Source organism: Actinomadura nitritigenes (genome assembly GCF_017573545.1).
GTDB lineage: Bacteria > Actinomycetota > Actinomycetes > Streptosporangiales > Streptosporangiaceae > Spirillospora > Spirillospora nitritigenes.
On record NZ_JAGEOK010000005.1, the window covers coordinates 221,708 to 277,905 of the forward strand.

Here is a 56,198-nt window from a genome sequence, read left to right on the forward strand (position 1 = left end):
CGCCGCTCCCCCGGCGCGTCCGCTCTAGCCCTCGATGAAGATCAGGTCGGTGATGGGCTTGGTGAGCCGGACGGTGTCGCCGGTGACCTCGACGACGGTGTCGAACCCGGTCGCGTGGGCGTCGGAGATGACGTACAGCCGGTCGTTGAGGGTGGCCATGTACGCCTTGAAGCCGGCGAGCGAGGGGTCGCCCGGCGCGAGGGCGTAGTACTCGGCCAGGCGGCGGAACAGCTTGGGCAGGATGACCAGCCGCTCTGACAGATCGTCCTGGGCATGGATGGTCGCGCCGCCGGTGGTGGCGTCGGAGGCCCAGACCCCCGTCCCGGCCGTGCGGGCGGCTTCGGCGGCCTCGGTCAGCGTGGCGCGCAGGTCGGGGTAGAGCTTGCTGTAGAAGGTCGGGTAGACCAGCCCGTCGGCCAGCAGCCGGTGGTTCACGCTGGTCTTCAGCAGCGCGGAGTCGGTGAACACCGGTTCCAGGTCGGGCCGGTCGGTGTCGCCGGCGAAGGCGAACGCGACGGGGCGGCCGTACTTGTCCCCGAACCGGGTCAGGATGTACCCGGGCGTGGCGTCCGGCGTCGCGCCGGTGACGACCTCGCCGTCGCGGACCACGCCGGTGAACCCGATCAGCTCCAGCAGCCGGGAGCCGGCAGCGTGGGCGAGCTCCAGCGGCTGGTGCATGCTGTGGCCGCCGTGGCCGGGCGGCGTGTAGTGGGTCTCCAGCGCGTCGATCGCGTCGAGCCGCAGCTGCGCCGCGCCGCTCGCGCCGAGGCGCACGTTCAGGTGCAGCCGGGTGAACGCGTCCGCGGCGCTCGGGAAGAAGTGCACGGAGTCCCCGTCGGGCTGGCTGTGCACGATCCGGTACTGGCCTTTGATCAGATACAGCGACACCGTGCTCTCCTCACGGCCGGCGACCTCGTCCGGTCCCGAGTCAAGCAGTGATCGGACGGCTACACGCCGCTCTAGCCGAGGTTGGCCACAAAATCGACCCCGCGGTACCGCTTCATTCCCTGTGATGTCGGTGACCGTCACGTTCTCGAAGCCGCGCTCAAGAAACAGCTCGACCGCGGCGTCTCTCAGCCGCTCCTCCGCGCGAGGCATCCAGCGGGGCATGCGCCGACTCTAGCCGCCGTCCGTCCGCGCTCGGCCGCGGAGAAAACCGGTTGCTTCTAGCGGAGCATGCGCGCTGAATACTACGCATGGCCGACATTCAGGGGTCCTACGACGACCCGTTCGCCGCGGTGCCCGATGCGCTGGCGGGGCTGCTGGACAGCGGGGACGCGGGCGGCTCGGTCGCCGTCTTCGTGGACGGCGAGCCCGTCGTGGACGTCTGGGGAGGGTTCGCCGACGCGGACCGCACGGTCCCCTGGCAGCGCGACACGATCACCAACGTCTGGTCGGTCACCAAGACGATGACGGCGCTGTGCGCGCTGGTGCTGGCCGACCGCGGCGACCTCGACCTCGGCGCGCCGGTCGCGCGGTACTGGCCGGAGTTCGCCGCGGCGGGCAAGGAGAAGGTGCTGGTGCGGCACCTCCTCTCGCACACCGCGGGCCTGCCCGACTGGGACGGGCCGGTCGAGGAGCTCTATGACTGGCCGTCCGCCACCGCCCGTCTGGCCGCGCAGGCTCCGCAGTGGGAACCGGGAAGCGCGGCCGGGTACCACTCGCTCACCCAGGGGTTCCTCGTGGGCGAGGTCGTCCGCCGGATCACGGGCCGGAGCGTCGGCGAGTTCTTCGCCGAGGAGGTCGCCGCGCCGCTGGGCGCCGACTTCCACATCGGCCTGCCCGCCGGGCACGACCACCGGGTGGCGCTCACGGTCCCGCCGCCGTCCCGGGACGAGAGCTATGCCGCCGGCGCGCCCGGCGGTGGCGCGTCCCCCGCGACCGGCGCCACCACAGTGAGGGTGCGGGACGGGAACAGCGTCGCCTGGCGCCGCGCGCAGATTCCCGCGGCGAGCGGATTCGGCAACGCCCGCTCGGTCGCCCTCGTGCAGTCGGTCATGGCTTGCGGAGGTGCGATCCGCGGGCGGCGGCTGCTGTCGCAGGCGGGTTGTGATCGTGCGCGGGAGGAACAGTTCCAGGGCGTGGACCGCCTCCTGGGCATGCCGGTCCGGTGGGGCCTGGGCTACGGGCTTTTCGGCAGTGCCTACGGGTGGGGAGGCTGGGGCGGCGCGATCGTCGTGGTGGAACCCGGCGCCCGCATGGCGGTGGCGTACGTGACGAACCAGATGCGCGAACCCGCGGACGACGATCGGGGGATGGAGATCATCGCGGCCGCCCACGACGGCCTCGGCCGCCTCACCGACTGAAGACCGTGCGGCGGGAGGTAGGGCGCGCCGCGCGGCGCGCCCTACCTCCCGGCGGGTCGGGGGGGATCAGGTGGTGGGGCTGGTCCAGCCGGCGGGGATGTGCGCGATGCGGACGCGCTGCGGGTGGTCACCGACCGGCACGGAGACCACCTTCTGGCCGGTGGCGAAGTCGATCGCGGTGACCTGGTCGGCGCCGCTCTCAGAGATGACGCAGTCGCGGCCGTCGCCGCTGACGGTCGCCCAGTACGGCTTGGACGCGGTGACGAGCGGGCCCTCCTGGAGGGTGGCGCGGTCGACGATCGTCGCGTAGTCGTCCATCGTCCCGGCGACGCACAGCTTGGCGCCGTCGGGGCTCATGGACAGGCCGTGGTGGCGCGAGTCGTTGACGAAGGTGGTGCGGTCGTCGCTGGTGGCGGGGTTCTTGGGAAGGGTCTTGATGCGGGTGATCTTGTCGGTGGCGACGTCGTACTCGATGAAGCCGTTGAAGAAGGAGACCTGGAAGTACAGCTTGGAGAAGTCGGGGGTGAACACCGCGGGTCGGACGGCGTTGGACAGGTCCTTGCGGCCGAACGCGTCCAGGCGCGCGCGCATGTCGATGGTCTTGACGACCTTGTAGGTGGTCGCGTCGGCGATGGTGATGTGCCGGTCGCCCTTGGTCCAGTCGAGGGACGGGTCGTCGAGGTCGGTCTCGACGTTGCCGATGGACATGTTCCAGATGTACTTGCCGTCGGCCGTGAAGATGCTCTCGTGGGGCTTGTCGCCGGAGGCGAACGACCCGAGCTGCTGGCCGGTGTTGATGTCGAGCACGTGGACGGTCTTGCTGAGCGAGGCCGAGACCGCGACCTTGGTGCCGTCGGGTGAGACGGCCATGTGGTCGGCGCGGTAGCCCGACACCTGGAAGCGCCACCTGACCTTCCCGGTGGCCAGGTCGATCGAGACGACGTCGCCGAAGCTGGGCCGCGAGGCGACGAGGGCACTGCCGTCGGGGGTGGAGTACAGGTCGTCGACGAGCTGGTCGTGCCCCTCTCCGGCGGTCGCCCGGATGCCGAGGAAGACGGCGAGGCGGACGGGGTTGGTGTAGATCTCGGTCAGGCGCTGGGCCTTGTCGGGAACGACGTTGATGCGGCCGATCTTGGCGAAGTCGCCGCTGGGGTTGATGACGTCGGCGGTGCCGTCCCAGTTGTTGCCGACGAACATGACCTCGCGCAGCGGCGCGGCGGCGGCAGCGGAGGCGAGGGGGGCGGAGACCGGGGCGATGGCGCAGGCGGCCAGGACGGCCGCTGCGGCGAGGCCCCGCAGGCGCCGGCGCCTGCGGGCGGGGAGGATCCGGGCGGGGGCGGGTTCAGCGTGCATGAGTGCTTCTCCCAGGGGGGTGGGAACGCGGACCGGGAAGTCTGAAATTGGCCGTTTTCAGACTTTGGTTACTGGATGGTAGGCGGGGGTGACGCCCGTCACAAGAGCGATGCGGGAAGATTCTGTGCAGCACCAGGCGGAGGGCGGAGTGGCGGGCAGGAGCACCCCCGGGGCGGGCCGGTACCGGGGCAAGGACGCGGACGAGCGGCGGGCCGAGCGGCGCCGCCGGTTCCGCGACGCGGGCCTGGAGTCGTTCGGAGCCGGCCCGGGCTACCGGGGCACCCGGCTCGCCGACCTGTGCAGGACGGCCGGGCTCTCGACGCGCCAGTTCTACGAGGAGTACCGCACCCTGGAAGACCTTCTGGCCGACCTGCACCTGTACGTCAACGACGTCGCCGAGCAGGCCGTCATCGACGTGCTCCCCCGCGTCCAGGACCGGCCGCTGCCCGAGCGCATCACCACGATGCTGCGCGCCTACGTCAAGGGCGCCACCTCCGACCCGCGGCACGCCCGCATCGCCTACGTCGAGGTCATCGGTGTCAGCCCCCGGATGGACCGCCAGCGCCTCGAACGCCGCGCCACCTGGATCGACTTCATCGGCCGGACGGCGGACCAGGCCGTCGAGCGCGGCGAGATGCCCCCGGGCAGCTACCGCATCGCCGCCACGGGCTTCATCGGCGCCGTCAACGGCCTCATGCACGACTGGGTCGTGGGATGGGTCGACGCGACGCTGGAGGAGATCGCCGACGAGCTCCTGCAGATCCTGCTGGGCCGATACAAGATCACGCTCTGAGAGCGCCGGCGCGGACGCGCGTGTGGCCGTGTCCGGCCATCCCGGCTCGAGGAGCCGCGCGCGTCGGCGGTCGAGTATGGCGGTGTGCGACCTTGATGGGGTTGGCCGCGGGGCCGGCCCCGGCCTGTTCCGAGGACGGAGCGTGGGGGCCCGGTGATGGACGGCGGGATGGTCGGCGGCCGGGAGCCGCGCTTCGAGATCCGTTTCTGCGCCGCCGAGGGCGGGGCGCGGATCGCCTACGCCACGGTCGGCGACGGGCCCCTGCTGATCGTCCCTCCCGCCTGGATCAGCCACCTGGAGCTGTGGTGGCAGGACCCGGCCGTCCGCGCGTTCCTCGTTCCGCTGGCCGCGCACCGGACGGTGGTGCTGTACGACAAGCCCGGCTGTGGGCTGTCCGATCCCTGGCCGTGCCGCCAGACGGTGGACACCGACGTGCGGGTGCTGCGGACGGTCGCCGGCCATCTGCGGCAGGAGCGGTTCGACCTGCTGGGCGTCTCGACTGCGGCGGCGGCGTCGCTGGCCTTCGCCGTACGGCATCCGGAACGCGTCGGGCGCCTGATCGTCTACGGCGGTTACGCCGACGGCCGCCAGGTCGCGTCCCCGGAGGTCCGGGCGGCTTTGCTCGGCATGGTGCGCGCGCACTGGGGGCTCGGCTCGGACGTGCTGGCCGACATCTTCATGGCCGACGCCGACGCCGACACCAGAGAGCACTTCACGCGGCTGCAGCGGGGCACGGCCACCGCGGAGTTCGCCTGCGAGCTGCTGGACCAGTGCTATCAGGCATGCGTCGTGGACGAGCTGGCCGGGGTCGTCACGCCGACGCTGGTGCTGCACCGGCGCGGCGACCGGGCGATCCCCTACCGGCTCGGGCGGGACCTGGCCGCGCGGATCCCCGGCGCGCGGCTGATGACGCTCCCCGGCCGCGGCCACTTCCCCTGGGCCGGGGACTCCGCACCGCTGGTCGACGCCGTCCTGGAGCACCTGGGCGAGACCGCGCCCGGGCGGCACGCCCCGCGGTCCGTGGACGATGTGCTCACTCCCCGGCAGCGCCAGGTCGCCGCCCTGGTCGCGGACGGGCTGAGCAACCGCCAGATCGCCCGGCGTCTCGGGATCGAGGAACGTTCCGCCGAAGGCCACGTCGAACGGATCCGCCGGCGGCTCGACGTCCGCTCCCGCGCCCAGGTCGCCGCCTGGTGGGCCCGGCGCGACACCTGAGGTAGTGGATTGGGGTAGCGCCCGGCGTATTTCCCCGCCTGACAGGACGCCGTGCGCCGCCGGATCCTTCAGAGGCCGCCACGACCGCCACCAGGACGGTCGGCCTTCCCATCGGCGGCATCGATGTCGAGGAGCGGTACATGCCCGAGGCCAGCACCCTGCCGGCACTGAGCCCGAACCCGGTACGCGGGCGCCTGAACTCGGCGTTCTTCGCGCTGACGGCCGGTTACACCGACCGGCGGCTCGCCGGCCACAAGCGGCGGATCCTCCCCGGGACGGGCGGCGTCGTCGCCGAGATCGGCGCCGGCAACGGCCCGAACCTGCGCTACCTGCCGCCGGGAGCGACCGTGCACGCCATCGAACCGAACCCGTACTTCCACCGGCGACTGGCGCGCACGGCCGCCGTCCGCGGCGTCGACCTGACCATCCATCCGGTGCCGGGCGAGACGATCGACCTGGAGGACGCGAGCGTGGACGCCGTGATCTGCACGTGGGTGCTCTGCAGCGTCCACGACCCGGCCCGGGTGCTCCGGGAGGTCCGCCGGATCCTGCGGCCCGGCGGCCGGTTCGCGTTCATCGAGCACGTCGCCGCGCCGCCCGGCACCGTGCGGCGCGTCCAGCGGCTGGTGCGCCGGCCGTGGCGGTGGGCTTTCGAGGGCTGCCGCACCGACCGGGACACCGCGGCCGCCGTCCGCGCGGCCGGGTTCGCCTCGGTGGAGATCACCGAGTTCCGGTTCCGGTCCGGCTTCGTCCCGGTCCGGACGCAGATCGCCGGTGTCGCCGTGCGCTGAGCGGTCCCGTGGCCGGGCGGGCGATCAGGGGACGCGCAGGATCACGCCGGGACGCGCGCCGCCGTGCGCGCCGTCCTCGACCACGGGGCGTCCGCCGACGACGACCGCGCGGATCCCGTCCGGATACCGCTGGGGTGCCGCGAACGTGGCCCGGTCGGCGATGCCGGCGGGGTCGAACACGACGATGTCGGCGGCCGTCCCGGGCCGCAGCGCGCCGCGCCCGGCGAGCCCGGCGCGCTCGGCGGGCGCGAGCGTGCACTTGCGCACCGCTTCGGCGAGCGACAGCCGCCCGGTGCGGACGTACTCGGCGAACAGCCGGGGGGTAGCAGCCGTAGGAGCGGGGGTGCGGGGCGCCCCGGCCGGTCGGGCCGTCCGGGTCGAGCGCCTGCCCGTCGGATCCGATCACGGCCACGGGATGGGAGAGCGCGTCGAGCAGGTCGCGCTCGCTCCGCCCGCCTGCGATCATCTGGACGCCGTTGCCGTGCGCGGCGACCAGGTCGAGGACGGCGGCGCTCGGGTCCCTCCCCGTGCGGGCAGCGAAGGCGGACACCGTCCGGCCGACGGGATCCTCCCCTGCCGCAGTGGCGCCGGGGACGCGGCTGATGGTGATCTCGTCCCAGGAGTTGGGCATGTCCCGCCAACTGCGGGCGACGCGCGCGCGGACGTCCCGGTCCCGGAGCCGTGCCCGCATCCCCTCCTCGCCGCCCTCCTGCGCCCAGGAGGGCAGCAGTTGCGACAGCGGCGCGTTGCCCGCCAGGTACGGGTAGACGTCGAAGGCCACGTCCAGCCCGGACGAGCGCGCCGCGTCGATCAGGTCCAGGGCGCGCGCGACCGACCCGTGGTTGCGGCGGCCGACGGCGACCAGGTGGGAGATCTGGGTGCGGCAGCCGGTGGCCGCCGCGACCTGCAGCGCCTGCCGGACGGAGCCGAGCAGCCCGTCGGCGTAGTCGCGCACGTGCCAGGCGAAAAGGCGGCCGGACGCGGCGGCGGTGCGGCCGAGTACCTCCAGTTCGTCCTCCCGCGCGTAGCAGGGCGGGGCGTAGGCGAGGCCCGTGGAGACGCCGGCGGCGCCGGCGGAGAGCGCGTCGCCGAGCATGCCGCGCATCCGGTCGAGCGCGGCGGCGCCCGCCGGACGGTCCTCGAACCCCACGGCCGCCGCGCGCAGCGGCGTGTGCGCGACCAGCGCGGCCACGTTCACCGCCGGGCGCGCGGCGTCCAGCGCCGCGAGGTGCCCGGGCAGGTCCGTCCAGTCCCACCGGACCGACGGGTCGAGGTCCAGGTACCCGGCGGCGGCCCGGAGGGCGTCCGGATCGGCGGCGACGGGCGCCACGCCGAGCCCGCAGTTGCCGATCACGACCGTCGTGACGCCCTGCCGGACCGTGCTGTGCGCCTCCGGCGCGGACAGCAGCGTCAGGTCCGAGTGGGTGTGCACGTCGACGAAGCCTGGGGCCACCACATGTCCGGACGCGTCCAGGGTCCGGGCGGCGGGCCGTCCGGCGAGGTCGCCGACCGCCTCGACGCGCCCGCCGATGACGGCGACGTCAGCGCGACGAGGCGGCGCCCCGGTGCCGTCGACGACGGTGCCGCCGCTGATCAGCAGATCGATCACGATCGAGCCGCCTCTCGCAGGCGGGACGCCGCCCGCACCCGCGGAACGGCCGGCCGCGCACGCGGCGCGGCGGCAAGGCGGTGGTCCGCGTCGTGCACGGCGCCTCCTTGGGCGGCGGGTCTCCCGCCACTCCACCAGGGCTCGCGAGCCGCCGGCAATAACCCGTCGCCCATCGGCGGCGCCGCGGATATCGTCGGGCCGTGAGCAAGATCCTCCACGGTGAGTCGGTGACCCTGCGGCCCGCGACGGAGGCGGACGTGCCCGCGCTGGCCGCGATCCGCGCGACGCCGGAGGTCCACACGTGGTGGCGCGGCGGCCCCGACCTCGCCGCCGACGTGGCCCGCGAGCTCGCCGATGCCGACGTCGAACAGCTGGTCATCGAGCACGAGGGCCGCACCGCCGGCCTGATCCAGTGGCACGCGGAGCAGGACCCCGATTACCGGCACGCGGGCATCGACATCTACCTCGACCCGTCCGTGCGCGGGCGCGGCCTGGGACCCGACGCCATCCGCACCCTCGCGCGGCACGTGTTCGACGACCACGGTCACCACCGGATCACCATCGACCCGGCCGTCGCGAACACCGCCGCCATCCGCTGCTACGAGAAGGTCGGGTTCCGGCCGGTCGGCGTCATGCGGCAGTACGAACGCGGCACCGACGGCACCTGGCACGACGGTCTCCTCATGGACCTGCTGGCCGACGAGTTGACCGGCGGGCCCCCGGCGCCGTGAGCCGAGCGCGTCACCGCGTCACCGGCCGGTGCCCGGTCCGCGAGGCCGGCACGGTGGACGGCGCGGACCGGTGCAGGCTTCGTGCGGCAAGGCCGAAGACCACGCCTCCAGAGACGAACAGGGCGTCGGTGACGGTACCGGCGGTGACCGCCCACCATGAGGGATGGGGTGTGCCGTACACCTGGGCGGTAGTGAGGCCGGACAGGCCGCGCGGGAGGACGCCGAGCCAGCGGACCACGTCGTCGAGGACGCCGGTGCCGCCGCGCAGGCCGAGCAGTGCGCAGCCCGCCCAGCAGGCGGCCAGCTGAAGGCGGGACGGGAACCAGCGCCAGCCGCGCATCATCGCCAGCGGTGTGAGCACCCCGACCGCCGTCATCACCCAGACCAGGGCCGTGAACACCTGCACGGCCACCCGGGCGGAGCCGTGCTGGTGGTCGGGGTCCGGCATGGACAGCCCGGTCAGCGCCCACACCACATGCCAGAGCAGAAATCCCGTCACCCATACGAAGGCGGCCGTCCCGGCTCGTCGGATCGTCATGGCCCCGACGATCGCGGACCGGCCGTGCCGGGCGCCTCCCGCTCGCGGGCGAGACGGCTCACTCGCGCGGGGGAACCGGCGCCGGATGTCACATCGCGGCCGCGCCGATCCTCTCAATGGCATCCAGCGAGGACGCCAAGGCACGGCCTCCCGGACAACGAAGGGACGCTCCATGTCCGCACGATCTCGCGCGCAGGGTCTACGCACCCGTGCGCTCGCTCTCGCCGCCGCAACTCTCACGACGACCGGGCTCGGAGTCGCGACCGGCGTCGCGGCGGTTCCCGCCCACGCCTCTCCGGCGGCGCCCGCCGCGACCTGGTGGGACGTCGGCAGCTACGGCACCCATCCGAAGTGCGTCGACGCCGGCCAGCAGTACGAGCGCGAGGGCTGGCCCTACAAGTGCATCTACGTCAGCGGCGCCGGCTGGGTTCTCGAGATCTGGCAGTAGCCCTCACGCCGCTGTGCCTCGCGCGCCGAACCGGCTCCCCGGCACGAGCGGCCGCGATCGACACCGGCCTCCGGCACGCCCGGAGGCCGGTGTCACCGTTCCAGCCGAACGGCTCGCCCCCTCTGGGGGCGTCTCGGCTCGGTGGCTCCGAGCGCTGTCAGAAACCGATCGCCTCGCGGAGCAGCAGGACGGTGCCGCGCCCGGGGTGAGGTTCCGCGTTGAGGACGAGGACGCGGTTGAGGGCACTGGGCACCCCGTAGGCCTCCACGCAGCGCTCGTTCTCCAGCGGGACGCAGTGGTCCTCGATGCGGCGCAGTGCGGTGCTCAGGTCGGGCACCACCTTCTGCGCTCCGACGACCCAGATCACCTGGGGCGCGGCGCCCGCGTAGCCGGCCAGCTGGCTTCCGCTGGCCGAGGCGGCGACCAGGGAGCCGGTCTCGGTGACCGCGGCGACGCTCCCCACGAGGACGTCGGGGCAGGCGAGCATCTTCCAGATCTCGGTCAGCTGGGTGGCGCGGTCCATGGACGAGCTGCGCGCCTTGACCGAGTCGTATCGGCCGCTGCGGTTCAGGTCCTCGTCGATGCCGGACAGCCGGAGGGTCTCGCTGGCCCCGGTGAAGACGGTGGCGCCCGCCGGAATAAGGTCCTTGACGCGGGTACGCGCGGCGGCGGCGTCATCGAGGATCTCGACGGCGAAGTTGTTCTCCCTCAACGCGGCGGCCGCCCGCTCCAGCGCCTCCGCGGGCGCCGGGCCGGTGAACGATGCCGCCGGAGCCGGAGTGGTCATGGTTCCTCCTGGGGCTGTTGAACGGTGTGTTCGTCTCCGCTGGTACCGACAAGGCCGCCCCGCGGAATGTGAGGCGCCCGCCGACCTCACATTCCGGGGCGGTGCCTTGTCGAAGGGGTGAGCGCACATGAGACCGAGAAGAGAGCCGGCGACGCACATGACCGACACGTCCAGGCCGGGACACGACCGGACCGATCCAGCCCTCAGCGTGATCATGGGCGAGCGGCGGCAGCTGATCAATCTCGCCTACCGGCTGCTCGGCTCGCTGGCCGAGGCCGAGGACGCCGTCCAGGAGACCTACGCCCGCTGGTACGCCATGTCCCCCTCCCAGCGGGACGCCGTCGAGTCGCCCGGAGCGTGGCTGACCACGGTCGCCGGCCGCATCTGCCTCAACACGCTCAAGTCGGCACGGGCGCGCCGCGAACGCTACGTGGGCGCCTGGCTTCCCGAGCCGCTGCCCGAGCCCGCCGAGTGGGCCGCCGACCGGACGGACGGCACCGCGGCCGACCCTGCCGACCGGGTCACTCTGGATGAGTCGGTCAACATGGCCTTCCTCGTCGTCCTGGAGTCGATGACCCCGGCCGAGCGCGTGGCGTTCATCCTCCACGACGTCTTCCGCTACCCCTTCGCCGAGGTGGCCGAGGTCACCGGCCGCACCCCGGCCGCATGCCGCCAGCTCGCCTCCTCGGCCCGCCGCCGGCTCCACGGCCTGCGGGATCCGAAGCCGCCCGTGGCGAAGCAGGCCGGCGTCGTCCGGGCCTTCAAAGCGGCCTGGGAGGCCAAGGACATCGAGGCCCTGATCGGCCTGCTCGATCCCGACGCCACGGCGGTCGCCGACGGCGGCGGCCTCGTCATGGCCTTCCTCGACCCCATCGAGGGCGCCGAGCCGATCGCCCGCGGCTGGATGGAGATCGCCGACCGGATGCCCACCGGAATGACGCTCCTGGAGCGCACGGTCAACGGCCGGCCCGGTCTGGTCGCCCGGCTCGACGGGGTCGTCGTGACCGTGTTCGCCTTCGAGGTCGTCGACGACCGGATCAAGCAGATCTGGGCCGTGCGCAATCCGGAGAAACTCCGCCCCTGGACATCGGGCTGACGCTTTTCGACCGTTCACTCCGGCCGCTTTTCACCAATATGATTCATATTTGTCGGCTGTACACGGAGGAGGCCAGGGTGTCCGAGCGTGCCCGGAATGCATGGGAGGTGCCGAGCGCCGTGTCCCGGCCGGCCGGCGAACCGGTGCGGATCGACACGACGGTCGCGCACTCGGCCCGGATGTACGACTACTACCTGGGCGGGAAGGACCACTACCAGGTCGACCGGGACACCGCGGAGATCGCGGCGCGCAGCTGGCAGGCCGTGCGGACCGCCGTCCGGGAGAACCGCTCGTTCCTGGCCCGGGCCGTCCGCCACCTGGTCCGCGAACAGGGGATCACCCAGTTCCTCGACATCGGCGCGGGCCTGCCCAGCGCCGGCAACGTCCACGAGATCGCCCAGGCCGAGGACCCCGCCTGCCGCGTCGTGTACGTCGACAACGACCCGATCGTGCTGGCCCACGCCCGGTCCCTGCTCATCGGCACGCCCGAAGGCAGGACCGCCTACGTCCACGCCGACCTGCGCCGGCCGACGGCGATCCTCGCCGACCCCGCCGTCCGCACCACGCTGGACCTCGACCGGCCGGTCGCCCTGATGCTGGTCGCGATCCTGCACTTCATCGTGGACGAGCAGCATCCCGGCGAGATCGTCAGGGAGCTGATGGAGGCGCTGCCGTCCGGCAGCTTCCTGGTCGCCTCGCACGTCACCCCGGAACACGACCCGCAGGGAGTCCACGGCCTGGAGCAGGCCTACCGCGACGGCGGCGTCCCCGCCCAGGCCCGGCCCCGGGAGGCGTTCACCGCCCTCGCCTTCGACGGCCTGGAACTGCTGGACCCCGGAGTGACCCTGGTGTCGGAATGGCGCCCCGACGGCGACGCTCCCCGCCCGGCGGCGGACCAGGTCAACTGGTACGGCGGTATCGCCCGCAAGCCATAACGGCCACGCCCCCCAAATTGGGAGATAAATCCTTTCGAGGGAAATGGTTGACCGCGCGGCGCCCTCCTTCACCGGTTCCCCCGCACCGCGATGCCCGTGCGATGCACTCCCCTGATCATCGCTCGCGTTCGCGCTTGCCCAGGTCAGGGCAGAGCTGAACCGACCAAAGGAGGAAACACGTGATCGCACTCTGTTCATCGGGAACAACGCGGCGCGGAGCGGTCGGCCGGTTCTGCGGCGCGGTCACGCTTCTCGCCGGCCTCGTCGTCAGCGGGGGCACGGCGAGCGCCGGTACCGCCACGGCGTCGACGCCCGGCTCGGCATCAGGACGGATCGGCACCGCGCACACCAGGACCGCGGGACGGCTGCCGGTCAAGAAGATCGAGAAGATACTGCAGGCCGATGGCCAGGTGAGCAGCAGCGGGGTCCTCGAAGTCGACATCGACCGCAAGGACCTCCACGTCAGCGGCGGCCGGCCGCGGGTGAGGTTCGAGGACGGCTTCCAGATCCAGCACGAGCTGTTCTTCCAGTCGCTCGGGCACGGGAAGACGATCCTCAACGGCGACCTGGCCCTGCGGCCGCAGGAGATCCAGCCGGTCATCGACGCGTTCATCGCCCACGGGCTCACGTTCCAGGCGCAGCACCAGCACTTCTACGACCTGCGCCCGATGGTGTGGTTCCTGCATTTCCGGGCGATCGGGGACCCGCTCCGGCTGGCCGGTGCCGCGCGCGCCGTCATCGGCGTGACGTCCACGCCGCTCCCGCAGCATGCGCCGCCGCACCCCACGACCCCGCTTCCCGTCCGGAAGCTGGCGAAGATCCTCGGCGGGGACGCCACCGTCGGAGAGAACGGGATCGTCACGGTGACCGTGCCGCGTACCGACAGGATCAGGCTCGGCGGCGTGGTCGTCGATCCGGACCTCGGGGTGTCCACCAGCGTCCAGTTCCAGCCGCTCACGAGGGACAAGGCGGCGGTGGTTCCGGACTTCTCCATGACGGCGAAGGAGACGCAGCCGGTCATCACGGTCATGCGTCACCGGCACTGGCTGGTGGGCTGCCTCTACAACCAGGAGACGGCAGAGCACCCGCAGCTGTACTTCTCGCACATGTTCCGCGTCGGCGATCCCGTCGCGCTCGCCCGGCAGGTCCGCGAGGGACTCGACCGCACGGCCGCACGGCATCCCTGACCGGCGGCTTCACGAAGAACTCACCATGTAGGCGCGGATGGCTCGTCCAGAGCGTCCGTTTGTGCGCGGTGGCGCGTCAATCGGCGCCACCGCGCACGCACGCGCGGCGTCGGCGGAGCGGGTGGGGCGAGCTCAGATGCCGACGGGGTGCCAGACCGTCTTGGTCTCCAGGAACGCGGTCATGCGGTCGATGCCCGGGGCGGCGGTCCAGTCGGCGCCGGCCGGGCGCACGACGCGTTTGAGGTTCCCGGCGGCGGCCCGTTCGAGTTCGGGCGCCTGGCCAGGGGCGGCGCCGGTGAGGTCGATGGCGTTGACGTCCATGTGGGAGGCCAGCCAGGGGGCCAGCTCGTCGCGGTGGCCGGTGAGGATGTTCACCACCCCGCCGGGCAGGTCGCTGGTGGCCAGGACCTCGGCGAGGGTGATCGCCGGCAGCGGGGCGGGTTCGGACGCCAGGACGACGGCGGCGTTCCCGGCGACGATCGCCGGGGCGAGCACCGAGACCAGGCCGAGGAGGGGGTCGTCGGGGGCGATGACGGCGACCACGCCGGTCGGTTCGGGAGTGGAGAAGTTGAAGAACGGGCCGGAGACGGGGTTGGCGGCGCCGGTGACGGCGCTGAGCTTGTCGGCCCACCCGGCGTACCAGACCCACCGGTCGACGGCCGCGTCCACCTGGGCGGCCGCCTCGGCCTTGCCCAGCCCGGACCGGCGGAGCGCACCGGTGAACTGGTCGTGGCGGTCCTCCAGCATCTCGGCGACGCGGTAGAGGATCTGGCCGCGGTTGTAGGCGGTGCGGTCCGCCCAGCCGGGCTGGGCCTTGCGGGCCGCCGCGACCGCGTCGCGGACGTCCTTGCGGGACGCCTTCGCGGCATTGGCCGCGAAGGCGCCCTCGGCGTCGTTCACCACGTAGGTCCTGCCGGATTCGGACCGGGGGAACGCCCCGGCGATGTACAGCTTGTAGGTCTTGCGGACGGTGAGACGGTCAGACATCGAGATAGGCCTCCAGGCCGTGGCGCCCGCCTTCGCGGCCGTATCCGGATTCCTTGTAGCCGCCGAACGGGGAGGCGGGGTCGAACTTGTTGAAGGTGTTGGCCCACACCACACCGGCGCGCAGCCGCTGGGCCGCCCACAGGATCCGCGAGCCCTTGTCGGTCCAGATCCCCGCCGACAGCCCGTACGGGGTGTTGTTGGCCTTGGTGATCGCCTCGTCGGGCGTGCGGAAGGTCAGCACCGACAGGACCGGCCCGAAGATCTCCTCCTGCGCGATCCGGTGCGAGGCCGCCACGTTGGTGAAGACGGTGGGCGGGAACCAGTAGCCGCGGTCGGGCAGGTCGCAGTGCGGCGCCCAGCGTTCGGCGCCCTCCGCCTCGCCCGCCGCCACGAGCTCCCGGATCCGGGCGAGCTGGGCGGCGGAGTTGATCGCGCCGATGTCGGTGTTCTTGTCGAGGGGGTCGCCCACGCGCAGCGTCGCCATCCGCCGCTCGAGCCGTTCGAGGACCTCGTCGGCGACCGACTCCTGGACCAGCAGCCGCGAGCCGGCGCAGCACACGTGCCCCTGGTTGAAGAAGATCCCGTTGACGATGCCCTCGACGGCCTGGTCGAGCGGCGCGTCGTCGAAGACGATGTTGGCGGCCTTCCCGCCCAGCTCCAGCGTCAGCCGCTTGGACGTGCCCGCGACCTGGCGGGCGATCTGGCGGCCCACGTCGGTGGAGCCGGTGAAGGCGACCTTGTCGATCCCGGGATGCCCGGCCAGCAGCCGTCCCGTCTCACCCGCGCCGGTGATGATGTTGACGACGCCGGGCGGCAGGTCGGCCTGGCGGCAGATGTCGGCGAACAGCAGCGCGGTCAGCGGCGTGGTCTCGGCCGGCTTCAGCACGACGGTGTTGCCGCAGGCCAGCGCGGGCGCGATCTTCCACGCCAGCATCAGCAGCGGAAAGTTCCACGGGATCACCTGCCCCGCGACCCCCACCGGCCGCGGATCCGGACCGAAACCGGCGTAGCCGAGTTTGTCGGCCCAGCCCGCGTAGTAGAAGAAGTGCGCGGCGACCAGCGGCAGGTCGACGTCGCGGGACTCGCGGATCGGTTTGCCGTTGTCGATGGACTCCAGGACGGCCAGCTCCCGCGACCGCTCCTGGAGCAGCCGCGCGATCCGGTACAGGTACTTGGCGCGCTCGGCGCCCGGCATCGGCCCCCACACCGTCTCGAACGCCCGCCGCGCCGCCGCCACGGCGCGGTCCACGTCCGCCTGGTCGGCGGCGGCGACCTCGGCGAGGGTCTCCTCGGTGGCGGGGTTCACCGAGGTGAACGGCTCGCCGCCACCGTCGGTGAACTCGCCGTCGATGAACAGCCCGTAGGAGGCGCGGATGTCGACGATCGACGCCGACTCCGGCGCGGGCGCGTACTCGAACACCATGATCAGTCCAGGGTGAAGTAGTCGGGACCGGAGTAGACGCCGGTGGAGAGTTTGCGGCGCTGCATCAGCAGGTCGTTCAACACCGACGACGCGCCGAGGCGGAACCACTGCGGGGTCAGCCAGTCCGGGCCCGCGGTCTCGTTCACCAGCACCAGGTACTTGATCGCGTCCTTGGTGGTGCGGATCCCACCGGCGGGTTTGACGCCGACCTGGCGGCCGGTCGCGGCGCGGTAATCGCGGACGGCCTCCAGCATCACCAGCGTCACCGGCAGCGTCGCCGCCGGGGACACCTTCCCCGTCGAGGTCTTGATGAAGCCCGCACCCGCCCGCATCGCCAGCCACGACGCCCGCCGCACGTTGTCCAGCGTCGCCAGCTCACCGGTCTCCAGGATCACCTTCAGATGCGCGTCCCCGCACGCCTCCTTCACCGCCGTGATCTCGTCGGAGACCTTCAGGAAGTCACCCGACAGGAACGCGCCCCGGTCGATCACCATGTCGATCTCGGTCGCGCCCGCCTGCACGGCCGCGCGGGTATCGGCGAGCTTGGCCTCCAGCGGCGCCCGCCCCGACGGGAACGCCGTCGCCACGCTGGCGACACCGACCCCGCTGCCAAGCAGCGCCTGCACCGCCACGTCCACCAGGTCGGGGTACACGCACACGGCCGCGACACCGGGCGCCGACGAGTCGGCCGGATCGGGCCGGATGGCCTTGGCGCACAACGCCCGCACCTTCCCCGCCGTGTCCGCGCCCTCCAGCGTGGTCAGATCCACCATCGAGATCGCCAGATCGATCGCCGCGGCCTTCGCCGACGTCTTGATCGACCGGGTGGCCAGCCGGGCCGCACGCTCCTCCGCCCCGGTCTGGTCCACGGCGGGAAGGCCGTGCAGGAAAGCGCGCAGTTCCCGCTCGTCGGCCCTCTCCAGAGCCGTCATCGTGTCAGGCACGGGCACCCCTGTTCTCCAGGATCCGGTTGAGGATGAGCGCCGCCACCACGATCAGGCCGGTCACCACCATCTGGAAGAACGAGCTCAGCCCGACGAGGTTGAACAGGTTCTTCACCACCGACAGCAGCAGGACCGCCACGAACGTGCCGAAGACGTTGCCGCGCCCGCCGAACAGGTTGGTCCCGCCGAGGACGACGGCGGCGATGGCGTCCAGTTCCAGGCCGTTGAAGGCGGTCGGCTGGCCGATGGTCAGCCGCGAGGTCAGCAGGACGCCCGCGAACGCGGCGAGCAGCCCGGAGATCGCGAAGACCGCGACGGTCACCGCCCGCACGGGCAGCCCGGACAGCCGCGCGGCCTCCCGGTTGCTGCCGACCGCGTAGATGTACTCGCCGAACGTCGTCCCGCGCAGCATCAGCCAGGCGAGGACCGTGATCGCGATGAAGATCAGGCCGACGATCGGGACGCGGCCGACGAACCCGCCGCCGAGGAGCTGGAAGCCCTCGGGCTGGTCGCCGCCCGCCGGCGTGCCGCCGGTCAGCAGGTAGGTCAGGCCCCGGATGCTGGTGAGGCCGGCGAGGGTCGTCATGAAGCTGGGCAGCGACAGGTACGCCGACAGCCCGCCCATCACGGCCCCGGCGGCGGCGCCGGCCGCGAGCGACACCAGGACGGCGAGCACGGGCGGCCAGCCGTCCGACATCAGCACGGCCACCGTCATCCCGGCGAACGCGGCGGTACTGCCGACCGACAGGTCGATGCCGGCCGTGAGGATGACCATCGTCATGCCGATCGCGACGATGCCGGTGAGGCTCGACTGCTGCAGCAGGTTGGCGATGTTGCGGGTGGTCAGGAACTCCGGTGCCAGGATCGACGCGACGACGCACAGCAGCAGGAAGACGACGAGCAGGTTCCCGTTGCGCAGCAGCGCGAGACCGTGGCGCCGGGGCACGATGCCGGCCAGGGCCGGCCGGGCCTTGGAGGCGGTTTGGCTCATGGGGTGGCTCCAGTGATGACGGTGTGGGCGATGTCGGCCTCCGCGGTGGTGCGGGGGTCGAACCGCGCGATGTTGCGGCCCTCGTGCAGCACCCAGATGCCGTCGGCGTGGGCGGTGAGCTCGGCGAGCTCGCTGCTGGCGAGCAGGACGGCGACGCCGTCGTCCGCGAGCCGCCGGACCTGCCGGTAGAGGTCGGCCTTGGCGCCGATGTCGAGGCCGCGGGTGGGTTCGTCCAGCAGCAGCACCCGCATGCCCCGGGTGATCCACTTGGCGAGCACGACCTTCTGCTGGTTGCCGCCCGACAGCTCGCCGACGGGCTGGTCCGGGGAGGCGTGCTTGACGCCGAGGCCGGCGAGGACGGGCGCGGTCGCGCGGCGGCCGCGGGAGCGCGGCGCCAGCGGGCGCAGCGCGCTGATGGCGGCGTTGCGGGACACGCCGAGGCCGAGGAACAGGCCCTGCTCCTTGCGGCTCTCGGGGACCAGCGCGAGGCCGTTGCGGACGGCGGTCCGGGGCCCGGCCACCGGCAGCGGCGCGCCGTCCAGGCGGGCGCGGACGTCCGCGCGGGCGACCCCGAACAGGGCGTTGAGCAGGGTGGTCCGTCCCGCACCGGCGAGTCCCGCCAGCCCCACGATCTCGCCGGGACGGACCTCGATGCCGGAGACGTCGAGGATGCCGCCGACCCGCGCCCGCTCGATGACCAGCCGGGGCTCTCCCGACGGCGCGGGGCGGTCCACGCGGCGGACCAGGTCGCGGGAGCCGCCGATCATCGCCGCGACGAGGTCGTCGTGGGTGGTGGCGGCGAGGTCGAACACGCCGACGTCGCGCCCGTCGCGCATGACGGTGGCGCGGTCGCCGATCTGCGACACCTCGTCCAGCCGGTGCGAGATGTAGATGATGGCGCGGCCCTCGGCGGCGAGGCCGCGGATGACCTCGAACACCGCCTCCAGGTCGCGCTCGCCCAGCGTCGCGGACGGCTCGTCCATGACGATGACCTTCGCGTCCATCGTCAGTGCCCGGGCGATCGCGGTGAGCTGCTGCGCCGCGATCGGCAGGTCGCCGACCCGGTCGGCGGGCGAGAACGTCCCGCCGACGCGGCGGACGGCCTCGGCCGCCGCGGCGGAGCGCGCCTGCCGCCGGACGAACGGGCCGCGCGCGGGCGCGCGTCCGAGGAACAGGTTCTGCGCGACGGTCAGGTCCGGCGCGAGGTCGAGCTCCTGGTAGATGACGCTGATCCCGGCGGCGATGCCGTCCTGCGGGCTCGTGGCGCGCAGCGGCCCGCCGGAGAGCAGGACCTCTCCCTCGTCGGGCCGGTAGGAGCCGGCGAGGATCTTCATCAGCGTGCTCTTGCCGGCGCCGTTCTCGCCGAGCAGGCAGTGGACCTCGCCCGCGCGGACCGACAGGTTCGCGCCGTCGCAGGCGAGCGTGCCGGGGAAGCGCTTGACGATCCCCTTCATCTCGAGGAGCGGCGGCGAGTCGCTCATGTGGCCTCCTCCAGCAGATGAGCGGCGGTGACGTCGTCGGTCACCAGGACATTGCAGATCCCGCCGGTGACGACGGCCCGGCACACCCGGTGCTTGCGCTCGCCCGCGACGACGGCGATCGACCACGCCCCCGCCCGCAGGTCGTCGATCGTGATGCCGATCGTCCGGCGGTCGAGCTCGTCCCAGACGATCCGTCCGGCGCCGTCGATGAACCGGCCGACGACGTCGCCGACGCCGCCGGACGCGGCGAGCGCGTCGATGTCGCCGGAGGTGAGGTAGCCGGACTCGACGAGCACGGAGTCGTGCGACAGCGCGCCGGGGCTGAACAGGAACGCGCCGCACTGCCTGGCCAGGTCGAGGACGCCTCCCACCGACCGCTCGCCCTCCAGCGCGGCGCGCGTCGAGTCCTGCTCCACGATCGCCGGCGCCGACAGCAGCGTGACGGTGCCGCCGCCGTGGTGGGCGAGCCGGCTGGCCATGTCGGACGCCGAGGTGGGGCGGCGCGACCGGCTGAGCCCGCCGTTCACCTGGACGATCTGGACGCCGCGCGTCCAGCCCGGGGAGATGTGCGCGGCGACCGCGTCCAGCGTGCGGCCCCACGACACGCCGAGGCTGCGCGGCGCCGGGGTCAGGTCGGCGAGGTAGCGGGCGGCGGCGCCGGCGACCCGGTCGCGCGTCTCGACCTCGCCGACGGCGTCGACCGGGACCACGACCGCGTCCCGCAGCCCGTAGCGCTCCTTGAGCTGGCGTTCCCGCACGTGCAGCCGGTGCCGGGGGTGCACGATCTCGATCCGGACGATCCCAGCGGTGCGGGCCTCGGCGAGGAGCCGCCCGACCTTCCAGCGGGTCAGGTGCAGTTTCCGGCCGATCTGCTCCTGGGTCTGGTCGCCCTCGTAGTACATCTCGGCGACGCGCAGCAGCAGCGTCTCGTAGTCGGGGTCCTCGGCGTTCATCCGGTCTCCTCGCGGGGGCGGCTGAGCAGGTGCGACACCTCGCGGGTGGCGGCGGTGGCCTGCCGGTACAGGTCGTAGCCCGCCTCGTAGGCGCCGCCGTGGACGTCGCGCTCCGCCGGCTCGACGAGGGTGGTGGCCGGCGCGAACGCCTCGGCGGCCTCGGCCAGCCCGTGATGAGCGCCGGTGGCGGTCGCGGCGAGCACCGCGCAGGCCCGCAGCGTGAGGTTGTCGCCGGCGTCGGCGGCCCCGCCGGGGCGGCCGACGAGCAGCAGCGGGCGGTCCAGCACGTCCGCCATGGTCCTCAGCCAGAGCGGGTTGTGCCGGACGCCGCCGGACACGTAGATGTCCTCCACCGGGACTCCGGCGGCGAGGAACGACTCCAGCACCTGCCGCGTCCCGTACGCGACGCTCTCCACCGCGGCCCGGTAGAGCTGCGCGGGGGTGGTGCCGAGCGTCAGGCCGAGCACCGCGCCGCGCAGCCCCGGGTCGCGGAGCGGCGTGCGGTTGCCCATGAAGTGGTCCAGGACGACCAGCCCGTGCTCCCCCGGCCCGACCTGCTCGGCCTCGGCGCACAGCCGGGGCAGCTCCGCGCGCTTCACGCCGAGGAGGTCCTCGCTCGTCCAGCGCAGGACCGAGCCCGCCGACACCTGCCCGCCTTCCACCAGCCAGTGCCCGGGGCGCAGCGCGTCCGGGTACGGGCCCCAGATGGCCGGGGTGAACACCGGGGTGTCGATCTCGGCGACGAACGCGTTGGACGTCCCGCAGACGATCGACAGCCGGCCCGGCTCCAGACCACCGGTGGCCAGCAGCGACAGGTGCGCGTCGATGCCGCCGACCGCGACGGTCGGCCGCCCGCGCAGCCCCAGCTCGGCGCACGTCGCCGCCGTGACCTCGCCCGCCGCCGCGCCGACCCGGAGCACGTCGGGCGGAAGCTTCGCGGCCAGGTCCGGGACGCCGAGCAGCGCGTACAGGTCGTGCGGGTGCCCCACGCCGCGCGGGTCGTGGTTGTACTTGCAGCAGGCGTTCATCTGCGACGCCGTCCACCTGCCGGTGAGCCGCCAGGTGAGGTAGTCGACGGCCTCGACGATGCGGGCGGCGCTCCGGTAGACGCCGGGTTCGTGCCGGGCGAGCCACATCGCCTTGGGCACCAGCCACTCGACGGCGTCGGAGCCGCCCGCGTACTTCAGCACGTCGTGGCCCGTCGCGGCGGTCGCCTCGGACTCGGCGGCGGCGCGGGCGTCCATCCACAGGATCGCCGGACGCAGCGGCCGGCCCGCGTCGTCGAGGACGACGACGGTGGAGGCGGTGGTGGCGACGGCGACCCCCGCGATCTCCGGCTCCCCCGCCCCGGCGAGCGCGGCGCGGGTCGCGCCCACCACGGCGCGCCACCAGTCCTCGGGGTCCTGCTCGGCCCAGCCGGGCCGCGGGTACCGGGTGGGGTAGACGTCGTGGCCGGTCCCGAGGACCGCGCCGTCGTCGGCGAACACCGCGACGCGCGCGCCCTCGGTGCCGAGGTCGATCGACAGCAGCGCGGTCACGGCCGCTCCCCCGGCCGGAAGAGCACCTTCGAGCTGAAAATGGAACGTTCCCCCAGCTGCTTCATGAGCTGCGGCAGCGCGTCCAGCCCCGGCTCATGCGTGATCATGAACTTCCAGCGCAGCGCGCCGGACGCGAACGCCTCCGCCGCCGCCCGCCACTCGTCGCCGGGGAACGGGGCCGAGAACGAGTTCCAGGCGCCGTGCAGGCTGACCTCCCGGCGCAGGAAGTCGTTGAAGGTCCCCTTGGCGAACTCCACCGGCGCATGCGGGATGCCGATGAACACCGCCTCGCCGTGCCGGGCGCACAGCGCCGCCGCCATGTCGGCGGTCACCGGGGTGCCGGCCGACTCGATCACCACGTCGTACCCGTCCCCCGCCAGGTCGCGGGCCTCCTCGCCGCTGGTCGTGGTGTGCGTGGCGCCGGCCTCCGACGCCTGCGCGAGCTTGCGCTCGTTCAGGTCGACGGCCAGCACGTCCGACGCGCCCGCCAGCCGCGCCCACTGGACGGCGAACAGCCCGATCGGCCCGGCCCCGAGCACCGCGACCCGGTGCCCGACGCCCAGCCGGGTCCGCCAGATCGCGTGCAGGGCGATCGACGCCGGGTCCAGCATCGCCGCGGCCGCGGCGGGGACCTGCTCCGGCACCGGGAACAGGTTCCGCTCCGGGACGGTGACGTACTCGGCGTAGGCGCCGTCCCGGCGGCTGCCGAAGTAGTCGTAGTCCAGGCAGAGGCTGAACCGGCCGCGCTGGCACTCCCCGCAGGTGAAGCAGGGGATCAGCGGCGGCACCGCGACCAGGTCCCCCGCGGAGGACCCGCGCACCTCGCGCCCCGCGTCGACGACCCGTCCGGCGAACTCGTGCCCGCAGATGATGGGCATGCGGTGCGCGCCGGCGCTCAGCATGCGGGCGATGTCCGAACCGCACACCCCGCAGGCGTCGACGCGGACCAGCGCCTCTCCCGGACCGGGCTCGGGCTTCGCCACCTCCTCCACGCGGATGTCACCCGGCGAGTGCAGGACGGCCGCGAGCATTTTCTCAGGCACTGTGTTCCCTTCTTGCGTTTCTCGGGCTCAGGACGCGGACTGCGCGGGGGCGAACACGCTGGAGCCGCTGTACTTCGCCGCGTCGGCCGGGTCGATCAGGGCCGTCCCCGCGTCGACGTAGGGCGCGACCTTCTCGCCGTGCCCGACCTTCACCGCGGTCTGCACCGCCTGCGCGGCCTCGCTGATCGGGTCGTTGAGGGCGGTGGCGACGAACTGGCCCTGCGGGATGAGCTTCACCGCCTCCATGAGCCCGTCCACACCGGCGACCTTGACGTCGGTCCGCTTGTTCTCCCGCAGCACCTGCAGGGCACCGAGGGCCATGTCGTCGTTCTGCGCGTACACGGCCTTCACGTCGGGGTTCGCCTGCAGCAGGTCCTGCATGGCGCTGACCGCCTTGGACCGGATGTAGTCGCAGTACGGGCCCTTGACGATCTTGATCTTCGGGTTGCCCTGAACGCCCTGCGCGAAGCCGTTCCCGCGGTCCCGGGCGACCGCGCCGCCGGCGTCGCCCTGGATCTCGATGACCTTGCCGCCGGCCGGGCCGAGCGCCTGCGCGAGCCGCTGCCCCACCAGCTTGCCCATCTGCACGTTGTCGCGCCCGACGTGCGACACCGCCCCCTCCGGGACCGGCCGGTCCAGGGTGATGACGGGGATCTTCGCGGCCTTGGCCGCCGCCAGCCCCGCGGCGGCGCCCTTCGGATCCACCGGGTTGACCAGCAGGACGTCCACGCCCCGCGTGATCAGGTCCTGGATGTCGTTGTTCTGCTTGGTGACGTCGCCGTTGGCGTCCGCGAACAGCAGCTTGGCCCCCGCCTTGGCCGCCGCCTGCTGCGCCCCGTCCTTCAGCTGGACGTAGAACGGCGACTGCTGGGTGACCTCGCTGAAGCCGATCGTCAGCTGGCCGCCGTCGCCGCCCTTGTGCGCCGAGCCACCGCTCGGCCCGGTCGACACCGAGCATGCCGATGCCACCGTGACCACCGTCGCGAGCGCCCCTGCCAGGAACGTTCTGCGCATCTTGCCCTCCCGGGGTTGTGCTGGGGGTCACACCGTAAGAACCCCGTTCATGCAGGCGCAACATTTGCGTGGCATTTTGCTCATCTGAGCACCATGTCGGACGGCACTCGGCGCTGGCCCGCTTGACCTGCAAAGATGAGCCCGCCCCCTCCCCGCACCGTCGCGAGGCCGGCCGCCCCCGCGAGCACGCCATCGGGGACCGGCGCCGCGATCTCGCTCGGTCCCTCGCCGATCGACGCGCACGCCAGGCGAGCGCCGTTGCGCTGAATGTCAACGATTCGTGCGCCGGCCATCAATGACACCGGGGCCGCGAAGGAGAATCATGATGAGTCCGGCCGTCCCTTGATCGACTCGACGACCTGACGCAGCGGGAGGAACACGAAGAAGCCTGGTGGGTTCCGGTCGGGCGACCGGAACGACTCTCATCGTCACCGCTCGCCGAGCACGGTGATCGCACGTGATCGGCCGACGGGGAAAGCGGCTCGATGGAGTCGAAAAGTGCTACGGCCTGATCGGGGGAAAGGCAGCCGGAATCCGGCGCCGGAACGGCGCCCTCGGGGAAACCGTTCCGGCCGCACCACCTGTTCGACCTGGCCCTTCGGGGGCGCCGGCCGGTGCGGGGCTCATCGGCCGGCCGGGCCAGGCCGCGGCCGACGATCGTCAGATGCCCCGGCACCTCACGGTCTCGTCATGGCCGCAGATCATCTCGGCATGTCCGGGGGCGCTCGTCGCCGTACACCATCCGGCGCAGCGCGTCGGCCTCACGGCGACGTCGACCGGCGTGGCCGTCGCGATCCACCACGACGCTGAGCGCGGTGACCATCGCGGCCAGCATCAGGCTGAACACCGCACCGATCACCAGCGACTCACCGCGCCACGCCTGGCCTGCGACGAAGGCGCCGGCCATCATCACCGCCCAAGCGACGACCACTTTGGCGATCCATCGAGGGGCAGGGCGCATGGCTCCGGCCTCCGGTGTGGACGGCCGCAACGCAATGCGTCCTCTGTGCGGATTTCGCGTCGCCGATCAGCCGGCCGCGGCGGGCAGCGAGCCGAGCCTGCCCTCCCAGCCGGCGCGGTGGCCGTCCAGGTGGACGGCCGGCAGGCCGCGGTGGGTGAGCACGACCCTCGTCCCGTCGGCGTCGGGGGTCAGCACGACCTCGACGGTCGACTCCCCGGGCGGCAGCGCGTCGTCGCCGGGGACCCCCCAGGTGAACACGGCGCGATGGGGCGGGTCGACGGTGACATAGACGCCGCGGACGAGGGTCTCGCCCATGTCGAGCGCGAACGCGCCGCCCGGCCGCGGGTCGAGGTCGGCCCGGTCGCCGAGCCACGTGACGATGAGCGCGGGATCGGTGAAGTAGGGGAACACGACCTCGGGCGGCGCCTTGATGTGCTCGGTGGCGAGGACGGCTCCGTCGCGGATCTCGGCGGTCACTGCGGCCCCTTCGGTGGACGCGGGTGGGCTGTCTCCACTGCCCTTTTCAGGCGGCCGAGGGCGTCCGGCCAGAACTCCGAGAGCAGCTCGCGCACCGGCTCCAGGGCTTCGTGGCGCAGCGCGTAGAGGCGGCGGGTCCCCTCACGGCGCTCGGTGAGCAGGCCCGCCTGCTTCAGCACGCCGATGTGCTGGCTGACCGCCTGCTGGGTGAGGGGGAAGGACGCCGCGATCTGGCCCGCGGCCAGCTCGGTGTGCTGGACCAGGCGCAGGATCTGCCGGCGGTGGGGGTCGGCGAGCGCCCGCAGCACCGCGTCGGGCGCCGCGGGCACCGCCTGCTTCCGCTCGGTCATCGGGCCAGGATCTCACGTCCCGAACGGGGTGCCGGTGCCGGTTTCGGCGAGGGTCTCGATGCTCGCCATGAAATGCCTCCAGGCGTCGACGCAGGCGTCCCAGCAGTCGAGCCGCGGGGTCAGGCCGGCGTGCCGGAAGCGCAGCTCGGTGCCGCCGTCGGCGGGGGCGATGTCGAACTCCATCCTCGTGCCGAGCCACTCCCTGGTGTGGCCGGTGGGCACGGCCCCGTCCGGCGCGATCGACTCCCAGACCACACGGTCGGGTCCGGACTCCAGGACGCGCATCGCGTTGGCGCCGTGCTCGCCGAACCCGGTGACGAGGGTGCCGCCGACCGCCCCGTCGCCTTCGGTCGGCCCCCACCAGCGGCTGACGCCGGCGGCGGAGGTGAACAGCGCCGCCACGGCGGCGGGCGTGGCGGGCAGGTTCAGGACCGCGGTGAAGTCCGCGTCCCGCGTGCTGGTGGTGCCGGTCATCTCGATCCCCTTCCGTCTTGTACAAGCAACCTCTTGTACAAGTAGTTGCTTGTGAATCTAGGCGGAGGCCCGGCTGCTTGTCAACGGGTGGGCGCACCCCCGGCCCGTCGCCGGCGCGGGCGTTTGGGCAGCGCCGCGATAGGTACTTATCAACGCGCCCGATCAACAGGTACGGGCACAGGCGAGGAACCAGGGGCGGCATGCCGCGGCGCTGCGGCCCGGGGACGAACAGGGGGCTCTCATGGCAGGCAGACGTTCCGCGACCATGGAGGTGCCCGCGAAGGCGGTCCCCTCGATGCCCGGACCGCCGCGCGGCAGCCAGGTCATCGACGTCGGGAAGCTGGCGAAGGCGCTGGCCAAGGCGGTCGAGGGCGAGGTCCGCTTCGACGACGGCGCCCGAGCGCTCTACGCCAACGACGCGTCGAACTACCGGCAGGTGCCGATCGGCGTCGTCGTCCCGAAGACGCTGGACGACGTCGTGGCCGTGCATCGGATCTGCAAGGAGTACGGCGCGCCCGTGCTGAACCGGGGCGGCGGGACGAGCCTGTCGGGCGAGACCGTCAACTACGCGGTCGTCATCGACCACTCCAAGTACCTGACCCGCATCGGCGAACTGGACGCCGAGAACCGCCGCGTCACCTGCGAGCCCGGTGTCATCAACGAGGAGCTGAACCGGCACACCGGCGGGAAGGCCGGGCTGGTGTTCGGGCCGGACCCGTCGTCGCACTCGCGGTGCGTGATCGGCGGCAACATCGGCAACAACTCCTGCGGCATCCACTCGGTCCAGTCGCAGCTGTACGGGCCGGGGCCGCGCACGTCCGACAACGTCCACGCGCTGGAGATCGTCACCTACGGCGGCGACCGGTTCTGGGTCGGCGTGAATGAGGAGGACCGGCTGGACGAGATCATCGCGGCGGGCGGCCGGAAGGGCGAGATCTACGCGGCGCTCCGCGACCTGCGCGACCGGTACGCCGACGCGATCCGCGCGGGCTTCCCGTCGGTGGAGGACATGCCGCGCCGCGTGTCGGGGTACAACCTGGACGAGCTGCTGCCGGAGCGGGGCTTCAATGTCGCGCGCGCCCTGGTCGGCACCGAGAGCACCTGCGCGACCGCTCTGCAGGCGGTGCTGCTCCTCACCCCGGCGCTGCTGCAGCGCACCCTCGTGGTCGTCGAGTACGCGGACCTGGCGGACGCCGCCGAGCACACCGGCGAGATGATCGAGCGGTTCCGCCCGATCGGGCTGGAGGCCCTCGACCACAAGCTGATCCACGACCAGCGGATGGAGGGCAAGAACCTCTCCGACATCCAGGAGCTGCCGCGCGCGGGCGGCGGAGCGTGGCTGCTCGTCCAGTTCGGCGCCAACACCGAGGAGGAGTCGGTCGGCCGGGCGGAGCGGTTCGTCGAATGGCTCGTCGGCGAGAAGGGCTATGACCGCGACCGCGTCCTCCTGGAGAAGAGCAAGCAGGAGGGCGGCGCCAGCCAGGAGCTCTGGACGATACGGGAGGCCGGCCTCGGCTCCACCGCGTTCCCGCCCGGCAAGGACCACTGGCCCGGCTGGGAGGACTCGGCCGTCCCGCCGCCCAAGACCGGCGAGTACGTGCGGGCGCTCCGCCAGGTCATGGACAGGCACGGCATCGACGGCGCCATGTACGGGCACTTCGCGCAGGGCTGCATCCACTCCCGGATGAGCTTCGACCTGCGCTCCGCCGAGGGTCTCGCCCGCTACCGCGCGTTCATGGAGGAGGCGGCGGACCTCGTCACCTCGTTCGGCGGGTCGGTGTCCGGCGAGCACGGCGACGGGCAGCAGCGCGGCGAGCTGCTGGAGAAGCAGTACGGTCCGGAGCTCATCCAGGCGATGCGCGAGTTCAAGCTCATCTGGGACCCGGACGGGAAGATGAACCCCGGCAAGGTCATCGACCCCTACCGGCTGGACGAGAACCTCCGGCTCGGCACCGGCTACAACCCGCCGCGTCCCGAGGTGAAGTTCGCCTACACCGAGGACGGCGGCGACTTCGCGCACGCGACGCTGCGCTGCGTCGGGATCGGCGAGTGCCGCGTCCCGCAGGCGACGAACACGATGTGCCCGAGCTACCAGGTGACCCGCGAGGAGAAGCACAGCACCCGCGGCCGGGCCCGGCTGCTGTTCGAGATGCTGCAGGGCGAGGCGATCACCGACGGCTGGCAGTCCAAGGAGGTCGCGGAGGTCCTCGACCTGTGCCTGGCCTGCAAGGGCTGCACCAACGACTGCCCGGTCAGCGTGGACGTCCCGACCTACAAGTCGGAGTTCCTGTACCACCACTACAAGTCGGCGCGGCGGTGGCGTCCCCGGTACGCCTACGCGTTCGGCTTCATCGACCAGGCCGCGCGGATCGCGTCCCGGATGCCGGAGATCGCGAACCTCGCGACGCACACGCCGGGCCTGGCGCGGCTGGCGAAGCTCGTCGCGGGCATCGACCGGCGCCGCCCGCTGCCCCGGTTCGCGCCGATGACGCTGCAACGGTGGTTCGCCGAGCGCGGCGGCACCGCGAACCCGCACGGGCGGCCCGTCGTGCTGTTCCCCGACACCTTCAACAACCACTTCCACACCGACGTCGGCGTGGCGTGCGTCGAGGCGATCGAGGCCGCCGGCTGGCAGGTGACCATGCCGGAGGGCCACGTGTGCTGCGGCCGCCCGCTCTACGACTACGGCTTCCTGGACATGGCCGAGCGCTACCTGCACAACGTGCTGGACGTGCTGCGCCCGCACGTCCGCGCCGGCACTCCGGTGGTCGGGATGGAGCCGAGCTGCCTGGCCGTCTTCAAGGACGAGCTGACCAAGCTGCTCCCCCACGACGACGACGCCGAGCGGCTCGCCCGCAACGTCCACCACTTCGCCGAGTTCTTCCACCGGTACGACATCGCCCCGCCGAAGCTGACCGGCGGCGGCAAGGCGCTGCTGTGGGGGCACTGCCACCACCGCGCGACCGGCGGCGTCGACACCGAGAAGAAGGTCCTCGAACGGATGGGCCTGGACACCGAGAGCCTCAAGGGCGGCTGCTGCGGCCTCGCCGGATCCTGGGGATTCGAGAACGGCAAGTACGGCATCTCGATGGACTGCGGCGAGCAGGCGCTGCTGCCCGCCGTCCGCGACGCCGACGACACCACCGCGATCGTCGCGAACGGCTTCTCCTGCAAGACCCAGATCCAGGACGCCGGGACGGGCCGCCGCGCCCTGCACATCGCCCAGCTCATGCGCCTGGCCCGCGAACAGGACGGACGTCCCGTCACCGGCAGGCCGGAAAAGGCCGGACAGGGCCGGAGACCGGCACCGCCGCTCGGCATGCGCGCCGCCCGCATCACCGCCGCGCTCGGCGCCGGGGCGCTGGGCGCGGCCGGTACATACGCGGCGTACCGGGCACTGCGCCCGAGCCCGATGACGCCGACGAGGCGGGCCCGCAGCACGATCGCCCAGTTGCTCCCCTCCTCCACCAGGTGGCCCGGCATGAGCTGAACCACCACCCGGCGGTGCCGGCAGGTCGATCAGAGCACCCCAGACGTGTCTGGCGACACGAGGGACGACGCGGTGACGGGCTTAGACCGGGGAACGGTCTCGCTCAGGCCGGGAGCGCCTCGCAGATCCGCAGGACGCGGTCCAGGCCGGTGCGCCTCAGCACTGTGGCGACCCTTCTGTGAGGCCGAAGCAACGCCAACTCGCCACCCGCCCCGCGCAGCCGTTTCCACAGCCGGATGAACGCGTTGATCGCTGATGAGTCGCAGAAGCTCACCCGCGACAGGTCCAGCGCCAGACGCGGCGCTCCCGCCATCGCGATCGCCGTCTCCGCCTGCTCCACCACCGCAGGCACCGTGGCGATGTCCAGCTCTCCATGCAGCTCGATCACCAGCCACGAATCCGCGGCCGCGACGTCCACCAGCAACCTCGGACCGAGCGGCCGCACGCTCGGTGTCGCGGTCATGCCGCCACCTCCCGCCTCGCTTCACCACTTCCGGGAAGGCTAGACGTACCAACAAACGGCGCATCCATTCATGCACGGGCAAAGAATCCGCGAGCGGCGGCACATCGAGACCATTGCCCTGCGCGCCACTCATCCGCGCCGTCCGGCGTGCTCCGCCGCATCGACGCACCGCCCGTCTCACGACCAGCGGGCGACTCCGCCGTGATGGGAGCACGCACCCCGCCGATGCGCCGAATAGGACGGCGTGCCGTCCCGGCACACAGCCGAGGCTCCGGCCGGATTCGCCGGTCGAGCGGGGGCGGCGGGGGCGGCCTTCCTCGCGGTTCTCCTGGTCGGCGTTCGCGAACTGCCTTGGCGACATGGCCAGGCCGCGGCCGCCCGATCTCCCCGAGGAAGGGAGTCTCGGGCGGCCGACGACTTCGTGCTCGGGCAGATCTCGGCCCGCTATCGGACGTTGTAGCCCTGGGAGTTCCAGAACCGGCCCGGGTTCGGGTTGTCCAGGTGCGGGTCGCCGACGCTCTTGGCCGCGTGCGTCCGGCTGCCGAGACGCATCTCGACGTGGGTGTGCGCGGTCGAGCGGCTCGACACCCCGTTCCACGACTCGTCGGCGATGACCTGCCCGCGGTTGACCGTCTGGCCCACGCGCAGGGAGGGCCGCGGCGCGGAGTGCAGGTAGATCACCGTCTTCCTCAGCGAGGCGTTGTAGATGGAGATCGTGGACAGCCCCGACCTGCCGGTGTGACCGCGCGCGACGTAGATGACCCTTCCGCCGACCAGGGCGTGCACGTCCGACCCGACGCCGCGGGCGATGTCGATGCCCTCGTGCCGGCCGCGGGTGGTGGTGTAGCCGTCGAACCCGCAGGTGATCCGGCCTCCTCGGGCCTGGTACAGCGCGTACGACATGTTCGCGCGCACCAGCGAGGACGGCGCCCCGGGGGCGGCGGGCGCGGTGCGCGCCAGGGCGGCCGGCGCCGGGCCGCCCAGGGCCATGGCCAACGGGACCGCCGCCAGGGAGACGATTCCCGCGCCTGCGCGCTTCCTAGTATTTCTGCCCATGATTTCCCCTTCTGTCCGAACCAGGTCCCTCATCGGGACCCGAATTCGACGGTGCATGCCTGCAACTCACACAGGTATCAGGGAAATCACCGGACGTGCAGCGATAACTGCAATACCAGGGAGACATTCCAGGCAATACATGCACCCGGAGCAGTGCGCTACAGAACCGCTGCGACCAGCGGATCAACCAAGGAGGTGATCAGTTCTGCTATTTCGCGATGATGCCACTGAAATGGTGATTGCGCGCCAGGCGAAGGCCCTCGCCGTCACTGCGCGGGCCGTTCAGGGGATCGACGCCCGTCAACTCTTCGCGGTGCGGCCGAGACGGACGGCCGAGAGCAGGAAGAAGAGGCCGCCGGGGACGGCGTAGCCGGCCGCGTTGGCCAGCGTCGGGTCTTCGGCGGAGGCACCGACGATGAACGAAGCGCCGGCGACCACGGAGATGGCACCGCTGATGATCATCGGCCACTGGCCGCCCATCGCGCGGCGAGTGACGCCCACGATCAGCTGGACGAGCCCGGCCGCGACGGCCCAGGCGCCCCAGACCCGCAGGACCGCCGGAATGCCGGAAGCGCAGGCGATGGCAACGCCGCCGGCGGCGAGCAGGCTGATCGCGATGTTCACGTACAGCAGCACGGGCGAACCGGTACTGCGCGACGCGCGGGCGTCGATGACGGCGGCGGCCACGTCGAACAGCGGGTAGAGCACCAGCAGAGTGACCGCGAGAGGGCCCAGGTCGGAGGCGGTCGTGAACATCACGAGGGCCCAGACGACGGCGAATCCGAAGCGGGCGAAGTACAGCCGCCGCAGGGTGTCGGCGGTCCCGGCGATGCTCTTCGAGGCGATGGCGGTCACAGTGGTCCTTTCCAGGACGGCGAACCGTCCAGGGGAGGTAGAACGAACGTTCTGTCTTCGCTCACCATCGCAACCTGGACGCACCCTGTCAAGACCGAACGTTCTACTCGCTACGATGGCCCCATGGGGCGAGAATCCGGAGGCCGGCCCTCCGAGGCGCGCGACCGCCTGCTCGGCACGGCGACGAGGATCTTCTACGCGGAGGGGATCCACTCGGTCGGGATCGACCGGATCGTCGCGGAGGCGCGGGTGACGCGGGCCACTCTCTACCGGCACTTCCCCGGCAAGGAAGACCTCATCCTCGCCTATCTGGACGAGGTGGACCGGGCCATGCGCGCCCAGGTGGACGATGCCGTCGCCCACGGGCTACCGGCGGCCGACACCATCCGGGCCATCGGCGAGTCCATCGCGCAGGGCATCCGGTCCCCCGATTTCCGGGGATGCGCCTTCCTGAACGCCGCCGCCGAATACCCCGACCCCGATCACCCCGTGCACAAAGCCGTGATCGCCCACCGGCAATGGTTCCTGGACACCGTGACCGAGTTGCTGGCGCGCATCCGGAAGACACCTGCCGAACTCGCTGCACGGCATTTCGTGATGCTGCGTGACGGCGCCATGGCTTCCGGTTGCCTCTTCGACCCGGAACTGGTCTGCGAAACCTTCCTGCGCGGGGTCGACGGCCTGTTGGAGGCCCATGCCGAAGCAGGCAGGCGGGGTCCGGCGCCGGCCTGAACATCCGAGGCGCCGAGGACGTTTCTCGGTCTGCGCAACGGTCGGGATGACCTGCCGGGACATCGGCACCGAATGGAAATTCCCCGCCATTGCGGCTCTCTTCAAGCGGCCGGATCGAAACGGTGAGCGCCCGCCGCGGGAGCCGCGACGGGCGCATCCGTCCCGCCGGCCTCGTCAGCCGGCGGCCCTACGCCGTTCCGGTCACTGGATTCCGGCGTCCTTGCACTTCGCCGCGTAGGCGCCCTTGCACAGATCCGCGGCCTTGACGAACCCGTCGGCCACGACCTGCTTGACGTTGTCCTTGAAGATCCCGATCGGGGTGAGCAGCACCGAGGGCACGTCCCGCTTTCCCTGCGGGTCGTTCACGGTGGCGCTGGTCTCGCCCTTCTGGCCCTTCAGCAGGGAGATGGCGAGCTTGGAGGCGGCGTCGGCCTCCTGCTTGACGGGCTTGTAGACGGTCATGCACTGGGTGCCGTCCAGGATGTTCTGCAGTCCCTGGAGGGTGGCGTCCTGCCCGGTGACCGCGACCTTGCCGCCCTCCTGGTTCTTCTTGGCCACCGCGATCGCGGCGTTGCCGAGGTTGTCGTTGGCGGCCAGCACCCCGTCGATCTTGCCGTGCTGCTCGGTCCAGATCTGCTCGAAGATGGTCGCCGCCTTCTCCGGCTTCCAATCGGGGACCGCCTGTTCGGCCACCTTCTTGTAGCTGGAGACCTTGTCCAGGATGTTGTGCGCGCCCTGGGCGAAGAGGGTGGCGTTGTTGTCGGTCGGCGAGCCATTGAGGTAGGCGATGTTGGCCGGCTTGTCGCCCAAGCACTTCTGCAGGCCCTTGCCCAGTTCCTCGCCGACACGGACGTTGTCGAAGGAGACGTAGTAGTCCGACACCCCGCCCAGCGTCAGCCGGTCGTAGTCGATCGTCTTGACGCCCTGCGACCGGGCCTTGCGCTGCACGGCCGCCGCGGAGTTCGAGTCGAGTCCCGTCACCAGCAGCACGCTTACCCCGCTCGTGAGCATCTGGTCGGCGATCGTCTGGAACCGCTGGGTCGAGCCCTCGGCGTTCTGGATGTCGTACTGGACGCCCGCCGTCTTGAACGCCTGCTCGAGGTACGGCCGGTCGAAGCTCTCCCACCGGGTGGACGAGGTCGTGTCGGGCAGGATCACGCCGACCTTGCCCTTCACCGCCCCCGACCCGGAACCGCCCTTGGAATCGTCGTCCGAATTCCCGCACGCGGAAAGGGTCAGCGCCGACGCCGCCGCCAATGCGGTCAGGCCGGCCATCCCTCTGCGGAGGAGTGTCCGCCTCACGAGCAGCGTCGATGTGTTCTCGCGCACGTCAACTCCAGGGGGTGGAGCCAGGCCTCCGTCAGGCCGTCGGCTTTGCTGAACTGTAGGAACGCAGGTTAATCAGCGTCAAGAACGAATAAGGCCGGAAACGGCCATAGTTTGTACAGAGTCCGGATAAACCTCTAGGGTCGGCACCGTGGACGACGCTCCCGGCTCCCTCACCTCGCTGCGCTCGCGCAACCGGCTGCTGGTCATCGATGCCGTCCGGCGGCACGGCCGGATCAGCAGGGTCGACATCGCCCGGGCGACCGGCCTGTCCCGGACCACCGTCTCCGGCCTCGTCACCGCGCTCCTCGCCGAGGGCGTCCTGACCGAGTCGGCCGACGGAGCGGTCCCCTCGACGGCCCGGGGAGGTCGTCCCGCGACCCCGCTCACGCTCAATCCCGAGGGCGGCGGGCTGCTCGGCGTGCACCTGCGCCACACCGACGTCCGCGTGCTGCTGGCCGACCTGTCCGGCGGCGTCCTGGGCGAGCACCACCGCGAGATCGACGTCGACCACCGTCCGGACGAGGCCCTCGAGTTCATCGCGGACACCGCCCTCGACCTGGTCGCGACCGTGGGACGGGACGCCGGGCGCATCTTCGGCATGGGCGTCGCGGTGTCGGCGCCCGTCCAGTCGCGCTCCCACACACTGAGCCTGCCGTCCATGCTGTCCGGCTGGACCGACGCCGACATCGCGGCGCATCTGAACAGGCGCATCGGCCTGCCGGTGCACGTGGGGAACGACGCCAACCTGGGCGCCCTCGCCGAATGGACCTTCGGCGCCGGACGCGGCGTGGACGACCTGATCTACATCATGCTGTCGGACGGCGTGGGCGCCGGGCTGATCCTGGACGGCCGCTCGTACCAGGGCGCCACCGGGACGGCGGGCGAGCTCGGCCACATCGCCGTGGTCGACGGCGGCTACGTCTGCCGCTGCGGGAACCGGGGCTGCCTGGAGACCGCCGTGGGGGCGCAGGCGCTCACCGCCGCCTTCTCCCGCACGCGAGGTCCGGACACCACGATCACCGACGTGGTGGCCCTGCTCGCCGCCGACGATCCGGGAGCCCGGCGGGTGGTCACCGACGCCGGCCGCATGGTCGGCCGGGCGCTCGCGGGCATCTGCGCGATGCTCGAACCACGGATGGTCGTCGTCGGCGGGCAGGTCGCCGCGCTCGGCCGTCCCCTGCTCGACGGGATCCGCGAAGTCCTGGGCGACCGCCTCCCCCCGGCGATCAACCAGGGCATCACCGTCACCGGGAGCGTTCTCGGCGACCGCGCCGAGGTGTTCGGGGCGATCGTCCTCGCGACCCGTCAGACGTCCGCCCGCCTGCTGGCGCCGCACTTCGACCGCACACCCCCGGATGCCGGGAGCGGGCGCGGGTGAGGACGTAGGCCGCCTTCCGCGGTCGGGCATGGCAGCGGCCAGGCCGGCGAGGATCGAGGGGGGACTCGCGGGCCTGGCCGCTGCGCTGACGCTGAGCGAGACTCTCTTCCTCCTGCCGTTTCCTCCCTTCCGTCGCCGTGCGTTGCTGCGGGTCCGCCGTCGAGTGCGTCATGGCCGGGCCGTCGCGGGAGCCGGCCTCCAGGTTGCGGCGGAACCACCGATGCGAAGCGGGCTTGTGCGCGGCGGAGGTGAGCGCTGCCGCCGGATCCCTCTGCCGGCGGCGGTCGGGCCCCTGTCCGAGAGACGCTCAGGGACCATCGGCACGAGATATCGCCACGGCCGCCCGGTCGGCGGAGTGTCCGGAGGAGCGGGCGGCCCGGGCCGGGCGGGCGGCGTGCCGTAGTTCGCCGCGACCAAGGCGTCGAACTCGTCCCGCAGCCACTGCTCGTCGGCGTAGACCAGCTCCGCGAACTCGCGGACGTCCCGCCGCGGCGCCCACGTCCGGGCCATGCCCCGCATCTCGATCGCCTCCCGGAGCCTCTACCAGCGTCACCAGGCCAACGACCGATTCAACATCTCCATACCTAGAGTTACAGGAACATGTCAAGCAGCGTCCGGACACGCCCCCGGAGACCTTTCGAGCGGCGGTGACCGGCCGCGCCGGTCCGGCCGGCGAAGCGCTTTGCAGCTCGGCGCTCGCACCAGCAACTCATCTGGTTGACCTGGCCGAACAGGCGCTCTGCGGCTAGAACCTGACCTGGAGGACGGGTGGGCGCTCACACCGGTGTTTGACGACCGCGGCGGCGCGGTACTTACAATTTCAGTTGCAGGGTTCTTCCTGTGAGGCAGTGGTAGTCCCGGGGTGTGGAGGTCCCGGGGATCTTCGGAGGTGAGCAAGGATGCTGCTGACGTCGATCGATCCGTTCGTGCAGGAGTTCGAGCGTCAGTTCGACCGTGCGGTCCGGCAGGCGGGGCTGGGCGGTCGCGGGGACGGTGCGGGCATGCCGATGGACGGGATCCGCCGCGCCGACGATGTGGTGCTGCGGTTCGACCTGCCCGGTATCGACCCGGGCTCGATCGAGGTCACCGTGGACCGCGGCGTGCTGACCGTCACCGCGCGCCGCGAGGAGGAGTTCGGCGACAACGAGCGGGTGTTCGTCCGCGAGCGCACGATGGGCGCCTTCACCCGCCGCGTCTACCTGTCGGAGCACCTGGACGCCGACGCCATCGAAGCCGCCTACAACAACGGCGTCCTGGCCGTCCGCATCCCCGTCCTGGAACAGGCCAGGCCCCGCAAGGTCGCCGTCCAGCACACCGGCGACCAGAACGGACTTTCGGCCGGACATCCCGAAGCTTCGTCGTGCGAACAAAACACGTGGTCCAGGAAACCGCACGGTTGAAGTTCCTTCTGACGGGCATATCCACAACCCCTTTAGCCGCCCCGAACCCCCGAACGCCCCTTGGCCATCACCTCCTCCGATGGCCCGCGCATGTACAGGAGATGACAGGTTGTCCCCCCTCGCCGAACAGGTCGGAGACGTTCCCGCTTTCGGATACGGACGCTGGCGGGAGCCATTGCGCACCCGGCGCGACCGCGACGCCGAGACCATTCGGACGATCCTCCGCAAGGCCGGACGCCCCGAGTTCTGCCACCCCGGCGACGGGTTCTTCGTCGACGGCGGCCGCGACGGCGAGCCCTTCCTGGTCGCCTGCGCCTCCCGCGCCCGCCGCCGCACCCTCAGCCCCTTCGCCGAGCTCGCCGCCTACACCACCGCGCTCATCGCCGCGGGAATGCACGTCGAGCCCCAGACCGGCCCCGACGCCAGCCCGCTGGTCCTGCAGGTCCAATTTCCCGAAACCTGATCAGGAGATCGCAGCCGGCCGTTCCCGGGCGAGACGATCCTGAAAACGCACCTGGTGCACATCCCCGCCATTAGGGGCGCGGATTTCCGCACCGGGTGCCGTGTTCAGCGGAAGACGCCGGTGTGGCCGAGGGAGTAGCGGCCCGGCTGGGGATACACGCACAGGCCGTGGGGTCCGTCGCCGACGCGGACGCGGCGGATCAGCCGGCCGGTGGAAGTGGAGATCGCGTAGACCTCGGAGTTGTAGCGGCCCGAGAGCCACAGCACCTTCCCGTCCGCCGAGATCCCGCCCATGTCCGGTGAGCCGCCGCCGGGCAGCCGCCAGCGGCGTACGACCCGGCCGGTCTTGAACGAGATGAGCGAGATGGTGCCCTCGCCGCGGTTGGTGACGTAGAGGGTCGTCGAGTCGCGGCTCACGTACAGGCCGTGGGCGCCCTTGCCGGTCGGGATGAAGCCGGTCTTGCGGAAGGTCGCGGCGTCGATCGTCCAGACGCCGTTCGAGGCCATGTCGGCGATGTAGAAGGTCTTCCCGTCCGGGGACGTCTTCACGTCCTGCGGCATCGCGTGGTCCGCCAGTTTGACGACGCCCGTGACCCGCTGCCGCCGGGTGTCGAGGCGCAGGACGTCGCCGGAGAACTCGCAGGCGGTGAGGAAGAAGTCCCCCGACGCCGAGAAGTCGGCGTGGTTGGGGCCGGTGCACGGCACGTTCACGCGCTTGCGCACCTGCATCGTGTGGGCGTCCCGGAAGTCGATGCGCTGGAGCCGCTCCGCCATGACGATCGCGAAGCGGCCGTCCGGGGTGAAGTACATGTTGTAGGGGTCGTCGACCTGGACGGGCTTGCCCGGCGTCCCGGTGCGCGGGTCGATCGGGACGAGGTCGTTGGAGTCGTTGTCGTTGACCCAGAGCGTCTTCAGGTCCCAGGACGGGACGACGTGCTGCGGCTTGCGGCCGACCTTGAACCGTCCGATCTGCTTGAACGTCTTCTGGTCCAGCACGATCACGTCGTCGCCCTCGGAGTCGGGGACGTACACCCGCGCCGGCAGGCCGCGCACCGCCGGGCTCAGCAGGCCGGGCCGGTCGTGCTCGTACAGGTCCACGGGCGACTTCATCTCGGCGACGGCCTTCTCGGGCGCCTGTTCGCGCGCGCCGCCGGCGGGGCCCTCGGAGGAGCATGCCGCGGCCAGCATCCCTGCGGCGGCCACGATCACCCATCGGCGCTTCATGTCCCCACCAGCTCCGAAACGGTGACGGGACGCAGGCCACGCCCGCGCAGGCCGTCCAGGATGGACGGCAGCGCCTCGACGGTCCCGGCGTGCCCGAGGTGCATGCTCACCACCGAGCCGCCGCGCGCCTCGCCGAGAACTCTGCGGGTGATGGCCGAGGCGCCGGGATCGGTGAAGTCCAGCGAGTCCACGTCCCAGGACAGGCAGCCCCGATATCCCAGCGCCGCCGCCTGGGCACGCACCCGCGGCGACGCGTGCCGCGCCTGCGACGGCCGGAACCAGGCGCCCGGCGTACCGGTCAGTTTCCGCAGCCGCTCGGCGCACTGGGCGATCTCGGCGTACGAGGCCGCCGCGGGCATCGCGTCGATGTCGCGGTGGTTCTGCGTGTGGTTGCCCAGTTCATGGCCGCCGTCAAGGAACGACCGCGCCATGCGCGGCTCCTCGTCCAGCCACCGCCCGACCGCCATGACGGTGATGTGCGCACCCGCCGCGTTCACCTCCCGCAGGAGTCGCTGGGCCAGCGCCGGGTCGCCGGACCCGTGGAACGTCAAGGCCACAGCGCGGGCGGTCCGTGCCCCATGGACGACCTCGTCCGGCCGGGACCGGACGGGCCGCGCCGCGGCGGAGGCACTCGCGGAACCGCCGGTACTGCGTCTCGTGTCCGCGCCGCGCGGGGAGGAACCTGCGCCGCATGCGGCGCAGAGCCCCGCGCCGGCCAGCCCGGCCGCCCCCGCCAACACGGTACGTCTCTGAATTGTCACGATGTGTAGCATAGGTTCGGCTGCACCGCACCAAGGTCAACCGTTTCGGCGAGATCCGGCAAGAGTTGGCGAAATCCCCCACCCCTCGCCGCCTCGACGGCCAACGCCTTCCCAGGTGCGGAGGCCGGTGCGGCGGGGGCAGGGGCCGGCCGGTGGCGCGGTGGTCACCAGTCGATCCCGGCCGCCACCGGCCGGTGGTCGCTGCCGGTCGCGGGCAGGACCCGCGAGTTCTCCGGTTTCATGCCCCTGACCAGGATCTGATCGATCCGCACCATCGGGAACTCCGCCGGCCAGCTGAAGCCGAAGCCGTCCCCGGCCACGTCCTGGACCGAGCGCATCCGCGAGGTGAGGGCGTCGAAGGCGCGGTCGTCGGTGGTGCCGTTCAGGTCGCCGAGCAGCACCACCCGCCGGTTCGGCTCGGCGGCGATGGCCTTGCCCAGCGCCTGCGCGTTCCTGTCCCGCGAGACCGTCCAGAAGCCCGCCCTGGGATTCACGCGTGCGGACCCCAGGTGGGCGACGTAGACCGCCAGCGGCCCGTGGTCCGTCGTCACCGTTGCGCGCAGCGCCCGGTTGTAGGCCAGCTTGACCCGGGCCGGCTTGGTGGCCGCCAGGGGGCCGTAGTCCGTCTCGATCTCGACCGGCCGGATGTCCGACAGCGGCAGCTTGCTCCACAACCCGACCGTGCCCTGCACCGTGTGGTACGGATACGCCTGCGCCAGTTCCTTCTCGTAGATCCCCTTGGCCTGCGCGGTCAGCTCTTCAAGCGCCAGCACCTTCGCGCCGGTGGCGGCCAGGTCGCGGGCGGTGCCGGCGGGATCGGGGTTGTCGGCGCCGACGTTCTGGCTGGCCACGGTGAGGTCGCCGCCCGGATGGGACTTGTCGCCGAGCATGCCGCCGAAGAGGGTGAGCCACGCCGCGACCGGCACCAGCAGCGCGATCGTCGCGGAGGCCGAGCGGCGCCACAGCGCCAGGGCCAGCAGCACCGGGACGAACAGGCCGAGCCACGGCAGGACCGTCTCCACCAGGCTGCCGAGGTTCCCGATCCGGTTGGGGATCTCCGCGTGCAGCAGCATGACCAGGCCGAGCAGCAGCGCCAGTGCCGCGAGGACCGGGCCGCGCCTCCACGGCTCCGGCCGGGAGGCGGCGCGGATCGCCCGGCGGACGCCGTCGCGCCGGGCACCGGAGCCGGTGTCAGGGGCGCCGGCGCCGCCCTGGTCGGTCTCCGCCGCGTCGACCTGCGCCATCGTCCGTCCTCGTTCGCTGTCGGTCACTGCTTCATCCTCGGGTCTTGGGTGGGGTCGGCGTACATGTGGGGGCAGCCACGATCGATCGCGCTGGTGCGCAGTTCGTAGTGCCAGGGTTCGTTGCGGTAGATCTGGCACAGCCCGTATCCGGCACCGTGCCGGGAAAGCCACGCCGTCGCGTCGGAACGGCCGAGGTCGACCGCGTCTCCCGACACGTGGAGGGACGTCGCGGCGGTGGCCACCCAGCGGGAGGCCGCGTCCTCCGACCCGTACCGGGCGATCGCCTGGCGAAGAAGCTGATCTTGGTACCCCGGGGAGCGCCAGCCGCTGTTGACGTAGAACGTGACGCCGTCGTGCGCGGCGTCCGTCGCGGCCCTGCGGAGGGCTTCGAGCAGGGCCGGACGGAGGTTGGCCACGGCCGGAATCCCGTCGTCGAAGACCGTCACGCCGTCGGGGACGAGGCCGTCGGCCTTACCGAGGGCACCATGGTGCGCACTGCGAGGAGCCTTCGAGGCCCGCGCGGAGGACGAGGGCGGTGCCGGTGAGGACGGCCTCGACGAGGGCGAGGAGGACGAGGAGTCCCGCGCCCGGTGGCCGAGGGTCGCGGCGATCGCCGCGATGACGACGATCAGGCCGATGACAAGGAGCCGGCGAATCCGGCGGGTCGCTCCTCGTGCGGATGGCGGGTTCGCGGTCATGCCGCAAGTCAACGCAGGCCGGTGTTGCCGGCGTGTATGCGGTTTTCGATATGCCGACGATACGCGGCGGTTCGTAGCATCGTGAGCATGCGTGTGCTGATCCTCGAGGACGAGCCCTACATGGCAGAAGCCATCCGCGATGGCCTGCGCCTGGAGGCGATCGCGGCGGACATCGCGGGGGACGGCGACACCGCTCTGGGGCTGCTGGGGATCAACGCCTACGACATCGCCGTCCTCGACCGCGACGTCCCCGGACCGTCCGGTGACGAGATCGCCGAACGCATCGTCGCCTCCGGCAGCGGCATGCCGATCATCATGCTCACCGCCGCCGACCGCCTCGACGACAAGGCCTCGGGGTTCGAGCTCGGCGCCGACGACTACCTCACCAAGCCGTTCGAGCTGCAGGAGCTCGTGCTCCGCCTGAGGGCGCTCGACCGCAGACGGGCCTACAGCAGGCCACCGGTGCGGGAGATCGCGGGTCTGCGGCTCGACCCGTTCCGCCGCGAGGTCTACCGGGACGGCCGCTACGTCGCGCTGACCAGGAAGCAGTTCGCCGTGCTCGACGTCCTCGTCGCCGCCGAAGGGGGCGTCGTCAGCGCCGAGGAGCTCCTGGAGCGGGCGTGGGACGAGAACGCCGACCCGTTCACCAACGCGGTGCGGATCACCGTCTCGGCACTGCGCAAACGGCTCGGCGAGCCATGGATCATCGCGACCGTGCCGGGCGTCGGCTACCGCATCGACACGCAAGCGGAGGCCGGAAACGAGGGAGGGGACCATGGATAGAGCACCCGGGCTGAGCGTCCGTCTCAAACTCACCCTCAGCTACGCGGCGTTCCTCATGCTCGCGGGAGCCCTGCTGCTCGCCGCCGTGTGGGTGTTCCTCCTGCGCTACGTCCCCGACCGTGCGCTCCTCGTGGCCTCCGGCACCTCCGACAACGGTGTCTTTCCCATCCGGTCCAACCTCCTGCGCGTCTTCGCTCCGAGGGCGGCGGCGGTCATGGCGTTCCTGCTGGTGTTCGGGCTCGCGGGAGGGTGGCTCCTGGCCGGCCGGATGCTCGCCCCGCTGACCCGCGTCGCGGACGCCGCCCGGCTGGCCTCGACCGGATCGCTCTCGCACCGGATCCGGCTGCCGGGCCGCCAGGACGAGTTCCGCGAGCTCGCCGACGCCTTCGACACGATGCTGGCACGGCTCGAGGCGCACGTGGCCGAACAGCGGAGGTTCGCGGCCAACGCCTCGCACGAACTGCGGACCCCGCTGGCGATCTCGAAGGCACTGCTCGACGTGGCCCGCACCGATCCGGACCGGGACGCCCGCGAGGTCATCGACCGCCTCCACGCCGTGAACGCACGGGCGATCGACCTCACCGAGGCGCTGCTCCTCCTCAGCCGCGCGAACCAGCGGTCCTTCACCCGGGAGGACGTCGACCTGTCCCTCATAGCGGAAGAGGCCACCGAGACGCTCCTCCCCCTCGCCGAGAAGCGCGGCATCGGCATCGAGACCTGCGGCGACGTCGCCCCCACCGTCGGATCGCAGGCGCTCCTGCTCCAGCTGACCATGAACCTCGTGCAGAACGCGATCGTCCACAACCTGCCTGACCAGGGCACCGTGTGGATCACCACCAGCGCCCGCGCCCGGACGGTGGTGCTCACGGTCGAGAACACCGGCGAGAAGCTCGCCCCGCAGCTGGTCTCGACCCTCACCGAGCCCTTCCAGCGCGGCACCGAACGCATGCACACCGACCACGCGGGCGTCGGGCTCGGCCTGGCCATCGTCAAGACGATCACCGAGGCGCACGGCGGGACCCTCACCCTCACGCCGCGCCCCGCCGGCGGGATCCGCGTCACCGTGGAACTGCCCGCGATCACCGCGCACACCATCAGTGGTCTCGATGAGGAGGCACGCCATGGCCGGACCGCTCGACTCCGCGCATGTCGTCACCAAGATCCCCTGCCGGGATCTGGACCGTGCCCGGCGCTTCTACCGTGACCGCCTCGGCCTCGAGGCCGTCGAGGAGCGTGAGGGCGGGCTCCGCTACCTGTGCGGGCGGACGGAGTTCCATCTGTTCCTGTCGTCCGGGAACGCCTCCGGCACCGCGACGCAGATGGGCTTCGAGGTGGACGACCTCGACCGGGTCGTCGCCGAGCTGCGGGCCCGTGGCGTGGAGTTCGAGGAGGTCGATGTTCCCGGCTTCAAGGTCGAGGGCGAGATCGTGACCGTCCCCGGCAACTATCCCAGCAAGGGACGCGGCGAGCGCGGCGCGTTCTTCCGCGACAGCGAGGGCAACCTCCTGGCGCTCGGGCAGGCGACGTCCTGACCGATCAGCCCGCGAGCGCCGGTCCCCGGCGGGCGGTCGGGCGGGCGGGCGGAACCGATCATGCGGGCGGGCCGTCGCAGTGGTTCACGGTTCGTTCGGATGATGAGGGACGAAGTACGGAATGACCCGATTCCCGCAGATGCCCGCACCGGCGGACCTCGCCGCCGCCGGACCCAAGGGCGCCAAGAGGATGCTGACCAAGGCCGCGAGCCCGCTGCCCGCCGCCGAGCTGGCGCCGTTCTTCGAGCAGGCCTGCCGGGAGCTCGCTCGGGCCGGTGAGAGCGAGCTCGCGTTCTGGGCGTTCGGGCAGGCCCGCAAGATCGAGAAGGACCATCCCGCGCTTCTCGACCTCGCCCGGGTGCAGGACGTCTTCCTCGAACTGGTGCCCGCGGGCGGCGTCGGACCCGCCGCGCTGCGCGACCACGCCAGGACGCTCGCCGAGCACTTGCCGGCGGAGGAGGCGCACGCCCGCTTCCGTGAGGTGATCTGCGCGGGATTCGACGCCGGGCTCATCCCGTACGCCCGGATCTTTCCCGACCTGCGCGGACTGGCCCGCGCCGCGAAGATCAAGAAGCGCGACGAGGAGGCGTTCCTGGCCGAGCGGCTGCTGCGCGCCGGGCTCATGCCCATCGCGTCCCACCAGGTCTGGGCGGCCGCCCGCGAGCCGCTCGCCGAGGTGGCCCGACGCGACGACGACCTGATGAAGCTGCTGATCGCCGCCGAGCCCGACCGCGCCCGGCACGAGGAGGACGGCGGCGAGGAGGTCGCCGAGGAGATCCGGCAGATGTGGCTGGAGTCCTTGGCCGCGAGCGGGGCGGGGGCGCACCTGCCGGCGCAGTGGTTCGCCACCGCGGGACGCGGTTGCGCGGCCCCCGTCCTGCTGGAGCTCGTCGACCAGGCGGGCGACCGGCTCTTCCCGAACGCCGAGGTGGTGTACGGCGAGGAGACGGACCCGGCGCTTCCGCCTCCCGACCACCGGCACATCGTCCCGACGGGAGAGATGAACAGCGACTCGCCCCGCTGGTGGGAACGGGGATTCGACGCGGCGCACCAGGCCACGGAGGTGGCGTCCGGGCCGGAAGGACGCGCGCGTTTCGCCGGTCTGCTGGACGCGTTCGTCCGCGATCTGGGGTATTTCGGCAACGTCGACTACGCGGCCACGGTGAGGGCGCTCTGGGACCTGCCGGAGACCCGCGAGGTGCTGAGCGAAGCCGTCGACGGCTGGAAGGCCGACGCGGGCAGCCCGGACCTGCCCTTCCTGCACGGCGCCCTGCACCGGCTGGTGCGGCTCACCGGCCGCGGCGGTCTCCTCGCCCTGGAGCCGGGCGTCGCCGAAGGGCTCGAACCCGCCGACCCCGCGGACGCCCTGCTGGCGGCCCTGCGCGGCGGCATTCCCGCCGAATTGGCCGTGCCCGGCGACGGGACGCCGCACAAGTCTCCGAAGGCGGCGCGGACGATCGTCCAGCACCTCGGATACCTCACCATCGCGGAACGGTCCTGGCACGGCCACGCGTCCGTCACCGGTGACGACGCCCTGTCGCTGGCGCTTCCCCAGCTGCCCGATGGGCTGCTGCCCTGGTACGACGGCAGGAGCGGCCTGCTGTCGCGGATCGAGGGCGGTCTCTGGCAGACGTTCCGGGTCGAGGGGCGGACGGGCCCGACCGTCGCGCTCACCCTGGACCCCTCCGCCGCCACCGCGCGCCCCCAGGCACCGGGAGCCGCCGAGGTGAGGTTCCCAGGCGCCACCGGGCCGAGCGAGGTCCGGTTGAGCCGGGGTGCGATCACCGTCACCGCTCCCGACGGCACCCGGACGGCCCGGCTGCTCTTCTCGCCCGTCATGGGCACGAAGGGCGGGCTCGTGCCGCCGCCCGGCTGGTGGCCGCGGCGCGACCCGGTGGACCCGGACGGGTCGGCGGCGCTGCGCCGTCTCGATCGCGAGGGTGCGGCGCGCCTGCTGGAGGCGACGCTGGCCGGGCCGCCCGCTGCCGCCGACGCGCTGGAGGCCGTGCTGCCCGAGGTGACCGCGCCGGCCCTGCGCGAGGGCGTCCTCGATGCCGCGCGTACCGCCGCCGAGTGCCTCGTCCTGGCCATCGAGCTCCGCGACCGGGTCGGGCGTCCCCAGCCTCCGTCACTGCCCGCCCTCGTCTCACCGGACCCCGGACTCCCCTTCGCGCGCACCACGGTGCGGACGAGGTGGCTCGTGCGCCAACGGCTTGCGGCCCGCGCTCTGGAGTCGGCGGCCGCCGAGCCCGCGGCCGACAAGCCCTACCTCGTCCAGACGGTCTCCCTGCCGGCCGGCGGTCATGTGGTCGAGCCGGACGCCCTGGCGGGTCGCGCGCTCCCGGCCGTCCTGCCGTGGACCTCCGGTTCGCAACGCGAAGGCGTCCTCGACGTCCTCCGCCTCTGGGCCAACGCCCCGATCGGCGACGGCACCGGAGCCTGCCGGGTCCTTCGCCTCACTCCTTCGGACGGCGAGGAGGGGTCCAACGCCGAGCGCCAGATGGTCGACAGGAAACTGGAGAGGACGGCCCCCGGGCAGCTCTGGCGTACCCCGAACGGCGCCCTGCTGATCACGGGCTACCAGCGGCACGACCGGACCGCGACGGCCGTGGAGTACGCGCCCGCCGGCACGTTCGCCCCCATCGAGCCGCCCGGCTGGCAGGCGTCTCGGGCCCCCGTCCCCTGCTGGGGCAACGCCGATCGCGTCGTCCGGCTCCTCCGGCTGCTGACCGAACGCGGCCCCGCGCCGATCGATGCCACCGACACCGTTCGCGACCTGGCCGAACGCGCGGGATTCGGCCTGGCCGACGCCGTCGCGGTCTGCGCGTTCCCCGCCGAGGTCCTGGGCGACGACATCCCCACGACCGGCGCGGCACTCCCCTTCCCCCTGCGGGACGCGCTGCGGGAACGCCTGCTGCCCGACGACCCGGCCGACCTCTGGACCACCGGTCTCACCACGGAGGCGGCGGCCACCTGGTGGCGAACCCACGGCAGGCCCCCGAACGTCGTGTAGCCGATCATCGCGCGGCGGCGCGCCGCGACGGCCCGGCGACCGGCTCGGCCGCGTGCTCGTCGGTCCGGCCGCGTCGATCTCAGGCGTGCTCGCGTTCGGCCCGCTGCCGCACCAGCTCCTCGACCGCCGACGGCAGGGTGTTCTCGAAGTCGATGAGCTTCACCCAGGTCGGCGTGACGACGACCCGGACCATGCCGTCGTAGAGCGAGCGGACCTCGGCCTCCCACTCGACGCGCTGCTCCGGCGTCATCTCGTAGCTGCCGTTCATCTGGAGATACTCCTCCGGGATGCCGTCGACGACGTCCAGCTCGGCGCGCCCCCGGATGAGCAGGATCTTCGGCGGGTGGACCTCGGTGTCGATCGTCAGCGCGACCTCGGGCCGATGGCGCAGGGACCGCAGCTTCGGGGCGTTCTTGGTGGTGCACATGACGATCTCCGAGCCGTTCCAGGTGAACGCGATCGGTACGTTGCGGGGCGTGCCGTCCTTGGCGACATAGGCCAGCCGGGTCAGGTCGCGTGCCAGCAGCTCCTGGCTGAGCGGACGGCTGAGGATCTCGTCGATCTCGTGCTGCTCCATGGTGGTCGCTCCTGTCGTCGGGCCGTCGTCGGGCCGTTCTCGGTCGCTCGTACCCCTGGGACGGAACCGGTCCTCCCTCCTCGACATCCGCGGCGACGAATCCTCGGGACTTTTTCCGGAAGCGGCGGGGACGGGTTGGCACCACGCGCATCCTGCATTTCAGGAGCGTTCACGGTCGTCGTCGACGTGCGGCGCGATCCAGGCGCGCAGGGCGAGGTGGAATTCCAGGCGCTGGGCCGGGTCGTGCAGGTCGTCGCCGAACAGGGCCTCGAGCTGGCGCAGGCGGTAGCGCACGGTCTGGGCGTGCACGTGCATCCGGGCGGCGACCTCGGTCGCGCTGTAGTCGCTCTCGATACAGGCCAGGAACGTCTCGGCCAGCTTCTCGCGCGCCTGGACGCGCGGTGAGCGCAGGAGCGGGCGGAGTTTCCGGTCGACGAGCAGGGACGCCAGTTCCGGCGACCGGTCGAGCATCGCCACGGGGATGTGGTCGGCAGCCGTGATCGGTGACGGCGCCTCGATGACGCCGCCGCGTGCCATGATCAGGTCGTCCCGGCCTCCGAGGGTCGTGCCGGAGGCCGGGACGAGGGGTGCCTCGGCCGCGGGGAGCGGTGCCGGTGATGACAAGCGGTCTCCTCTCCCGGGAACGGGTCGGCGGTCGGCGCGGTCACGGGCGCCTTGCGGCCGCGGACCGGCGAGACGGCCTTGGGGGTGGCAAATGCACAAACTGCCAGGTCCCAGGACCCCTGTCTGTGCGCATCAGCGGCAATTCTGAGGTGGAAGAATTGGGCGATGTCCCGAATCGAGGACCCCAGACGGCGCGGTTGGCCGAGCTCACCCGCGCGGCCGTCGACCGCTGCGCCGCCGAGATCCCGTTCTACCGGGCGCTCCCCGGGACCTGCTCGACGGCGAGGTGCACCGCGCGTTCACCGCGACCACCCGGCTGATCGTCAGGACCCTCCGCGAGGAGCGCACCCCGGACACCGCGGAGCTCACCGAGATCATCGACTGGTCGGCACGGCGCGCCGCGGACGGGCTGCCGCTGGACGCGGCCATCGCCGCCTACCTGGTCGCCTCGATGACCGAGTTCGAGCTGCTGTCCGGCGAGGCCGACGCGCCCGAGATGCGGCGCTATGCCGTCCACACCCTCCGCTACCTCGCGAGCGTCCTGCCCGCCGTCGCCCTGGCCCACCTCCACGAGCACCAGCAGATCGAGGGGCAACGCCGCGACCTGCGCCGCGATCTGATCTCCGCGCTGCTGTCCGGCGAACCCGCCGCCGAGCTGGCCGAGCAGTCGGGCGTGGCGCTCGCGTCCGGCTACCTCGTCGTCCTGCTGCGGCTCGCGCCCGGCGAGGCCGGCGCCCGCAGCACGATCCGCCGCGTCCAGTCGGTGCTGGACGCCCACCAGCAGGCCGACGTGCTGGCCGCCCTCACCGCCGACGGGGGGACGGCGCTGCTCCCCGCCGCGCCGGACGCGTTCGAGCGGCTGCCCGCGCTCCTCGCCCGGATCGGCGAGGCGACCGCCCGTGCCGTCACCGCGGCGGCCGCCGAGGCGGGCACGCTGGACGCCGTGCCCGAGGCGCTCGGCGAGGCGGAGGAGGTCGCCGACCTGGCCCGCCGCCTCCACCTGCCGCCCGGCCTCTACCGGCTGGACGACGTCCTGCTCGAGTACCAGCTCACCAGGCCAGGCCGGGCGCTGAGCCGCCTCGCCGCCAAGCTGGACCCCCTCGCCGCGAACCCCGTCCTGATGGAGACGGCCCGCTCGTTCGTCCGGCACGGCCACAACCGCAGCCGGACCTCGGCCGAACTGCGGATCCACCGCAACACCCTCGACTACCGCCTGGGCAGGATCGCGAAGCTCACCGGTCTCGATCTGTCCGCCCCGCAGGGCGTCCGCCTGCTCGATGCCGCGATGACCGCCCGCGCCCTGGTCTAGCGCCGCGTCCGCTCCGGGACGCGGGAAGGCCCGGACCGATCGCTCGGTCCGGGCCCGCGGGACTCCCCGAAGGTCAGGTGCAGTGCGTCCAGCCGCTGTACCAGAACTGGTTGTTGGTGCCGCCGCCCCACTGGACGCACTTGCCGACGGCGGGCGCGGAGACGGGACCGGCGTAGTAGGCGTAGCTGTCGGTGTCGTCGATCGGGCTGCTTCCCTGGACGTACAGGTAGGCGCCCGTGCGCGTCTTGGTGCCCACGGACGTGGTCTTCACCGTCACCACGCAGTTGCGGCCGGATGAGCCGTTCCACAGCAGGTAGACGGTCGAGCCGGTCAGAGCCTTGTGGTCGATGACCGAGTAGCCGGAACCGCAGACGGCGGCCGGCGAGGTCGCGGCCGAGGCGGGGCCGGCCAGGGCGACGCCGGCGGCGCCGACCGCGGCGGCGGAGGTGATGAGGGCGAGGGCGGCCTTGCGCATCACGCTGGTCTCCTTCCGCTCCGGCGGCGTGCCGGAGCAGTCAAGATCGTCCTTCGTGGACGACGACGCCCGGGCGAACTCCAGATGATCACTGGATGATCTCCCGGGGGTGCGCCGGGGCGCCGGTGGTCGACCGGCTCGTCCTGCCCCGCCGCTCATCGCGCGAGGCGGTACACGCGGATGACATGGTCGCGGGTGCCATAGACCTGCTGCCAGCGGGGGCCCGTCCAGGTCGGATCGCTCAGCATGGGCTGGGCGGCCTTCTGGCAGACCTGGCACAGCCGTCCGCCGTCGGTGTCGTACAGCACGAGGAGGTCCCCCCGCCGCGGCCCTTCGGACCCCGGGCGGACGGCGCGGATCCGGGTCGACCAGGCCCGCCCGCCCCAGGCGCCGTCCTGGTAGACCCGGAGCACCTTGCCGGTGCGGGGGTCCGCCCACACCCGGGCGCCGGGGCTGTCGTGATCACGCATCCAGGACCGCAGCGACTCCATCTGGGTGCCGCCGCCCGCCCGGGTCGAGGGCGCCTGCCACCAGGAGCGGGCGGCGGCGCCGCAGGTGACCAGGGCGACGGTCAGCACCAGCGCGGCCGGCAGGAAGCGCCGCGGCCGGGCGCCTTCCGGGAACCGGCCGGCCAGGGACACCGCCCCGAGCCAGAGCAGCCCGAGCCCGCCCAGCACGAACTCGGGAAAGATGGGGAACCAGTACCGGATCAGCTGCAACCGCAGCTTGGGGGCGCTGGGGTCGAGCACGCCGCCGAGCAGGGTGAGCGGCACCCACAGCAGCGCGCAGCCGGCGATGGGGACCGCCATCCGGCGCGGACGCAGCAGCCCTCCCAGCAGTGTCAGGCCGAGCAGCGCGACGAGAAGCCCGCCGTCCGGATACGTCCGCAAGGTCTTGGGCAGCCGCAGGACGTACAGCATCCGCGGCTTGTCACGGTAGGTCGACGCGATGTCGGGCGCCGAAGCCCTCTTCCCGTGCCCGGTGATCGCCAGCACCCGCGCCAGCGGGTCGCCGTAGAGCCGCCAGCACAGCAGGAGTTCGGCGGCCCCGATCGCCACGATGGGGACCAGCACCCAGACCATTCCGGCCACGCGCGCCCTGCGGTACAGCACCACCAGGACCACCGGCCACATGAAGACCACGAACTCGCGGGCCAGGTAGGACCAGCCGAGCAGCGCCCCCACCGTGAGCAGCAGCGCCCTGCCGGGCGGGTCCGGCCGCTGGGCGGCGGACACCGCCAGAGCCGCCGCACAGGTGAAGAGCCCGGCCGCGAGGACGTCGGGAAGCAGGTCCGTGGAGTCGGCGAAGACCGGGGTCGCCGCGACCACGACCAGGGCGCCGGCGGCCCCCACCGGCCGGGCGAACAGCACCGTGCCCAGCGCGAACGTGCCGAGGAGCAGCGTCAGCGTGGCGAGCACCGGCACGGTCGCGTAGGCGGCCTGCGAGTACCCGAACACGGCGATGGCCAGGCGAGCGGGAATGATCAGGCCGAACCGCGTCACCTGGTGCATCTCCGTGGTGACCTCGACCGGCTCCGGGAACCGCGCCGCGGCTTCCATGTAATTGAGCTGGTCGGACGGCACGGGAGTGCGCAGATGGGTCAGCAGGACCACGAGCCAGGCGAGCACGAGGCCGCCCGGCAGCAGCCATGCCGGACCCGCGCGGCGGCGACCCGCCGAGGCTGATGGCGCCGCGCGCTCGGCGGCGGCGCTGAGACCCGCAGACATGGCGAGAATGTGCCAGCTCCTACCGAGATCCACGCGTCGTCCCGATGGCCGGCGGATGAACTCCCGGAACTCGCCGCCCCCTCACACGGCTTCGGTGCGGCGCGCCGGTGCGGCGCGTGACCCACGCCACATGCGGTTCCTGTCAGGAATCGGGCCGCCGCCCCGCTCAGGTCCCGAGAGCAAGCGAACCGACGGGATCCTCACATGAAGCACCGCATCGTCGTCCTCGGCGCCGGCTATGCCGGGGCCTACGCGGCCGGGACCCTCGCCCGCCGGCTGTCCCCGGCCGACACCGAGATCACCGTGGTCAACGCCGTGCCGGACTTCGTCCAGCGGCTGCGGCTGCATCGGCTGGCGGCGGGACGCCAGATCGAGGCACCGAAGCTCGCCGACGTGTTCGCGGGCACGGGGATACGGCTGCGCGTCGCCCGTGTGACCGCCGTCGACCCCGAGCGCCGGGTCGTCACCGTCGCCGACGCCGGCGGCGGGGGCGAGGTGGGCTACGACACGCTCTTGTACGCGCTCGGCAGCCGCGGCGCCGATCACACCGTCCCGGGCGCGGCCGAGCACGCCTTCGACGTCGCCGCCAGGCCCTCGGCGCTGCGGCTGCGCGAGCGCCTGGACGGCCTCGGCAGGCGGGACGGAGGCGGGCGCGTGCTGGTCGTCGGCGACGGGCCGACCGGCATCGAGACCGCCACCGAGATCGCCGAATCCCGCCCCGCTCTGCCGGTGGCGCTGATCGCCCGTGGCGAGCTGGGCGCCCGGCTCTCCGCCGGAGCCCGCGACCACCTGCGCCGGGCCTGCGACCGGCTGCGCATCACCGTCCTGGAGCACACCGCCGTCGACGCCGTCGAAGCGACGCGGGTCCTGTGCGCCGACGGCACCGCCCTGGCGTCGGACGCGACCGTGTGGACGGCCGGGTTCGCGGTCGGCCCCATCGCCGCCGCCGGCGGGCTGGAGGTCGCCGAGAACGGCCAGATCGTCGTCGATCGCACCATGCGGTCGGTCTCGCATCCGAGCGTCTACGCCGTCGGTGACAGCGCCCACGCCATCGGCGACAACGGCCGGCCGCTTCCGATGTCCTGCGCCTCGGCCGGCCACACCGGCCGGCAGGCCGTCGAGGCGATCGTGGGCCGCCTGACCGGGCGCGAGATCGCGAAGACCAGGCTGGTCCACACCTACAACCACATCAGCCTCGGACGGCGGGACGGGATCCTCCAGCCGGTCGACGACGAAGGGCGGGCGAAACCGAGGTACATCGGCGGCCGGAAGGCCGCGGGGATCAAGGCGGGCATCCTCACGATGTCGCTGTGGGCCACCTCGCACCCGACCTTCGGCGTGCCCAGGCGCAGGCACCGCTCGGCCGCCGCGCCGGGCACGACCGCCGGCGAGGCGGCCGCCCGCGGAGAAGGAGGTCGCGTTGTCGCCTCATAGGGTGGCCGGCGTGGACGGCACGAGCGCGGATCGCTTCGACACCGGCCGGTTCGAGGCCAGCCGGAACCGGCTGGCCGCGCTGGCCTACCGCCTGCTGGGCTCCGCCGCCGACGCCGAGGACGCCGTGCAGGACGCGTTCCTGCACTGGCAGGCGGCGGACCGGCAGCGGATCAGGGTGCCGGAGGCATGGCTGACCAAGGTCGTCACCCACCTCTGCCTCGACCGGCTCCGCTCGGCGCGAGCCCGCCGCGAAGGCAGCGCCGGCGACCGGCTGCCCGAACCGCTCCTCGACGGCGACCCGATGCTCGGCCCGGCCGACACGTTCGAGCAGCGCGAATCGGTCTCCCTGGCCGTGCTGACGCTGATGGAGCGCCTGTCGCCCCCCGAGCGGGCCGTCTACGTCCTGCGCGAGGCGTTCTCCCACGGCCACGCCGAGATCGCGGAGATCCTCGACATCACCGAGTCCGCGAGCCAGCAGCACCTCCACCGGGCCCGGCGGCGCCTCACCGCCGCGCGCCGCGGCTGCGAGGTCGACCCGGCGGACGCCCGCAGGGTCGTCGAGGAGTTCTTCGCCGCCGCCTCCTCGGGCCGCACCGAACGGCTGGTGGCGCTGCTCACCGACGACGCGACCGCGATCTCCGACGGCGCGGGCCTGACCGGGAGGCTTCTGCGGCACGACACCCCGCGACGCATCGCCGCCGTCGCACGGGCCGGCTTCACTCCCACCGACGCGAAGCGGCGGTTCGCCGGCGGCTCGCCCGCCGTCCACTACGCACTGGTCAACGGCGGCCCCGCGCTCCTCTTCGTGGTCGGCGACCAGGTCATCGGCTCCGTGACGTTCGACCTCGCGGGCGGCAGGATCGCGACCGTGCGCGGCATCGCCGCCCCCGACCGCCTCGTCCGCCTCACCGAAGCCTGGCGGCGCGGGCCGGACAGGCCGCTCATCGGCCGGTGGTGACCCGGCGATTCTCGGATGTGCTGGGTTACAGTGCCGATCATGCCTGCTGACTTGCACGAGAGCGCGGTGGTGGCCGACGCGCACAACGACCTGCTGATGGCGGTCGTGGCCCGTCCGCCCGCGCGGTGGGCGTCGTTCTTCAGGGAGCGGTGGCTGCCCCAGCTGCGCGCCGGTGGAGTCGACCTGCAGGTGCTCCCCGTGTTCATCGACAGCCGGTTCAGGCCCGAGGGGGCGCTGCGCGAGACGCTCCGGATGATCGAGTGCGCCCACGTCATCGCCGAGGGGAACCCGGAGGACGTCCGGCTCTGCCTCGACGGGCCGCAGATCGACGCGGCGCTGGCCGAGGGGAGGATCGCGCTGGTCTTGGCGCTGGAGAGCATGCCCGGCCTGGACGCCGACATCGAACTCCTCGCAACCGTGCATCGGCTCGGTGTGCGGGTCGCGTCGATGGCGCACTGGGGGCGCACCCCGCTCGCCGACGGCAGCGGCGAGGACGCCACCGCGAGCCGCCTGACCGCAACCGGCGTCCAGGCCGTCGCCGAGATGGAACGGCTCGGCATCCTGCTGGACATCTCCCACCTGGGCGCCACCGGGGTCGAGCACGTGCTGGAACTGGCGTCCCGGCCGCTGATCGCCACCCATTCCAGCGCCCGCGCCCTGCGCGACCACCACCGCAACCTGACCGACGACCAGATCCGGGGCGTCACGGCGTCCGGCGGCGTGGTCTGCGTGAACTTCCTGCCCGGCTTCCTGGCCGCCGATCCGTCCGGGTACACCATCGCCCGCCTGGCCGACCACATCGAGCACGTCGCGTCGGTCGCGGGCATCGACCACGTCGGCCTCGGCCCCGACTTCGTCCACGAGGTCTACGCCGACCTCACGCCGCCCTGCTGCGAGGACCCCGCGACGAACGCCGGCTTCGACGTCATGGCCACGCTCCCCGGCCTGGCCGGCCCCTCGGGCCTGCCCCTGCTCACCGACGAACTCCTCGCCCGGGGCCTCCCCGAGCCCGACATCCGCAAGATCCTCGGCGGCAACCTCCACCGGCTGCTCACCACCCACCTCGCCTGACCCGCTCACCGGACGTTCCGTCGGTCGGCGTGAGCCGGACACGTGCCGCAGGCCGGTGCCGAGTCCACCTGCTCGAAGGCGACGGCGGCGCAGTCGGCCGTCGCCGCTACTGCGCGGCTTTGTTGCGTCTCCTGTATTCGGTGGGGGTCAGTCCGACGAGGGTCCTGAAGCGCCGGGCGAAGTACGTCGGGTCGTCCCAGCCGACGGCGGCACCGACCCGGGCGGCGGGCAGGACCGAGTTCACCAGCAGCGCCGCCGCCCGCTCGGCTCTCAGCCGGGCCAGGAATCCCATCGGGGTCGAGCCGGTGCACTGCGCGAACAGCCGGCCGAGATAGGCGGGGTCCAGGTTGACGGCCCGCGCGAGGTCGGCCAGCCGCCACGGCTCCGCGGGCGCCGCTTCGAGCCGCGCGATCGTCGCGGCCACCGCGGGATGGACGGCCGGTTCCAGCGTCGCGTGGTCGGGCTCGGCGCCGTCGGCCAGGATCCCCAGCACGGTCATCAGGCGGCCGACCGCCCGGCCGGGCCGGCGGCGGCCCGCCGCCAGGTCCCCTTCGAGCAGGCTGATCTGCGCGATGGCCTCGTCGGCGTCCGAGGGGGCGAGGGACCGGACCGCCACACCGCGAGCGCCGTGGGACACCGGGTCGGTCCACAGCAGACGGCGCAGCATCGGCAGCTGGTACAGCTCGGCCCGCAGCGCGCCGGCGGACAGGCAGCAGTTCGCGACGGTGAGGTCGGCGCAGTCGCCGAAGGCGTGCCACGCGCCCGGCCGCAGCACGATCGCGTCGCCGTGCCGCAGCGGACGCTCACCGTGGCTGGTGACGTGCCGGCCGCCGCCGGGGCCGATGACCGCGATCTCGAGGAAGTCGTGCGTGTGCGGTTCGACGCCGGCGCTCAGGTGGTGGACGCCGCCCCAGACCGGACCGTCGACGAACAGCGCCTGCTCGTGCAGGGTGGCGAGCATGTCGTGATCGTACGACCTATCGCCGGGATCGGCCTAGCCCTCGACCGCGTGCCCCGGCGAGGCTTGGCACATCCCGACGAACGGAGTCCTCATGGTGAACGAGCAGGCGAGCACCGATGTCGGAGCCGACGGCCGAGTCTCGCAAGATCTGGTGGAGGCGTATCGCGAGTACGGTTTCGTCCGAGTCCGAGGCGTCCTCGACCCGCCCCAGATCGAG

Annotated in this window: 55 protein-coding genes (1 of these 55 cut by a window edge); 23 read left to right on the forward strand and 32 right to left on the reverse strand. The window is 72.4% G+C overall.

Annotation, left to right across the window (positions count from 1 at the left end; genetic code table 11):
• Window positions 1-24: 24 nt before the first annotated feature.
• Entirely contained in the window at window positions 25-888 is an 864-nt protein-coding gene (locus J4557_RS09180; protein WP_208266017.1) for a hypothetical protein, read from the reverse strand.
• 308 nt (window positions 889-1,196) lie between these two features.
• Between J4557_RS09180 and J4557_RS09185 the strand changes: the two genes are divergently transcribed.
• The gene (locus J4557_RS09185; RefSeq protein WP_208266018.1) at window positions 1,197-2,306 is read left to right on the forward strand and encodes a serine hydrolase domain-containing protein; all 1,110 of its coding nucleotides are present in this window, start codon (window positions 1,197-1,199) and stop codon (window positions 2,304-2,306) included.
• 66 nt (window positions 2,307-2,372) lie between these two features.
• Here the strand turns inward: J4557_RS09185 and J4557_RS09190 are convergent, their stop codons facing one another.
• Complete coding sequence (locus J4557_RS09190) at window positions 2,373-3,659, reverse strand: YncE family protein (RefSeq protein ID WP_208266019.1); 1,287 nt, start codon at window positions 3,657-3,659, stop codon at window positions 2,373-2,375.
• 124 nt (window positions 3,660-3,783) lie between these two features.
• On the opposite strand from J4557_RS09190, the gene J4557_RS09195 reads away from it, so the two are divergent.
• The 3 genes from J4557_RS09195 to J4557_RS09205 all read left to right on the forward strand — a co-directional run bounded on the left by J4557_RS09195 (window position 3,784) and on the right by J4557_RS09205 (window position 6,458).
• Entirely contained in the window at window positions 3,784-4,452 is a 669-nt protein-coding gene (locus tag J4557_RS09195) for a TetR/AcrR family transcriptional regulator (protein ID WP_243775484.1), read from the forward strand.
• A 156-nt stretch (window positions 4,453-4,608) separates the two neighbouring features.
• Window positions 4,609-5,667 carry an alpha/beta fold hydrolase gene (locus tag J4557_RS09200; protein WP_208266020.1) on the forward strand — a complete coding sequence of 353 codons (1,059 nt, stop codon included), beginning with the start codon at window positions 4,609-4,611 and terminating at the stop codon, window positions 5,665-5,667.
• Window positions 5,668-5,807: 140 nt separating this feature from the next.
• Window positions 5,808-6,458, forward strand: coding sequence for a class I SAM-dependent methyltransferase (locus J4557_RS09205; protein WP_208266021.1), 651 nt, complete (start codon window positions 5,808-5,810; stop codon window positions 6,456-6,458).
• On the opposite strand, the gene J4557_RS52500 is transcribed toward J4557_RS09205, so the two are convergent.
• Window positions 6,388-8,067: an N-acyl-D-amino-acid deacylase family protein gene (locus tag J4557_RS52500; RefSeq protein WP_208266022.1), complete on the reverse strand. Its 1,680-nt coding sequence runs from the start codon at window positions 8,065-8,067 to the stop codon at window positions 6,388-6,390. The two genes, J4557_RS09205 and J4557_RS52500, sit on opposite strands and share 71 nt — an antisense overlap.
• Window positions 8,068-8,276: 209 nt before the next feature.
• Between J4557_RS52500 and J4557_RS09215 the strand changes: the two genes are divergently transcribed.
• Entirely contained in the window at window positions 8,277-8,798 is a 522-nt protein-coding gene (locus tag J4557_RS09215; protein ID WP_208266183.1) for a GNAT family N-acetyltransferase, read from the forward strand.
• Window positions 8,799-8,808: 10 nt separating this feature from the next.
• Here the strand turns inward: J4557_RS09215 and J4557_RS09220 are convergent, their stop codons facing one another.
• Window positions 8,809-9,336: a hypothetical protein gene (locus tag J4557_RS09220; RefSeq protein ID WP_208266023.1), complete on the reverse strand. Its 528-nt coding sequence runs from the start codon at window positions 9,334-9,336 to the stop codon at window positions 8,809-8,811.
• 172 nt (window positions 9,337-9,508) lie between these two features.
• Between J4557_RS09220 and J4557_RS09225 the strand changes: the two genes are divergently transcribed.
• The gene (locus tag J4557_RS09225) at window positions 9,509-9,784 is read left to right on the forward strand and encodes a hypothetical protein (RefSeq protein WP_208266024.1); all 276 of its coding nucleotides are present in this window, start codon (window positions 9,509-9,511) and stop codon (window positions 9,782-9,784) included.
• Window positions 9,785-9,941: 157 nt separating this feature from the next.
• Here J4557_RS09225 and J4557_RS09230 read toward each other — a convergent pair whose 3' ends face one another.
• Entirely contained in the window at window positions 9,942-10,571 is a 630-nt protein-coding gene (locus J4557_RS09230; protein ID WP_208266025.1) for an LUD domain-containing protein, read from the reverse strand.
• 127 nt (window positions 10,572-10,698) lie between these two features.
• Here J4557_RS09230 and sigJ point away from each other — a divergent pair, with 127 nt between their 5' ends.
• The 3 genes from sigJ to J4557_RS09245 all read left to right on the forward strand — a co-directional run bounded on the left by sigJ (window position 10,699) and on the right by J4557_RS09245 (window position 13,789).
• Window positions 10,699-11,667: an RNA polymerase sigma factor SigJ gene (sigJ, locus tag J4557_RS09235; RefSeq protein WP_243775485.1), complete on the forward strand. Its 969-nt coding sequence runs from the start codon at window positions 10,699-10,701 to the stop codon at window positions 11,665-11,667.
• Between the two features lie 77 nt (window positions 11,668-11,744).
• Window positions 11,745-12,602: an SAM-dependent methyltransferase gene (locus tag J4557_RS09240; RefSeq protein WP_307799569.1), complete on the forward strand. Its 858-nt coding sequence runs from the start codon at window positions 11,745-11,747 to the stop codon at window positions 12,600-12,602.
• Window positions 12,603-12,781: 179 nt separating this feature from the next.
• A complete protein-coding gene (locus tag J4557_RS09245; RefSeq protein WP_208266027.1) occupies window positions 12,782-13,789 on the forward strand; it encodes a DUF1259 domain-containing protein in 1,008 nt (335 codons plus the stop codon).
• Between the two features lie 132 nt (window positions 13,790-13,921).
• Here the strand turns inward: J4557_RS09245 and J4557_RS09250 are convergent, their stop codons facing one another.
• From J4557_RS09250 to J4557_RS09310, 13 genes are all read right to left on the reverse strand, one after another.
• Window positions 13,922-14,776 (reverse strand): aldehyde dehydrogenase family protein, encoded by an 855-nt coding sequence (locus J4557_RS09250; RefSeq protein WP_208266028.1) that lies wholly within the window; start codon window positions 14,774-14,776, stop codon window positions 13,922-13,924.
• Entirely contained in the window at window positions 14,769-16,199 is a 1,431-nt protein-coding gene (locus J4557_RS09255) for an aldehyde dehydrogenase family protein (RefSeq protein ID WP_208266029.1), read from the reverse strand. The genes J4557_RS09250 and J4557_RS09255 overlap by 8 nt, the downstream gene beginning before the upstream one ends.
• Window positions 16,200-16,201: 2 nt before the next feature.
• Entirely contained in the window at window positions 16,202-17,131 is a 930-nt protein-coding gene (gene deoC / locus J4557_RS09260) for a deoxyribose-phosphate aldolase (protein WP_208266185.1), read from the reverse strand.
• 4 nt (window positions 17,132-17,135) lie between these two features.
• Window positions 17,136-18,134: an ABC transporter permease gene (locus J4557_RS09265; protein WP_208266030.1), complete on the reverse strand. Its 999-nt coding sequence runs from the start codon at window positions 18,132-18,134 to the stop codon at window positions 17,136-17,138.
• On the reverse strand, window positions 18,131-19,615 hold the full coding sequence (locus tag J4557_RS09270; protein ID WP_208266031.1) for a sugar ABC transporter ATP-binding protein: 1,485 nt from the start codon (window positions 19,613-19,615) through the stop codon (window positions 18,131-18,133). Before J4557_RS09270 ends, J4557_RS09265 begins: the two co-directional genes overlap by 4 nt.
• On the reverse strand, window positions 19,612-20,568 hold the full coding sequence (locus J4557_RS09275) for a sugar-binding transcriptional regulator (protein ID WP_208266032.1): 957 nt from the start codon (window positions 20,566-20,568) through the stop codon (window positions 19,612-19,614). The genes J4557_RS09270 and J4557_RS09275 overlap by 4 nt, the downstream gene beginning before the upstream one ends.
• Entirely contained in the window at window positions 20,565-22,106 is a 1,542-nt protein-coding gene (locus J4557_RS09280) for an FGGY-family carbohydrate kinase (RefSeq protein WP_208266033.1), read from the reverse strand. The genes J4557_RS09275 and J4557_RS09280 overlap by 4 nt, the downstream gene beginning before the upstream one ends.
• Window positions 22,103-23,149, reverse strand: a complete 1,047-nt coding sequence (locus J4557_RS09285; protein ID WP_208266034.1) for a galactitol-1-phosphate 5-dehydrogenase — start codon at window positions 23,147-23,149, stop codon at window positions 22,103-22,105. Before J4557_RS09285 ends, J4557_RS09280 begins: the two co-directional genes overlap by 4 nt.
• Before the next feature lie 27 nt (window positions 23,150-23,176).
• On the reverse strand, window positions 23,177-24,163 hold the full coding sequence (locus J4557_RS09290; protein ID WP_208266035.1) for a substrate-binding domain-containing protein: 987 nt from the start codon (window positions 24,161-24,163) through the stop codon (window positions 23,177-23,179).
• Between the two features lie 688 nt (window positions 24,164-24,851).
• Window positions 24,852-25,094: a hypothetical protein gene (locus J4557_RS09295; RefSeq protein WP_208266036.1), complete on the reverse strand. Its 243-nt coding sequence runs from the start codon at window positions 25,092-25,094 to the stop codon at window positions 24,852-24,854.
• Between the two features lie 96 nt (window positions 25,095-25,190).
• Window positions 25,191-25,601, reverse strand: coding sequence for an SRPBCC family protein (locus J4557_RS09300; protein WP_208266037.1), 411 nt, complete (start codon window positions 25,599-25,601; stop codon window positions 25,191-25,193).
• Window positions 25,598-25,951, reverse strand: a complete 354-nt coding sequence (locus J4557_RS09305; protein ID WP_208266038.1) for an ArsR/SmtB family transcription factor — start codon at window positions 25,949-25,951, stop codon at window positions 25,598-25,600. Before J4557_RS09305 ends, J4557_RS09300 begins: the two co-directional genes overlap by 4 nt.
• A 12-nt stretch (window positions 25,952-25,963) precedes the next feature.
• On the reverse strand, window positions 25,964-26,425 hold the full coding sequence (locus J4557_RS09310) for an SRPBCC family protein (protein ID WP_208266039.1): 462 nt from the start codon (window positions 26,423-26,425) through the stop codon (window positions 25,964-25,966).
• Between the two features lie 241 nt (window positions 26,426-26,666).
• On the opposite strand from J4557_RS09310, the gene J4557_RS09315 reads away from it, so the two are divergent.
• The gene (locus J4557_RS09315) at window positions 26,667-29,915 is read left to right on the forward strand and encodes an FAD-binding and (Fe-S)-binding domain-containing protein (protein WP_208266040.1); all 3,249 of its coding nucleotides are present in this window, start codon (window positions 26,667-26,669) and stop codon (window positions 29,913-29,915) included.
• Window positions 29,916-30,018: 103 nt separating this feature from the next.
• On the opposite strand, the gene J4557_RS09320 is transcribed toward J4557_RS09315, so the two are convergent.
• The 4 genes from J4557_RS09320 to J4557_RS09335 form a co-directional block, all read right to left on the reverse strand.
• Complete coding sequence (locus J4557_RS09320) at window positions 30,019-30,378, reverse strand: STAS domain-containing protein (protein WP_208266041.1); 360 nt, start codon at window positions 30,376-30,378, stop codon at window positions 30,019-30,021.
• 177 nt (window positions 30,379-30,555) lie between these two features.
• Window positions 30,556-30,813, reverse strand: coding sequence for a DUF3761 domain-containing protein (locus J4557_RS52155; RefSeq protein WP_208266187.1), 258 nt, complete (start codon window positions 30,811-30,813; stop codon window positions 30,556-30,558).
• 9 nt (window positions 30,814-30,822) lie between these two features.
• Window positions 30,823-31,434, reverse strand: a complete 612-nt coding sequence (locus J4557_RS09330; protein WP_208266042.1) for a peptidoglycan DD-metalloendopeptidase family protein — start codon at window positions 31,432-31,434, stop codon at window positions 30,823-30,825.
• A gap of 300 nt (window positions 31,435-31,734) precedes the next feature.
• The gene (locus J4557_RS09335; protein ID WP_307799572.1) at window positions 31,735-32,289 is read right to left on the reverse strand and encodes a hypothetical protein; all 555 of its coding nucleotides are present in this window, start codon (window positions 32,287-32,289) and stop codon (window positions 31,735-31,737) included.
• Between the two features lie 123 nt (window positions 32,290-32,412).
• Here J4557_RS09335 and J4557_RS09340 point away from each other — a divergent pair, with 123 nt between their 5' ends.
• Window positions 32,413-33,021, forward strand: coding sequence for a TetR/AcrR family transcriptional regulator (locus tag J4557_RS09340; RefSeq protein ID WP_208266043.1), 609 nt, complete (start codon window positions 32,413-32,415; stop codon window positions 33,019-33,021).
• Window positions 33,022-33,222: 201 nt separating this feature from the next.
• Here the strand turns inward: J4557_RS09340 and J4557_RS09345 are convergent, their stop codons facing one another.
• Window positions 33,223-34,350, reverse strand: a complete 1,128-nt coding sequence (locus J4557_RS09345) for a sugar ABC transporter substrate-binding protein (protein WP_307799574.1) — start codon at window positions 34,348-34,350, stop codon at window positions 33,223-33,225.
• A gap of 148 nt (window positions 34,351-34,498) precedes the next feature.
• Here J4557_RS09345 and J4557_RS09350 point away from each other — a divergent pair, with 148 nt between their 5' ends.
• From J4557_RS09350 to J4557_RS09360, 3 genes are all read left to right on the forward strand, one after another.
• Window positions 34,499-35,728, forward strand: coding sequence for an ROK family transcriptional regulator (locus tag J4557_RS09350; protein WP_208266044.1), 1,230 nt, complete (start codon window positions 34,499-34,501; stop codon window positions 35,726-35,728).
• 899 nt (window positions 35,729-36,627) lie between these two features.
• A complete protein-coding gene (locus J4557_RS09355) occupies window positions 36,628-37,128 on the forward strand; it encodes an Hsp20/alpha crystallin family protein (RefSeq protein ID WP_208266045.1) in 501 nt (166 codons plus the stop codon).
• Window positions 37,129-37,303: 175 nt separating this feature from the next.
• Entirely contained in the window at window positions 37,304-37,591 is a 288-nt protein-coding gene (locus J4557_RS09360; RefSeq protein WP_208266046.1) for a hypothetical protein, read from the forward strand.
• A gap of 104 nt (window positions 37,592-37,695) precedes the next feature.
• Here J4557_RS09360 and J4557_RS09365 read toward each other — a convergent pair whose 3' ends face one another.
• From J4557_RS09365 to J4557_RS09380, 4 genes are all read right to left on the reverse strand, one after another.
• On the reverse strand, window positions 37,696-38,814 hold the full coding sequence (locus tag J4557_RS09365) for a YncE family protein (RefSeq protein ID WP_208266047.1): 1,119 nt from the start codon (window positions 38,812-38,814) through the stop codon (window positions 37,696-37,698).
• On the reverse strand, window positions 38,811-39,587 hold the full coding sequence (locus J4557_RS09370) for a polysaccharide deacetylase family protein (RefSeq protein ID WP_279576012.1): 777 nt from the start codon (window positions 39,585-39,587) through the stop codon (window positions 38,811-38,813). The genes J4557_RS09365 and J4557_RS09370 overlap by 4 nt, the downstream gene beginning before the upstream one ends.
• A gap of 152 nt (window positions 39,588-39,739) precedes the next feature.
• Entirely contained in the window at window positions 39,740-40,846 is a 1,107-nt protein-coding gene (locus J4557_RS09375) for an endonuclease/exonuclease/phosphatase family protein (protein ID WP_307799576.1), read from the reverse strand.
• Window positions 40,843-41,517, reverse strand: a complete 675-nt coding sequence (locus J4557_RS09380) for a M15 family metallopeptidase (RefSeq protein ID WP_208266049.1) — start codon at window positions 41,515-41,517, stop codon at window positions 40,843-40,845. The genes J4557_RS09375 and J4557_RS09380 overlap by 4 nt, the downstream gene beginning before the upstream one ends.
• Before the next feature lie 87 nt (window positions 41,518-41,604).
• Between J4557_RS09380 and J4557_RS09385 the strand changes: the two genes are divergently transcribed.
• From J4557_RS09385 to J4557_RS09400, 4 genes are all read left to right on the forward strand, one after another.
• Window positions 41,605-42,300 (forward strand): response regulator transcription factor, encoded by a 696-nt coding sequence (locus tag J4557_RS09385; RefSeq protein WP_208266050.1) that lies wholly within the window; start codon window positions 41,605-41,607, stop codon window positions 42,298-42,300.
• On the forward strand, window positions 42,293-43,504 hold the full coding sequence (locus J4557_RS09390) for a sensor histidine kinase (RefSeq protein WP_208266051.1): 1,212 nt from the start codon (window positions 42,293-42,295) through the stop codon (window positions 43,502-43,504). Before J4557_RS09385 ends, J4557_RS09390 begins: the two co-directional genes overlap by 8 nt.
• Window positions 43,422-43,832 (forward strand): VOC family protein, encoded by a 411-nt coding sequence (locus tag J4557_RS09395; protein ID WP_208266052.1) that lies wholly within the window; start codon window positions 43,422-43,424, stop codon window positions 43,830-43,832. Before J4557_RS09390 ends, J4557_RS09395 begins: the two co-directional genes overlap by 83 nt.
• A 121-nt stretch (window positions 43,833-43,953) precedes the next feature.
• Entirely contained in the window at window positions 43,954-46,845 is a 2,892-nt protein-coding gene (locus J4557_RS09400; protein ID WP_208266053.1) for a hypothetical protein, read from the forward strand.
• A 79-nt stretch (window positions 46,846-46,924) separates the two neighbouring features.
• Here the strand turns inward: J4557_RS09400 and J4557_RS09405 are convergent, their stop codons facing one another.
• Window positions 46,925-47,422, reverse strand: a complete 498-nt coding sequence (locus tag J4557_RS09405; RefSeq protein WP_208266054.1) for a pyridoxamine 5'-phosphate oxidase family protein — start codon at window positions 47,420-47,422, stop codon at window positions 46,925-46,927.
• Window positions 47,423-47,581: 159 nt separating this feature from the next.
• Window positions 47,582-48,046, reverse strand: a complete 465-nt coding sequence (locus J4557_RS09410; protein ID WP_208266055.1) for a PucR family transcriptional regulator — start codon at window positions 48,044-48,046, stop codon at window positions 47,582-47,584.
• A 286-nt stretch (window positions 48,047-48,332) separates the two neighbouring features.
• Here J4557_RS09410 and J4557_RS09415 point away from each other — a divergent pair, with 286 nt between their 5' ends.
• Window positions 48,333-49,355 (forward strand): PucR family transcriptional regulator, encoded by a 1,023-nt coding sequence (locus J4557_RS09415; RefSeq protein ID WP_208266056.1) that lies wholly within the window; start codon window positions 48,333-48,335, stop codon window positions 49,353-49,355.
• 73 nt (window positions 49,356-49,428) lie between these two features.
• On the opposite strand, the gene J4557_RS09420 is transcribed toward J4557_RS09415, so the two are convergent.
• Together J4557_RS09420 and J4557_RS09425 are read right to left on the reverse strand one after the other, a co-directional pair.
• Entirely contained in the window at window positions 49,429-49,833 is a 405-nt protein-coding gene (locus J4557_RS09420; RefSeq protein ID WP_208266057.1) for a hypothetical protein, read from the reverse strand.
• A 152-nt stretch (window positions 49,834-49,985) separates the two neighbouring features.
• Window positions 49,986-51,557 (reverse strand): hypothetical protein, encoded by a 1,572-nt coding sequence (locus J4557_RS09425; protein ID WP_208266058.1) that lies wholly within the window; start codon window positions 51,555-51,557, stop codon window positions 49,986-49,988.
• 204 nt (window positions 51,558-51,761) lie between these two features.
• On the opposite strand from J4557_RS09425, the gene J4557_RS09430 reads away from it, so the two are divergent.
• The 3 genes from J4557_RS09430 to J4557_RS09440 are packed head-to-tail and all read left to right on the forward strand — an operon-like array spanning window position 51,762 to window position 55,020.
• Window positions 51,762-52,991, forward strand: coding sequence for an NAD(P)/FAD-dependent oxidoreductase (locus J4557_RS09430; protein ID WP_208266059.1), 1,230 nt, complete (start codon window positions 51,762-51,764; stop codon window positions 52,989-52,991).
• 10 nt (window positions 52,992-53,001) lie between these two features.
• Window positions 53,002-53,949: a sigma-70 family RNA polymerase sigma factor gene (locus tag J4557_RS09435; protein WP_307799578.1), complete on the forward strand. Its 948-nt coding sequence runs from the start codon at window positions 53,002-53,004 to the stop codon at window positions 53,947-53,949.
• 39 nt (window positions 53,950-53,988) lie between these two features.
• Window positions 53,989-55,020 carry a dipeptidase gene (locus J4557_RS09440; protein ID WP_208266060.1) on the forward strand — a complete coding sequence of 344 codons (1,032 nt, stop codon included), beginning with the start codon at window positions 53,989-53,991 and terminating at the stop codon, window positions 55,018-55,020.
• Window positions 55,021-55,126: 106 nt separating this feature from the next.
• On the opposite strand, the gene J4557_RS09445 is transcribed toward J4557_RS09440, so the two are convergent.
• The gene (locus J4557_RS09445) at window positions 55,127-55,981 is read right to left on the reverse strand and encodes an AraC family transcriptional regulator (RefSeq protein ID WP_208266061.1); all 855 of its coding nucleotides are present in this window, start codon (window positions 55,979-55,981) and stop codon (window positions 55,127-55,129) included.
• 91 nt (window positions 55,982-56,072) lie between these two features.
• Between J4557_RS09445 and J4557_RS09450 the strand changes: the two genes are divergently transcribed.
• On the forward strand, window positions 56,073-56,198 hold the 5' end (the start) of the coding sequence (locus tag J4557_RS09450; RefSeq protein ID WP_208266062.1) for a phytanoyl-CoA dioxygenase family protein. 657 nt of this gene lie beyond the right edge of the window; only the first 126 of its 783 coding nucleotides appear in the window; the start codon lies at window positions 56,073-56,075; the stop codon falls past the right edge of the window.

Excerpts from the sequence above, each read along its gene's own strand:
- J4557_RS09395 (WP_208266052.1), top strand. The coding sequence starts at position 43,422 with ATGGCCGGACCGCTCGACTCCGCGCATGTCGTCACCAAGATCCCCTGC.
- J4557_RS09425 (WP_208266058.1), bottom strand. The coding sequence starts at position 51,557 with ATGTCTGCGGGTCTCAGCGCCGCCGCCGAGCGCGCGGCGCCATCAGCC.
- J4557_RS09220 (WP_208266023.1), bottom strand. The coding sequence starts at position 9,336 with ATGACGATCCGACGAGCCGGGACGGCCGCCTTCGTATGGGTGACGGGA.
- J4557_RS09225 (WP_208266024.1), top strand. The coding sequence starts at position 9,509 with ATGTCCGCACGATCTCGCGCGCAGGGTCTACGCACCCGTGCGCTCGCT.
- J4557_RS09330 (WP_208266042.1), bottom strand. The coding sequence starts at position 31,434 with ATGGGCAGAAATACTAGGAAGCGCGCAGGCGCGGGAATCGTCTCCCTG.
- sigJ (WP_243775485.1), top strand. The coding sequence starts at position 10,699 with ATGAGACCGAGAAGAGAGCCGGCGACGCACATGACCGACACGTCCAGG.
- J4557_RS09290 (WP_208266035.1), bottom strand. The coding sequence starts at position 24,163 with ATGCGCAGAACGTTCCTGGCAGGGGCGCTCGCGACGGTGGTCACGGTG.
- J4557_RS09255 (WP_208266029.1), bottom strand. The coding sequence starts at position 16,199 with ATGGTGTTCGAGTACGCGCCCGCGCCGGAGTCGGCGTCGATCGTCGAC.
- deoC (WP_208266185.1), bottom strand. The coding sequence starts at position 17,131 with ATGACGGCTCTGGAGAGGGCCGACGAGCGGGAACTGCGCGCTTTCCTG.
- J4557_RS09385 (WP_208266050.1), top strand. The coding sequence starts at position 41,605 with ATGCGTGTGCTGATCCTCGAGGACGAGCCCTACATGGCAGAAGCCATC.
- J4557_RS09185 (WP_208266018.1), top strand. The coding sequence starts at position 1,197 with ATGGCCGACATTCAGGGGTCCTACGACGACCCGTTCGCCGCGGTGCCC.
- J4557_RS09200 (WP_208266020.1), top strand. The coding sequence starts at position 4,609 with ATGGACGGCGGGATGGTCGGCGGCCGGGAGCCGCGCTTCGAGATCCGT.
- J4557_RS09445 (WP_208266061.1), bottom strand. The coding sequence starts at position 55,981 with ATGCTCGCCACCCTGCACGAGCAGGCGCTGTTCGTCGACGGTCCGGTC.
- J4557_RS09340 (WP_208266043.1), top strand. The coding sequence starts at position 32,413 with ATGGGGCGAGAATCCGGAGGCCGGCCCTCCGAGGCGCGCGACCGCCTG.
- J4557_RS09370 (WP_279576012.1), bottom strand. The coding sequence starts at position 39,587 with ATGCTACACATCGTGACAATTCAGAGACGTACCGTGTTGGCGGGGGCG.
- J4557_RS09230 (WP_208266025.1), bottom strand. The coding sequence starts at position 10,571 with ATGACCACTCCGGCTCCGGCGGCATCGTTCACCGGCCCGGCGCCCGCG.
- J4557_RS09250 (WP_208266028.1), bottom strand. The coding sequence starts at position 14,776 with ATGTCTGACCGTCTCACCGTCCGCAAGACCTACAAGCTGTACATCGCC.
- J4557_RS09440 (WP_208266060.1), top strand. The coding sequence starts at position 53,989 with ATGCCTGCTGACTTGCACGAGAGCGCGGTGGTGGCCGACGCGCACAAC.
- J4557_RS09305 (WP_208266038.1), bottom strand. The coding sequence starts at position 25,951 with ATGACCGAGCGGAAGCAGGCGGTGCCCGCGGCGCCCGACGCGGTGCTG.
- J4557_RS09275 (WP_208266032.1), bottom strand. The coding sequence starts at position 20,568 with ATGAACGCCGAGGACCCCGACTACGAGACGCTGCTGCTGCGCGTCGCC.
- J4557_RS09190 (WP_208266019.1), bottom strand. The coding sequence starts at position 3,659 with ATGCACGCTGAACCCGCCCCCGCCCGGATCCTCCCCGCCCGCAGGCGC.
- J4557_RS09380 (WP_208266049.1), bottom strand. The coding sequence starts at position 41,517 with ATGACCGCGAACCCGCCATCCGCACGAGGAGCGACCCGCCGGATTCGC.
- J4557_RS09315 (WP_208266040.1), top strand. The coding sequence starts at position 26,667 with ATGGCAGGCAGACGTTCCGCGACCATGGAGGTGCCCGCGAAGGCGGTC.
- J4557_RS09365 (WP_208266047.1), bottom strand. The coding sequence starts at position 38,814 with ATGAAGCGCCGATGGGTGATCGTGGCCGCCGCAGGGATGCTGGCCGCG.
- J4557_RS09390 (WP_208266051.1), top strand. The coding sequence starts at position 42,293 with ATGGATAGAGCACCCGGGCTGAGCGTCCGTCTCAAACTCACCCTCAGC.
- J4557_RS09320 (WP_208266041.1), bottom strand. The coding sequence starts at position 30,378 with ATGACCGCGACACCGAGCGTGCGGCCGCTCGGTCCGAGGTTGCTGGTG.
- J4557_RS09430 (WP_208266059.1), top strand. The coding sequence starts at position 51,762 with ATGAAGCACCGCATCGTCGTCCTCGGCGCCGGCTATGCCGGGGCCTAC.
- J4557_RS09265 (WP_208266030.1), bottom strand. The coding sequence starts at position 18,134 with ATGAGCCAAACCGCCTCCAAGGCCCGGCCGGCCCTGGCCGGCATCGTG.
- J4557_RS09405 (WP_208266054.1), bottom strand. The coding sequence starts at position 47,422 with ATGGAGCAGCACGAGATCGACGAGATCCTCAGCCGTCCGCTCAGCCAG.
- J4557_RS09270 (WP_208266031.1), bottom strand. The coding sequence starts at position 19,615 with ATGAGCGACTCGCCGCCGCTCCTCGAGATGAAGGGGATCGTCAAGCGC.
- J4557_RS09355 (WP_208266045.1), top strand. The coding sequence starts at position 36,628 with ATGCTGCTGACGTCGATCGATCCGTTCGTGCAGGAGTTCGAGCGTCAG.
- J4557_RS09400 (WP_208266053.1), top strand. The coding sequence starts at position 43,954 with ATGACCCGATTCCCGCAGATGCCCGCACCGGCGGACCTCGCCGCCGCC.
- J4557_RS09310 (WP_208266039.1), bottom strand. The coding sequence starts at position 26,425 with ATGACCGGCACCACCAGCACGCGGGACGCGGACTTCACCGCGGTCCTG.
- J4557_RS09205 (WP_208266021.1), top strand. The coding sequence starts at position 5,808 with ATGCCCGAGGCCAGCACCCTGCCGGCACTGAGCCCGAACCCGGTACGC.